This window comes from Pseudomonas sp. 65/3-MNA-CIBAN-0223, assembly GCF_040310425.1.
Lineage (GTDB): Bacteria > Pseudomonadota > Gammaproteobacteria > Pseudomonadales > Pseudomonadaceae > Aquipseudomonas > Aquipseudomonas gregormendelii.
In genome coordinates this window covers 230686-288356 of record NZ_JBEOPV010000001.1, presented here as the reverse complement: position 1 = coordinate 288356, position 57671 = coordinate 230686, and the positions used below count along the sequence as shown (strand labels likewise).

Below are 57671 nucleotides of genomic sequence, written 5' to 3'. Positions count from 1 at the left end.
CGTATCGCCTCCGGGTTCTCCAGGATCAGGGCACCCTGGCCAAAATAATTGAGCACCAGCCCCGGCAACACCAGGATGAACCAGGCGCGGGAAATCGGTTTGCGACCAAAGTGGCCCATGTCGGCATACAGCGCTTCAGCGCCAGTCAATGCCAGCACGACGGCGCCCAAAATCGCCACACCCATTCCCGGATGAACCACGAAGAACTGCACTGCCCAAACAGGGTTAAGCGCTTGCAGCACTTCGGGACGCTGCAAAATACCGTGGATCCCGAGCACGCCCAATACCACAAACCACAGCACCATAATCGGACCAAACAGGATGCCGATGCGGGCGGTGCCGTGTTTTTGTATCAGGAACAGCGCCACCAGCACGACCACTGACAGGGGCACCACCCAATGTTCTATGCCATCAAAAGCCAGCTGCAGCCCTTCAACCGCCGACAGCACCGAAATCGCCGGGGTAATCATGCTGTCCCCGTAAAAAAGTGCCGCCCCGAACAGGCCGAGCAGCACCAGTACCTTGCTCATGTGGGGATAAGGGCTGGCCGCGCGGCGGGCCAAAGCCGTCAATGCCATGATGCCGCCTTCGCCCTGGTTGTTGGCACGCAGGATGAACAGCACGTATTTGATCGAGACGACCCAGATCAGTGACCAAAAGATCAACGACAGGATCCCCAGCACGCCGTCGTGGTTTACCTGAACGCCGTAGTGGCCGGAAAACACTTCTTTAAGCGTGTAGAGGGGGCTGGTGCCAATGTCGCCATATACCACGCCGACAGCGGCGACGAGCATGCCCACTCCTGACGTTTTGGATGGGTAATTTTCGTTTGCAACGGTCACTGTCTCACTCAAGGGGCGCTTCTCTCAATCATCGGGGAGTACTGCACGCCTTCCTTGCGCAATGCCTCTGTTCCAGGCCTATCGGAAAAGAAAGGCCTGGGCGATTAAAAAATCGCCGCCAGTATCGTGTCCGGCAAAAACGCTGACTGTAAAAAAAACGTAAAAAAATTTCGTCAGCCACCGACTTTGCAGCGTCACCCCAATGATCGAAGGCGGACAGCATTTCTTCCTGACTGGCATTGCGCACCCATGGCGCGTCGCTTGGCCAGGTGGGATCAGGGTGCCCATCCCTGGGCGTGACCTTTTCTACTGCGGTACGGCTTGTTTGGATGAAGTTGTTCGACGGCTCGCAGAGTTCTGGATCAGGAACACCAGAATAGCGATGGCACCGATCAGACCGGGTACCGCAAAGATGAGAAAGCTTGCCTGTAACGGCAATGAAGAAGCATGCAATGCGCCCCCCAGCAATGGACCGATGATGGCGCCGGTCCGACCGATACCCATGGCCCAACCCAGCCCTGTAGACCGAATATGCGCTGGGTAGTACTGCACCGTGCAGGCGTTAGCCAGGATTTGCGTGCCAATGGTGCACGCCCCTGCAATGGCGATGAGCAAATACAGGACGGGTAAAGGTGCTTTCAGCGCCAGCAGGCTCAGGGCGATCGCCCCGCAAGTGAAAAAAGCGAACAACACCTTGGCGATGCCAATCCGGTCTCCCAGCCAGCCTCCGGCCACTGCACCGATGATCGCACCGCCGTTGAGCGCCAACAGAAACGCCAAGCTGGAATTCAGGCCATAACCGGCGGCAGTCATCAGTTTCGGCAGCCAGGAGCTCAACGCATATACCATCAGCAAGCAACAGAAAAACGCCAGCCACAGCATCAGGGTATTCAACTTGCGCCCGTCCTGGAACAGTTGCGCAATGGACACCGTCGTCCCTTTGGCGACCATCGGGTTCAACTGGTCACCGGCGGTGGGTGCATATGACGGCGTAGCGTGTGCCAGCAGCATTTGGGCCTCGACGGTCTGCCCGGTGCGCAGCAGGAAATCCATCGACTCCGGCAATTGCCGAATCAGAAACGGCAAGGCCAACAACGGAATCAGCGCCACATAGAACACCGCCTGCCAGCCCCATTGGGGAATCAGCACCATGCCCAGGCCCGCTGAGAGCATCCCCCCTAGCGAATAGCCACTGAACATGATCGCCACCAGGGTGCTGCGGGATTTCTTCGGTGCGTACTCGTTCATCAGCGCGACCACGTTGGGCATGACGCCGCCGATCCCCAGGCCAGCGATGAATCGGCACAAGGCGAAGGCCTCGGGGCTCCGGGCCAGACCGTTCAGGGCTGTGACTACGCTGAAGATGGCAACACACATCATGATGGTTTTACGTCGGCCTATGCGATCCGACAATGAACCGAAAAACAATGCCCCCAGCATCATGCCCACCAGCGCGCAACTGCCCAGCGCCCCGGCCTGCAACGAACTCAAGCCCCACTCGGCCATCAGTGAGGGCAACACGACCCCATAGATGACCAGGTCATAACCGTCGAAAATGATGATCAGTGCGCACCAGAACAGCACGCGGGCATGGAAGGCATTAAAACGCGCCCCGTCAATCAGGGCCGAGACATCAATCGTACGCATGGCATCGCTCTTCTTGTCATTGTTATAGAGCCGGAGGATCTGTCGCCCCCCGGAAATCGCGCGGTGTCCAATGGTGTTAAGCAGAGCATTGAGCACTGGACATGGGTTCGATGATGGGCAAACCCGCGCCCGTGATAAATGCAGCCAGGTGAATAGGCATTATTTCGAACGTGAATAAACCTCGGACGAAACAAAAGCCCCACTGATATCCAATGGACGCGCCCCTCTGGCACTTGTTAGGCTTTGGCCCTTGCAGCGGCCATTTCAGAGCGGTGCAGACCCCAAGGGTGGGCAAAGATTTACGGCCCTTATGAGCACGCAATCTGCACGAGACGTTATGGAATTACGTGAACTTGATCTCAATCTGCTGCTGGTATTCAACCAGTTGCTCATCGACCGCCGGGTATCAACGGCGGCCGATAGCCTTGAGTTGACCCAGCCCGCTGTGAGCAACGCGTTGAAGCGCTTGCGTGTCGCTTTGAATGACGAGCTGTTCGTTCGCACGTATCAGGGAATGAAGCCCACGCCCTACGCCCGGCAGTTGGCTGAGCCGGTGGCCATGGCCATCCAGACCTTGCGCGATGCGCTGAGCCGTCAGGACACCTTCGACCCGCGCAACTGCAATCGCCGATTTACCATGGCAATGACCGACATTGGCGAAATCTACTTCATGCCGCGGCTGATGGACGCCCTGGCTGAGCGCGCGCCGGGTTGCTCGATCAGTACCCTGCGCAACACCTCCAATACCCTGGCCGAAGGCTTGCAGAACGGTGCAATTGACCTCGCAGTCGGCTTGCTTCCGCACCTGCAAGCCGGATTTTTTCAGCAGCGCCTGTTTCACCATCGCTATGTCTGCGTATGCCGCAAGGACCACCCCGCGACCCGGGAGCCGCTGACGCTTGAGCGTTTCTGCAGTTATGGCCACGTTCGGGTCGTCGCGGCGAACACCGGTCACGGTGAAGTAGATACGTTCCTGGCGCGGGCCGGCATCGAGCGCAACATACGCCTGGAGGTTCCGCATTTCGTCGCCGTCGGCCACATACTTCAACGCACCGACTTGATGGCCACAGTGCCTGAACGATTTGCCAGCAGTTGCGAACAACCCTTCGGGCTCGCAGTTTTACCGACGCCAGTGGAACTGCCCAACATCGAAATAAACCTGTTCTGGCATGCGCGCTATAACAAGGATCCCGCCAATCGCTGGCTGCGCCAGCTGATGTTTGAGTTGTTTTCTGATTAGTGGCTGACAATCACCCGGCCGGTTATGGATGGCCGCGTTAAAAACGCAAAATCTCCAACGTAGCGCGCAGCCCCGTGGGCGTGCGGTTTTCCAACCGGACCTGCCCTCCCAGGCGATCGGCAATCGCCTGGACGATGTTCAGCCCCAGACCCGCGCCCTGATCATTGCCGCGGCTGTAGAAGCGTTCGAACAGCCTGTCGCGATCTTCCTCATTGATCCCCGGCCCCTCATCCTCAACAGACAATTGGTAGTGATCGCCCTGTTTACTCAGCCTGACAGTGATCAAACCGTGCTTAGGCGAAAAGTTGGCGGCATTGGTCACCAAATTGTTCAAGGCGATGTCGATGGCGGCGGGATCGACCCTGACGGGGCCGATGTCGTCGCTGACATCGAAGGCCAGTTCCAGCCCCTTGTTCAACAACCAGGGCGTCAACTGCACCAGGCTGGCACGCACGGTGGCCGCCAGATCAATGGCCGGTGATGGCGGTATCGCTGATTGCGGTTCAAGGCGGGCCATGGTCAGCAATTGGTTGACCAGTCGGGTGGTACGGTCCACGCCGGCGATCAAATGTTCCAGGGACTCACGGCGATCCTCTTCGCTCCCCGCCTCCATCAGGTTCTGTGCATGGACCCTGAGCACCGCTAACGGCGTACGCATCTCATGGGCCGCATCAGCGATAAAACGCCGCTCGCGCCCCATGACTTCCTGGATCTGCGCGAGCATGCGATTGAGCGCCGCTTGCATCGGTTCCAGCTCGCTGGGCAGCGGGGTCAGTTGCAGCGGCTCCAGCGAGCCGCTGTGCCGAGCCCGCAGCGTGGCCGCCATGTCGGCCAGGGGCTTGAGGCCCCAGCCAATGGCCATCCACACCATCGCTGCCAGAATCAGGCTGCCCAGCACATTGGGCAACAGGGTATGGCGCAGGATCCGGTCCACCAGGTCCGAACGCACATCGTCCCGTTCACCCACCCAGATCCGTAGATCCGTTTGTTTGTCCTCCAGCATGAAGGCGCGCCAGTGGCGGTTGTTCAGGTCCACCACATCACTAAAACCTGGGGTGACTGGCGGTGTGCCAAAAGACGGCGCACTGGCGGTGTGCACCAGTACCTGGCCCTGACGATTCCAGACCTGAAAGGCAATCTTGCTTTCATAGGGATGACCATCGACCTTGGGCACCGCCTCGCCCAAGGCCTTATTGAACGCCTGGTAGAGTTCGGCGTGTTCCTTGCTGGCCAGCGGCATGCGCATCACGCCCTGCAGCAGCCGGGCGTTCTGGGCTAGCTGGGCGTCGTAGACTTCGGCGATTTCGTGATTGCTGTCGTTCCAGTTGAACACGGTGATCACTGCCAGGCCGGCGAGCATCAGGCCGATGATCAGCGTCAGCGTGCGACGCCGGATGGAGGTCATCGACGTTCCTCCACCAGGTAACCAACTCCGCGAATGGTACGGATCAGGTCAGTGGAGAACTTTTTGCGCAGGTGATGAATGTGCACTTCCAGGGTGTTGCTTTCGGCCTCTTCGTTCCAGCCGTAGAGCAACTGCATCAGGTGATCGCGGGTCATGACCCGGCCCGGTGGCGACAGAAGTTCGTGGAGCAGTTGATACTCCTTGGGCGTCAGTGCCACCGGTTCACCCATATAGCTGACTTGCTGCGTGCCCGGATTGAGGCTGATGCCAGCGTGTTCGATGAGCATCTGCGCACGCCCGGCGCTGCGCCGCAGCAAGGCCCGCAGACGCGCCTTGAGTTCGGCCAGATCGAAGGGCTTGATCAGGTAATCGTCGGCCCCGGCATCCAGCCCGGCGATACGGTCTTCGGTGGCGTCCCGCGCCGTAAGAATCAACACCGGCAGGTTGGAGCCGCTGTCACGCAGGCGGCGCAGCACTTCCAGCCCGTCCATGCGTGGCAGGCCAAGGTCGAGCACCGCCAGGTCGAAGGATTCGCTGAGTAGCGCATGCAAGGCACTGCTACCGTCCTGCAACCAGTCCACGGTGTACCCTTCGCGGCCGAGGGCCTGATGAATGCCTTCACCCAGCGCCACGTCATCCTCAATCAGTAATAAGCGCACACGGACTCCTGTCAGTCTATTTTCTTGTTCACGTCCACCAGCAGCGCTTCGATCTCTTTGCGCCGTCCGGCGTCGGCCAGTTCCCGTCCTGGCCTTGGGGCAGCCTGCAGGGCTTTTTGCAGCGCACCCCGGGCTTCGCTGTAGCGTTTTTGACGGTAGAGGTGATCGCCCCAGAAGTACAGACTATCGATGCCGTCAGGGTTCAGTTGCAAGGCCTGCTTGAGCAACTGATCGGCCTTGTCAGCGTCACCGAAACCGATCGGCCAGCCTGGCACACGGTCGTAGAGTGCGCCGAGGCTGGTGTAGGCCGAGCCTTGCAAGGCTTTGGGGTCCAGGGCCAGGGCTTTCTCCAGATCGACTTTTGCATCCTTGACCTTGCTCAATGCTCCGAGCCCGCCCTGGGCACCGGCCCAACTGCTGGTGACGATTCCGGACCAGATCCAGGCTTCGGCCACGGACTGGCGGTCGTGCGTGAACGCCGACGCCTGGCCGGCCAGCTTTTCAAAAGCGGCGGTACGTTGATCGGCGGGCATTTCATATTGAATGTGTGCCCAGCTTTGCTGGATGCCACTGAGACGTTGTTGATCGGCGGCATCAAGCGCCCAGGCGTTTGCGCTCAAGGCGCCCATCAGCAGGCAGGCGAAGATTTTTTTCATGGCTTGAGGTTCTCGTTATCAGGCTTCTGACTCAGACGACGGATCAGTGGCAGCTGCTTGCGCAGGCCGCGATCCACCAGGTTGGGCAACAGGCTGTTCAGGCCCACGAAGAAGCGTTCCGGCCAGCCCAGGTACAGGTCACGGTGGTCACCGGCAATGGCGTGCATCACCGCCGAGGCAACTTTTTGCGGATCATCGACGTTGGATTTGAGGGCATCATTCAACGCCTGCGCTGCCGCGCTGTTCATGCTGGTGCGGGTGGCTCGTGGTGCGACGTACAACACCCCGACCCGGGTGTCGGCGAGCTCACGACGCAGGGCTTCGGAAAACCCCCGCAGGGCAAACTTGGTGGCGCAATAGCTGGCGTAGCCGGGGTAACCGATCGAGCCATAGGTCGAGCCGACGTTCACCACCATGGCGCTTTCAGCCTGCTTGAGCAGCGGCAGCAGCAACCTGGTGAGGCAGATCGGCGCGCTGACGTTCACCGCCAGCATGGCATTGATGTCGCTGTCATCGAGCTGTTCAAGCATGGCGAAGTGATTGATCCCGGCGGCGTTGATCAGCAGGTTCAGACCCCCGATGCCTTCGGCGGCGGCCAGTACTTTACGGCGGTCGGTGAGGAACGTCAGGTCGGCGCCGACCCAGGACAACTGCTGTGGGTAGCGTTCCAGTAAAGGCACCAGCGGTTCCCGGTGCCGAGCCACGGCCAATACCCTGGCGCCACTGGCGCACAGGGCCGTGGCGATTGCCAGGCCGATGCCGCCACTGGCGCCGGTCAGCACCACGCGGGCTTCAGACAGGCGCATGGGGGGTCTCCCCGTCGCGCGGCAAGCCGCGGAACATATCGGTGTACAGCGCGTACACCACTTTGGAGGCATGAATCACGGCAGCCTGGTCAGACGGATCATCAAGGGTGTTCATCAAGCGGCGATAGGTCTGCATGTGCTCGATATCCAGCGAGCCATGGGAGCTGAGGTAACTGAACGCGCTTTGCGGCAAGTCCAGGCGTTCGCGGATGCTCTCGGCGGCGTGGGTGGCCAGGGCGATACTGGTGCCTTCCAGCACATTGACCATGCCAAACAGGCCCACCGGATTGCCCCGGGCAATCAGGTCGTAGAGGTAGCTGACCATCAATTCGATCGGCAAGGAGGGACGACCGTCGCGCACCGCCGCCTTGTCGCCACCGCAGGCTTCGATATCGTTGAGGATCCACTGTTCGTGGCCGTATTCGTCTTCGATGTACTCGCACACTGCTTTGCGCAGCCATTCCAGACGCGACGGCAGGCGTGCACCGCAGGCCATCATCAACGGCACGGTATGGCGCACGTGGTAATAGGCTTGCGCCAGGAAGGCCCGGTAGCTCTCCAGGCTGACCTTGCCCTCCAGAGCATCGCGAATGACCGGCAGGTTGAACAGCGCGTGGCGTTCGTGTTGAGTGGCTTCTTGCAGGTTGTCGAAAAAACTCATGACGCAGATTCCTCTGAAAAAAAAGCGTTAGTCAGTTGCGCGCGGTACTGCTCGACGATGGCGTCCCGGCGTGGTCGGCCATTGGCAGTCAGCAAGCCGTTGGCGGAGGTGAACGGTTGAGCGAGACGGGTCCAGTGGTGAACCTGGGCGTAATTGGGCAAGGCCGCGTTGGCCTGAGCCACGGCGGCGGCCAACTCTGCGTCTGTGCAATCGAGGCGATGAGGCCAAAGCAGCGCGTGATTGCCCGGCATGGCCTCGCCGTAGACAAAGGCCTGGGCGATATCTCGGCGTTGAGTCAGTTCGGACTCGACCCATTCGGGGTTCACATTGCGGCCATAACTGGTGACGAACTGGTGTTTCTTGCGTCCCTTGAGGTACAGAAAGCCCTCGGCGTCGAATTCACCGAGATCGCCGCTGGGCCACCACTCATCGCAGTGCTCAGCCTGGCCGAGGTAACCCAGCAGGGTCGAGCCCTTGATCAGCACTTCGCCGTCGTCGGCCAGACGGATCTCCACGTGGGGCAGAGGCCGCCCGACGCTGCCGGCGCGACGTGCCTCTGGCCGGTTCAGGCACACCACCGACGCGCACTCCGACAGCCCGTAGCCTTCATAAACCGGCAGACCGGCCCGTCGCGCCCGGTGCAGCAAATCTTCACTCACCCGGGCGCCGCCCACTGCGGCAAAACGCAACGAGTAGGGGCTGAAGGCTTTTTGCTCGGCGGCGCTGACCAATAACAACAGCAACTGCGGCACCAGAATCACACTCTCGGGCGCACGGGTGGCCAGGCAACCGAGCAGTCGCGGCACATCCACACCGCTGGCCCCCTCGATACCGAGGGTTTTCTGGCTGGGCAGGCTCAGCTTCGCGCCGGCGTACAGCGCCGCATAGCAGCCGATGTTTTCCAACAGGATCGCCAGTGGCAAAAGCGCAAGGTGATGCTGTGGATCAGTGGGCTTGCTTGCCTGATCGAGTTCGCGGGCGACCCGAAGGATACTTTCGGCACTCAGGCACACGCCTTTGGGAGTGCCGGTGGTGCCCGAGGTGAAGGTCAGTTTGGCGGTGCCCTCGGGCATTCGGTTCGGGCCGTTGAACGTGCGCCGCCAGAATTCACCGTTCTTTTCGTAGCCGCCCGTTTGCAGTTCCGCTTCCAGAGCCGGCTCGGCAATCACCAGGGCAGCCTGGCTTTGCTTGAGACAATGTTTACGTTGAGCTGGCGTGAAGAAAGGGGGCAACGCCAGGCAGGTCAAGCCTTCGAACAGCACGGCCAGGTCCCACAGCATGGCGTCGACACCATTGTCCAGGGCCAGTGCAACAACCTGGACGTTTTCATCCCGTAGACGCTGCTGGCGGTACATCACTTCCGCGTAGAGCGTCGCGTAGTCCAGCTTCAGGTGATCCCCCCAAATAGCGATGGCATTGGTCTTGCGTTCGGCATGGGAGCGCAGGGTCTGTTTGAAACGCTCGATTTCAGGCGACATGGCTGGATTCCTCGATGGACGCTGGCAACCCCAATCGGCTGAACATCCCTATGTTGCGCAAATGAATGAAGCCGGCGCGGATGTTGCCAACGTGCACCCAGGGTTTGCTCTCGTAGTAGCTGCCCCAGCTGTGGCGGTCCTCGCCCAAACGCGCGGGATCGGCGGCGCAAAGGGTCACGGGCTTCAAGCCCAGACGGTGAAAGCTGTTCACCAGGCCGATGTTGCCGGTGAACGCCACCCATTCCAGGCCGCCCATGGCCAGCAGATAGGTAATGGCGATGATGCTCATGCGTGCACTGCCAGTGTCGCTGGCGGCCAGGTTGCCCACTTCAACGATGCCCCTGCGGGCGACTTCACAGTCGGCAGCGGCACTGATCAGCGGGTCGACCGGCTCGTCCAGGTAGCGTTCCAGAAACAGCGGTTCACGGCTCGCCAGGCGCACGCCGGCCACTGCACACAGTTCACCTGAGGCGTTGTTCATGCCGAACAGCTCCGGCATGAAGTGACGGATGTCCGCGCCGTGGGCCCTGCGGAAGCGTTTCTGGATAAAGGCTTCCAGGACGGGGCGCAGGGGCTCGTCCGGCAGAGCGCGGGCCAGACTCAGCTGCGGGGTTTCGGCTTGGCCGAAATGCAGGGGCAGAGCGATGTTCCAGTCAATATCGGGCATTGGAAGACGCCTCCCGGGAAAGTGTGGGAGAAGTATCCGAGGCATTTCTTAACGGAGTCTGAAGGTGGCCAAAAGATCGGCAGGGGCAGTCTTCAGATTGCCTTAAGACTGGATAGGCAGGCTGGCGTCATTCGGTTCGCTTACCGAACGAAACCGGACCGCGCAAATGATTGTGCAGCCACACCAACGTCCAAGAGGCCTGTTATGACTCGCGATTTACTCGCTCACAACCGCTACGCAAAACTCTCGATCACCTTGCACTGGCTGATGCTCGGGCTGTTTGTCGGGGTCTATGCCTGTATCGAGATCAGGGGCTGGCTGCCGCGCCAGCACCCGTTGAAAGGACCACTACTGGGTACCCATGCGCTTTTTGGACTGGCGATTTTTACCTTGGTGTGGGTGCGCTTACTCGGTCGTTTACAAAAACGCCCGCCCATCACGCCTCGCCCCCCTGCCTGGCAGACTGCGCTGGCCCACCTCACCCACCTGGCGCTCTATGTGCTGATGATCGTCACGCCCCTGCTCGCCTGGCTGATGCTCAGTGCCGCCGGTAAACCGATACCGTACTTTGCTTTTACCCTGCCCTCGCCTATCGCACTCGATCCGGATTTGGCGAAGCAATTCAAAGAATGGCATGAATGGCTGGGTAACGCCGGGTACTGGCTGATTGGTGTGCACGCCTGCGCCGGGATTTTCCACCATTACTGGATGCGCGATAACACCCTGACCCGGATCCTGCCCAAGCGCTTTGTGCGCTAGTGTCTGACGGCAATCATTCCAACCTTCAGCACTACTGAACCGCTGACCTGGTCCAGCCAGGGCAACAGCTTGACTCCGCTTGGCCTGTCAGGTGCAGAAATCGAGGGCGCCTGGCCTTCATCGCCCTGGTGCACGACAACGGACAATTGATTGAGGTGGGCGTCAGTCGTTATGCGGCCACGGGTGAACAGCAATGTGAATGCGCCATTACGGTCGCCGATGAATGGAATCACCTGGGACTGGGTACACTGCTGATGGAACATTTGATCAAGGCGGCGCGCCACAACGGTTACCGGCAGATGTATTCGGTCGATTCCGCCAGCAACGCGCCCATGCGTGACCTCGCCAGATCGCTTGGGTTTGAAACTTACACTGACCCTGATGACCGCCACCAGGTCATTCATCGTCTGCAACTGTGAACCGTCGCCCCGCGATCTTTCGGCCAGCGGTTGATCAAGATTGATGGGTTATGTGAAGGGCGACTTGATCTCTATCAGCTTGCGTAGAGGCCTCATTCAGAGCAACCAGATCCCAGCCCACATTGCCAGTGTGAGCAGGACCTGACCCGGAATTACGTAAAGGGCGAACCGGCTTCCACCACTGACCCACGCCACCGCGCATTTGCTCAGCGAATTACTGCTGATGGCGATCAGTACAGGCACGGCAATGGCGTCGAATGGCAACTGACCCGATTTGGCCAGGGAGGCAATCGACGCCGTCGAAGCATGGGCATCGGCGAAACCGGTGAAGGTCGCCGTCACCATCACCCCCGCTTCCCCGTAGTACCTGAGCATCACCGAGGACAGGAAAGTGATGCCGGTCACGGTCAGGGTCACCACCAGCGCCAGCTTGAGATTGAACGCACCGCCGACCTTGATCGGCTGGCTGGCGTTCGTCGCAGTTTTCGGAAACATCAGGCACAGGCCATACAGGGCGGTAGCAAGCGCGCCGCATACCAGTGGACCGAAAACCGGCCGCAGCAGACCGGTGTCGACCGCACCCAGGATCAGGCCCGCTTGAACGAAGGTCGCGAGGTTGGACCAGATCGCGGCGGCGCTCAGGAGCTTGACGTTGACCGGCTCCCCGGCGGCGATATGGCCCATCGCGGCGATTGTCACAGTACTGGACGCAAATCCGGAGGCAATGGCGCTGATCGCATAGCCATAGCGGGTGCCCAAGGCACGAACCGCGACATGCCCCACTGCCCCAACCACCATCAGCAGGACGGTCAGGGTACAAATGGTACGCAGGTTGATCGCCCCATACGGACCGATATAGCGATCAGGCGCCAGCGGCAGCACCACCAGGGCGGCCGTCAGCAGGACCAGTGCGTCGCGCATTTCGCCATCGGTTAACTGGCTGCGGGCGAAGTGGTGCAACTTCTCGCGGTACGCCAGCAATCCGGCCATCACCACCGCCATGGTCACCGCCAGTTGTGGCTGACTGCTGCAGAGGGCCCCCAGTACCAAGACGGTGAGCAAGGCCACTTCACTGGTCACCCCAGGGTCGTAGCTTAAGCTGCGCCAGTAGGCGACCGTCACCAGCCCCCCAAGGGTGATCGCCAGGGCCGCGACCAGCAGGCCGCCAGCCACCTGCATCGCCCCATAGCCCAGCAGCGCGGTAATCGCGAAAGTGCGCAACCCGGCGCAGGCACGGCTTTGCCCCTCGCCTTTGTGCCGCTCGCGCTCAAGACCGATGAGCAGGCCAATTCCAAGCGCAGCGGCGGCTCCCGTGAGGCCCGGGCTCTCGATCATGAGGCGCTCATTCGCCTGGGCAAAGCACGTTCGATCCTCACGGTGTGATCGCCACTTTCATCACCCCGTCCCGCTGGTGGGCAAACAGGTCATAGGCGGCTTCAATATCATCGAGTTTGTAGCGGTGCGTCACCAGGGGTGACAGATCCACGCCCCCGCTGTTGACCACCGCCATCAGGCGACGCATGCGCTCCTTGCCGCCGGGGCACAGGGTGGTGACGATGCTGTAGTCCCCCAATCCTGCGGCGAAGGCATCCAGCGGAATGCGCAGATCGCTTGAATAAACCCCCAGGCTGGACAAGCGACCGCCGGGACGCAGCACCCGCAGGGCAGATTCGAAAGTCCCTTGGGTGCCCAATGCCTCGATGGACACATCGACACCTCGGCCATCGGTCAGGGCCATGATCTGATCCACCACGTTGCCGTCCTTGAAATTGACCACATGGGTCGCGCCCAGCTGCCGCGCGACGCTCATGCGTTCGGGTACGGCGTCAACGCCTATGATCGTGGTCGCGCCCTTGAGGCGGGCGCCAGCCACCGCGCACAGGCCGATCGGCCCGAGGGCAAACACGACAACGGTATCGCCAATGCTCACTTCACCGCGCTCGGCCCCGGAAAATCCGGTGGACATGATGTCCGGGCACATGAGTACCTGCTCATCGCTGAGGCCGTCGGGAATGGGACACAAATTGGCGATTGCGTCCGGCACCAGCAGGTACTCGGCCTGGCAGCCGTCAATGATGTTGCCGAATTTCCAGCCGCCTGTGGCGCGAAACCCGTGGCGGGTATCCGGGCCGTCCTGGGAAGCGCAGCCGCACAGGCAGGCGTAACTTTGGCCGCTGGGGGTGATGGCTCCGGCAATGACCCGTTGCCCTTCGACGAAGCCGCGCACCTGAGAGCCCAGTCGTTCAATCACACCAACCGGTTCGTGCCCCACGGTCAGCCCTTTGGCCACTGGGTATTCACCGCGCAGGATGTGTACGTCGGTGCCGCAAATGGTCGTGGTGGTGATACGGATCAGCGCATCCAGTGGGCCCACCTCGGGAATGGGTTTGTCCTCCAGCACGATCCGGTTTTTCTCAACGAAAACTGCTGCTTTCATGGTCGCCATGCTGATTGCTCCTTTGTCCGTGTGCGCCAAAGTTCAGCACAGCCAGCAGATTGCACCGCAATGACCGATGAAAGGTTGATAACGATCAACAGTTACTGGCTTTGACGACCGCATGCTTGACAACATTTATGCTCATGACCTCTCGCCCATCAGTTCGGACGAGTTTGGCTTCAGCAAACGGGTCATAGATCTTTGCGGGAGCTGCGGATACGCTGTAGTCCTTCCTGATGACTGCCCCAGATTGCCAGAACAATGACCCGCGAATCACTTTCAAGCCGTGAGGTATGCCAGATCCTGAGAGACCTGGCCCTGGGTACGCGGTCTATCCAACGAATCAGCCGTCAGGCCTCTCCGGGAATTGACTCGGGCCAGATCCGTGTTGAAGTCGATGGCTGGGTGCTCAACCTGTGCCAGGACCAGGGCACCCTCACCCGCTGTGAATCCTGCATCGCTGCGGATGGCCGCTCGGCCACGTTTGCCGACTGGCATCGTTATGGGACTGATCCCGTGGAGCTGCTGAGTACCTGGGAGCGTGCGCAAGTCGAGGGGCTGTTGGCCGACCCGCAAAGCGTCGAGGCACGTGCGATATGATGAGAGGTGCGGACGCAGGCAATCATCCAGCAGGACGTCAGCGCCTGCCAGTCCCAGGCTGGCAGCACAACGAGCTCGAGCACGACGCCGCAATCAGGTGGGCGTGTACGCGGAGCCGCGACTGGCGCCGTTGCCGGAGCTGCGGTTGCCGGCGCGCGGGGTCGTCAGCACGATGAGTTCTATGATCGGGTGGACGACGACGTCAAACAGCAATACCGCCAGAACCAGGCCAAGGATGCAGCGGTGGCTGGCGCAGTGGTGGGCGGGTCCCGCCAGCGCCAGGATCGTCGCCAGGACCGCCGCAGCGCAGAGCAGAATACGACGGCGGTGTCATCCGCCTACAGCAGTTGCATGCAGCAGCGTGGTTATCAGGTAACGCCATAAGGATTCTCGCGGACACACCTTGGCCAAGGCGAACGCAGCCGCAACCCCGGCCGCGTCGCCTATGGATCAATGCGGTGGTTGTAGACGTTGGCCAGGAACGACAGGTGCGACTCCGGGTACACCGGCGGCGGGCTGGTTTCGGCTTTGCGGCAACCCTGCGGGACCGGCACCCGTGGGCGACCGAATGGCGCCACTCCATGGCTGCCTCTGGTCACCGCAGCCTTCAGGGCTGACGGCTGCTGACGGCCTCTGCGCCCTGCTGGAACATGGCGTCGAAACGCGGTTTGTTGGCCGCGTAATATGCCGCTACCACCTTGTCGGACGAACTCTGCCGAGCCTCCATCATCAGCGCCTCCAGGTCCGCCTTGGGCACCGAATAGTGGGCGAAGAAATACGCCACTTCGGGGTACTGCTCGCTAAAGCCCTTGCGCGCCACAGCGTGGATTTGCTCGGCGCCGCCAAAGATCTGCTTCGGATCATCCAGGTAGCGCAACGGCCACTTGGAGAACATCCAGTGCGGGCTCCAGGCATTGACCAGCGACCATTTATCGCGCTTCAGATTGCGATCCAGCTCATTGAGCATCCCGGTCTCAGAGGACGCCACCAGCTTGTAGCCCTCAAGTTTGTACTCATCGATGGCCTTGACCGTCAGCTTGTACTGGCCGTTACCCACTTCCGAGGTGAGGATCTTGCCTTCCAGCCTGGCCCGGACCTCAGGCTTGTTCAGGTCTTCGACGCTGGCCACCTCGCTCAACGGCACCGAACTCGGCACCGCCATGCCGATACGCCCCTCATACAGCACCCCAAGGTCTTCGAGCCGGTCTTTGTACTTGTCATAGAACGCCTTGTGCGTGCTCGGCAGCCAGACCATCGGGATCAGGTCGATGTTGCCGTTGGCCAGCGCCTGGAACTGGATGCCGATGTCGGCCATCACCAGTTTCACCGGTTGCTTGAGGCGGTCTTGCAAGGCTGTGGTCGCCAGCTTGACGGTGATCTCGGTATCGGACCAGTTGACCCAGCCAATGCGCACCGGCGCCTGGTCGGCTGCCTGGGCCAACGAAGTACTGGCGGCGAGCACAAGACTGAGCAGAGCCGCGTAGCGGGTTTTTCTGTCGGGTGAGTGAGCGTTCATCAGGCGTCTTCCTACTGAGAGGTGAAAGGCAGCTTGTCTTGGTGTGAACGGCCTTGCGGTCGTGAATGGCGCGGCCCCGTGTTACCCGGGCCACGGGAATCTTCCTCTGCGCCATGCGAGCTAGATCTTATCGACGGGTTTTGCCTTGCGCAAGCAAAATGTACACCTATGTATTCCTGCATTGACACCGGTGTACATTTATCCTAATTTCCAGCCAAAGAGCCCTGATGAAGCCCACCCCGGAGCGCGTCCCGATGTCCAGCGATCCCTTGCTGCAACCTTACAGAATCAAGAATCTGGTCCTGCGTAACCGGATCATGACCACTTCCCATGAACCGGCTTACCCGGTCGATGGCATGCCCAAGGATCTCTATCGCGCCTATCACGTGGAACGCGCCAGGGCCGGTGTGGCACTGACCATGACCGCCGGCTCCGCCGCCGTCTCCCGGGACAGCCCGCCCGTGTTCAACAATGTGCTGGCCTACAAGGACGAAGTGGTTGGCTGGTTGAAAGACCTGACCGATGAATGCCATGAGCACGGCGCAGCGGTGATGATCCAGCTAACCCACCTGGGCCGTCGCACCCGTTGGGACAAGGCCGACTGGTTGCCGGTGGTATCACCGTCGCACCGCCGCGAGGCGTCACACCGCTCCTTCCCGAAGAAAATGGAAGAATGGGATATCGAGCGCATCATCAAGGATTACGTGGACGCGGCCGAGCGCATGAAGGCCGCTGGCCTGGATGGCCTTGAGCTTCAGGCCTATGGGCATCTCATGGACCAGTTCTGGTCGCCCTTGACCAATGACCTCGATGGGCCGTACGGCGGTTCGCTGGAAAACCGCATGCGCTTCACCTTCGACATCCTGCGCGGCATTCGCCAGCGGGTGGGTGAAGATTTCCTCCTGGGCGTGCGCTACACCGGTGACGAAGAGCTGCCCGGCGGCTTCAATGCCAGCGAAGGCATGCAGGTGTCGCACATGCTCAAGGACAGCGGACTGGTGGACTTTCTCAACGTCGTGCGTGGCCACATCGACACCGATGCCGGCCTTACCGACGTCATTCCTATTCAGGGCATGCGCAACTCGCCGCACCTCGACTTCGCCGGAGAAATCCGCTCGTCGACCGGCTTCCCAACTTTCCATGCGGCGAAAATTCCCGATGTGGCCACGGCGCGCTATGCGATTGCCTCGGGCAAGGTGGACATGGTGGGCATGACCCGGGCGCACATGACCGACCCGCACATCGTGCGCAAGATCATCGAGAAGCGCGAAGAAGACATCCGCCCGTGCGTGGGGGCCAACTACTGCCTGGACCGCATCTATCAGGGGGGCGCCGCCTATTGCATCCACAACGCGGCGACCGGTCGCGAGACCACCATGCCCCACGACATTCCCAAGGCAGCGGTCAAGCGCCGGGTGGTCGTGGTGGGTAGCGGCCCGGCGGGGCTGGAGGCGGCGCGAGTAGCAGGGGAACGAGGCCATGACGTGACCGTGCTGGAAGCGGCGGACCAGCCTGGCGGGCAGATACGCCTGACGGCCCTGAGCGAGCGCCGGCGCGAAATGATCAGCATCATCGACTGGCGCATGGCGCAGTGCGAACGCCTGGGGGTCAAATTTCATTTCAACACCTGGGCCGAGGCCGACACCGTGCAAGCCTTCGAGCCAGACGTGGTCATCGTCGCCACCGGGGGCCTGCCGCACACCGAAGTCCTGCGCGAGGGCAACGAACTGGTGGTCTCGACCTGGGACATCATCTCCGGTGACATCAAGCCCGGGCGCAATGTACTGATTTTCGACGATGCCGGGGATCACGCCGCACTGCAAGCCGCCGAAGTCATCGCCAGGAGCGGCGCAACCCTTGAAATCGTCACGCCCGACCGCTCATTTGCCCCCGAAGTCATGGCCATGAACCTGGTGCCTTACATGCGCAGCCTGCAGGATCTGGACGTCACCTTTACCGTGACCTACCGGGTTGAGAAGGTGCACAAGCGCGATGGGACGCTGGTGGCGATTTTTGGCAGTGATTACGGACAGGTGCACAAGCAGCGAGTCGTCGATCAGGTGGTAATCAACCACGGCACCCTGCCCCTGGATGACCTGTACTTCGAGCTGCGCCCGCTCTCCAGCAATGGCGGAGCAGTCGAGCAGCATGACCTCATCGCCGGTAATGCGCAGCACCTCGTCACCCACCCCGAGGGGCGCTTCCAGTTGTTCCGCATTGGCGACGCAGTCTCGGCACGCAATACCCATGCGGCCATCTATGACGCACTGCGGCTGGTAAAGGACATCTGAAAACGGAGGCCTGCGCGCAGGCTTTTGCCGCTTCTACATGCCCCGGCGTGCGACCTGCGCGCCGGCTTCCACCGCCCGCCCCACCAGCGACTCGAACTCATCATCGACCATCGACTGCAGGGCTGCCGCTGTCACGCCCCGGTACGCCAGCAACGAATCGATCAGCTGTTGCGGATCGTGCCGGACCAACATTTGCCCGCCACCCACGACAACGCCTTGAGCAGCTCGTTGCGCGATATCCGGAGGAATGCCTGCAGCCACTGCTTGCCGTGTCAGCGCCAGTTGCAGCATGGCCGGGAGTGCCGGGCCGGTTCCCGACAACGCACTGAGATAATCGACACAGGCTTCATCAGGCACTGCGTCTGCGCTGCCTACGCATTCGAAAAGACCTTGAATCCACAAGGCTTCCTGTTCATCCAGGCTGACGTTGCTGCACCAGGGCGTGAACGACTGCCGAATTTCCACCGCCGCATTGGGCATCGCCCGCACCACGACTTGCGCCCCGGTCGCCAGACTGATGGCTTGCGCCGACACGCCCGCCATCAGCGAGATCACCTGCTTGCCCCGAGCGTTGATGCGCAGTTCCCGAAACTGCTCCGGGCGAATCGACAGCACGACGATATCGCTCTCATCCACCAGGTGCTGATTGTCAGCGAGCAGCCGTACGCCTGGTTCAAACGCAGTCACGCCCGAGCGATTGGAGATCAACAGATGCTGCGGCGCGATGAACTGACTGTCGAGCAGCGCCTCGGCCAGGGCTCGCCCCAGCCAGCCGGTACCGCCGATGATTCCCACGGTCTTACTCGTCATCGATCGGGGTTCCCTCGAAGGTTTCAGCCAGGGGCACAAACACGCCGGGTTCTGTTTGCGCGTAGCCAAAGGTCCCGTAGAAACGGTCAAGCTCACGCCGCTTGGGCGCCTTGCCGGTAAACACGCTGACGTACTGTGGAATGCGTCTGAAGCGCACCACGATATCTTCGGTAGTCTTCATAGAGATGTAGCCGATCTGCGTGAGGTAGATCGTCCTGGCGCGTACATCGGCCCCTTCGTTGTCGTAGCCAAATCGGCGGAACATCGCCGCCAGTGCGCCGATGCGCGCCTCATCGGCCAAGGCGATTTCGCCAGACACTCCATCCGACTGCAGCGCCCAGCTGCGCACCGCGAACTCGAATTGTGAGTCGAACAGCTCCGGGTTCAGCCAGCACTTGAAAACGTTGAGAATCGCCTCGGAAATACTCTCTGCGTAACTTTCGCACTGGCTGAGCATGCCGCCGGTGTTCTTGTCCCGCCAACGGGCGAGCAGCGCCGCTAGCAGTTGTTCGCGGTCCTCGTAGAACCAATAGAAGCTGGTGCGGGACAAATTCAGGCGCTTGGCCAGCGGCATCACCCGCACGGCGTCCACCCCCGACTCCTTCAGCGCGTCATAGGCGGCATCCAGCCAGACATCAACCGAGCCCCGCCAGCCCGCGTCCTGCGCCTTGGTCTTCGCTCGTCCTGCCTGGGACATTGGGGTGCACCTTTTACTGAAAATTCCTGATCACTGTACACCCGCAGATTCATGGCGTACACGCGATGTACATGAGCGTACATTTTAAAGACGCTCTGCACGCAGCTCTTGAAGTTATCAGAACGAGACAAACCGCCAAACGTGGGTCAGGCGGCTAAAAACAAAAGCCCGCTTTCGCGGGCTAATGTGGGTGTGTGCTGCAACTTAAGCGGTTGCACGCAAATCAGGCGCGCACCGGAATTACTTGGCCAGCCACGACTCGACTTTTTCGGAGCCGTACTTGGCTTTCCATTCTTTCAGGGTCTTGTGGTTGCCACCTTTGGTTTCCACAACTTCACCCGATTCCGGGTTTTTGTAGACTTTGACCTGACGCGGCTTGCGCGTGCCGGTTTTGGCTTCGGCAGCAGGTGCACGGCGACCGGCTTGTGGGTCGAGCAGGTTGACGATGTCTTTCAAGCTGTAACCATACTTGGCAAGGAGCGCGCGCAGTTTGGTTTCGAATTCAATTTCCTGCTTAAGGCCAGCATCACCTTTCAATGCTTCCAGCGCCTGGAGTTGTTCTGCCAGGTGTTTTTCCAGTTGGCGAAATTCTGCGAGTTTGGACATGGGAGATCTCTACGTGATGAGTTCCCTAACATTACACCAAAAAATAGAGTTTGAATTAGTTACAGATGACTTAGTTGTCATTTAACGAAAATTTGAATCCCCCGGACACTCCGCGGTCATCTATCGTGAGAGCACGGAGACGACAAAGCAGCGGAGGAATTTATGAGCCTTGCAATGACAATCTTCAGCATGATCGCCTCCTGGATGGCGATAGCAATCGCCATGTTGTGGGGAATGTTGCGGATTGCGCGCCGACATCAAGCGACAGGGAGCTGCACCCATGAACCCCACCACCCCGGACGGCCGCTACTTTGTCGTCAAAGGTCAGCTGTGGCGATGTTCAGACCCGTCGCTGGCCGCTGACAAGCGCCAACTTCTGGTCAATCAGTTGATGAACGCGCGACGCCAGGTCAAGGCTGCCAAGGCCAGCGGCGATCTCGAACAGTTGCAGTCCGCCCGGGCGGAAGTCAACTCGGCCAAAGTTGCACTCGGGGAACGTGGGCCGGTCTGGTGGAACGACGGCAGCCCCGACTACAACCGATTCAAAGTTGCCAACACACCCTATGCCCAATGGTACTTGGCAGGCAGTTTCTAGATAACGCTGTTAAACTCCGGCTCATATCGTCGATGCAGGCTTTGTGTTTGAAGCCGCAAAAGCAGTACCTGAGGATCCAGGCACTTCGAGCCACACGTGAATGTGCTCAGGACGGTACGCTCAGTGCGACGTTTTTCCAGACCGAACCTGCTTCGATGATGGCAACTTACAAGGGTGAGCAGTCATTGATGCTCGTCGAGCAATCGGCCAGCGGGGCACGTTACCAGGGGCGCAACGAGAGCTTCTGGGAGCATCAGGGCGAGGCACGGGTGACCTGGGGTTACGGAGCGAAGGAAATGACCTGTAAAAAACACAATTGAATGAATCAAGCCCCGCATGGCTGCAGGGCTTGATCAGGCTCAAACGGCATCAGGATTTACGCCCGCCGCCGCCATGACTGGCTTCTCCTCCTTTCTTGCCTGCTTCAGAGGCTTTTTGCCGATCGTCGGCGAAGTTTCCGCCACGACCACTGCCTTGGCCGCCGCCGGTCGACTTACCGGCCTCACCGGACTGGCGTCCGCCCGAAGCCTGGCCGCCTTTCTTGCCGGCTTCCGAGGCTTTTTCCCGGTCATTTGCGAAGTTGCCGGGTTTATCACTTCCGCTGTTAGCCATCTCTGCATACCTCTTATTGTGGGTTACGAGCGCCAGGGCTCGTATAGTTCCGAGGACAGGGGGATTCGAAAGTTTGAATAAATATGCCTGCTTCACGACGAACGGAACCGGGCCTATAGTTTCTTAATCCGGGTGAACCGATGGGGGCTCGACGGGCTTGCGACCGGAGGAAAACCAATGACCGAACACATTATTCATTTTCACTGCCAGATCGATCAGTCGACCACCGAGCGCTTTCGCGATTGCTGCCTGGAAGCCATTGAACAGGGTGCGACTTCCCTGCTGTTGAACCTGTCGACCAGCGGCGGCAGCACCAACTTCGGCTTCACGCTTTATACTTTCCTGAAATCATTGCCGGTACCGCTGTGCGCGATCAACGCCGGCAACATTGAATCCATGGGCATCATCATGTTCCTGGCGGCAGACCGACGAATCACCTCTCCTCACTCGCGATTTCTGATTCACCCGATGAACTGGTACTTCAGTCAAAGCTCGGTGGACCATCAGCGCCTGCGCGAGTACCTGTCCAGTCTGGATAACGACCTGGCGCGTTACGTGCAAATCTATGCCCTGGAGACCGCCAATGCGGATACCAAGCTGGATATTTTTCATTGCCTGTCAGCGGAGGAAAAAGTCATCGCAGCCCATGAGTCCCTGGCCTATGGCATTGCCCATGAGATGCGCCAGGTAGTCTTTGCTGAAGACATCAAGCATTGGAAGGTTAGCGGTGGGTGAGTCTCGCAGACTGAATTAACGTGGCGTCATGCACCGAGCCTCCCTGCCTGCCGGGACTTACCCCAACGCGGTATCAAGAAACATCATCACCCCAAAGCCCATCATCAACCCAAGCGTAGCTGGGGTTTCATGGCCGTTGCGGTGGGTTTCGGGAATCACTTCGTGGGACACCACGAAGATCATCGCCCCGGCCGCCAGACCCAAGGCTACGGGATAGCCGAGGGCAAATGCCGATGAAACGCCCAGGCCGATGATCGCGCCCAACGGTTCCATGAGCCCGGAACCTATCGCCACCAGGGCCGACTTCAAAGCCGAGATGCCTGTGACCCGCAGCGCCAGCGCAATGGCAAGCCCTTCGGGAATATCCTGGATGGCGATGGCCGTGGTCAGGGGCAAACCCACCTTCATGTCGCCGTCCGCGAAACTGACGCCGATGGCCATGCCCTCGGGCAAGTTGTGCAGGGTGATGGCCAGGACAAACAGCCAGACCCGGTTGAGGCGTTCTACCTCGGGGCCGCGCCGACCGCTTTTCTGGTGCTCGTGGGGCACAAAACGATCAAGGCCGACCATCAAGGCCACGCCCAGCCCCATGCCCAGCACCACTACCGCGGCAGACACCAGTTTGCTGCCGGTGATGGCGTCGGCGGCGGCGATGCCTGGAAGGATCAGCGAAAAGGAGCTGGCCGCCAACATCATTCCCGCAGCAAAGCCGAGCATGATGTCCTGGGTACGGACCGCGACGTCCCGCAGTACCAGTGCCATTAATGCGCCCAGTGCCGTAGCGGCAAATCCGGCGGTGCCGCCCAGCATGGCGTAATGCAGAACGTCCGAGTCGGCTTCGGTCAATGCACTGTAGCCACTGAACAGCAGCAGGCAGGTCACGACGATCAACGTCAACCAGAACAGCACCCCCGACCAACTGCTGCCACGGGCCAATTCAAGCCAGGAGCGCGAAGCGCCGCTGCTCGACGAGACGGGATCGGACATAAAAACTCCTATCGATGGTTGGCCCGCTTATTGGGCGCCCGGGAGGCGACCGGTAGCAACTGTTTTGAGCTGCGCAGCGCTTCCTGCTCGAAAGAAAGGGCACCAGCTGTGGCGAGCTGAGTTGACTCATCCGGTGACTCACCGAATGCGCCGCCCACAGATATCTGAAGCAATTGCACGTGGGATAATTTGCTAAAGATTGATGGCTGGCGACCGGCGGCAAATATCCAATCGATGGCTGTCAGTCGTCGGTAGTTGCTTAACTCAATGCAAACTTTCAATCGCCCCTCTAATCTATTTGCAGAGCCCGCTAAAGACCCCACCATGGACGAGCCATGACGGCACACCACAACTTCAAGATCGCGTTGCTGCTCAGTGTCCTGGCGCTTGCCATGGTCGGCGTCCTGACCTTTCAATTGATTCATTGGCAAGTCGCCGACAGCCGCAAGCAAGCGGCACTGTGCGAAGACGCCAAGCAGACCATGAAGAACCTTGAGATCCGCGCGCGGGCGCTCGCCTCCGGCATGACCGTCGAGGCTTATGCCAAGGCTGAAGCCGATGAAGTGGCGGCACTGATCGAGCGACTGGATGCAGCCCGTAATGATGCCGAGGTCGATGCCGTGATCGACGCGCACGCGGCAGCCCTGGAGGCCAAGGGGGCAGCCATCGACGCGCAAGTGGGGACAGGGGGTGACCAGGCGTTCCTTGAGCAGCGGCTGGTGCGCCAGCGAATCCCGGTGGACGTCAAACAGGAGTTGCGCCGCGCCGCGAAAGCCGTCAGCGACGCGTGTCACTGAGGCGTTTACACATCCATTTCAGGGCAGCGCATCGATGCTGGCGGGTGGTTGCAGGCCGCCGCACCCAGGGCTTGGCCCAGCGATGTCAGGTACTCGCCAAAACCGCCGGTGCATTTGTAATCCTTGCGCGCGCTGGTCACCACCGGGTTGGACGCGGTCCAGACGATACGCGCACGGATGCGCTCAAGGTCGGCCACCAGGTGCACGTCTTCATGGGCAGCCAGGTGTTGAAAGCCGCCGGCGTTTTTATAAGCCGCAGCGCTCAGCCCCAGGTTCGCGCCGTGGATATGCCGGTGATTCTCGATGAACTGATAGCGCTCCAGGTAGCGGCTGCGAACGCCCTCCCCGTGCTCATCCCAGTTGTCCACTTCAACCGTGCCGCACACGGCGTCAGCCATGCAGTCGAGTTGGCGGGCGATCCAGTCGGCCGGGACAACCGTATCGGCATCCGTGAACGCCAGCCATTGCACACCCGCCTCCAGCAGTACCTCGGCCCCTGTCGCCCGCGCCTTGCCGACGTTCCTGAAACAGACATCGAGTGTCGGCACGTCCATGGCGCGCACCCGCGTGCCGGTGGCATCCGAACAGTCGTCCAGCACCACCAGGATGCTGACTTCGCGCCCCTGCAACTGCGGGTGGCGTGCCGCCACAAGGATGGACGCCAGGCAAGCGCTGATGTGTTGTTCTTCGTTGTGGGCGGGTATGACAACACCGATCATTGGCGTCCCCTCGGATGGGCGAAGTGTGGGCTCTGCAGTTATCGACACTTCGCGTCATCAGAAGGTTTAAAGAATGTACGGCCTCAGTGCAGCGGCCCCTGTTGCGGCTCTGGTTCCGGTCGGTCCTGCACCCACTGCCAGAACAGTTGATACCCCACTGCCAGCACTACCGGCCCGACGAACAACCCGATGATCCCGTTGGACACCATGCCGCCCAGGGCGCCGATCAGGATCACCGGCATCGGTACATCGACGCCGCGCCCCAGCAGCAAAGGCTTGAGCACGTTGTCTACCAATCCGGCGACGAACACGTAGATGGAAAAGATGATCGTCCCGGTGCTCGCGCCCTCGGTAGTGAGCACAAAGGCAATCACCGGCAGCGTGATCAGGGTCACCGGCAGCTGCATGATGCCCAGCAGCAATACCGCCAGCGCCAGCAGGCCGGCACCGGGCACGCCCTTGAAGACAAAACCCAACCCCACCAGCAGCATCTGGATAAAAGCGATGCCCACCACGCCGAGGGCCACTGCACGAATCGTCGCCGTGCACAGCTCGGCGATTTTCGGGCCCTTGGCAGGGCCGCTAACCCGCGCGGCGATCTGCACCGCGCTGCGGCTGCCGCCTTCGCCGTAGGCCATGAAAATTCCGGCGATGATCAGGGCGAAAATGAACATCAGGAAACCCATGCCGACCCCGGCCAGCTTGCTCAATAAACCGAGGCTGAAATGCTTGATCTGCGGCAGGTATTTGGCGGTCAGGTCAGGCAGGTTGGTGGAGGCCTGCAGCCAGAGTTCCGTCAGCGGCTTGCCGACCAGCGGCCAGTCGGCCACCGCGGCATTCGGCGGCGGCACATGGAAGGCGCCGCCCTTGACCAGCACCATCGCTCGCTCGACTGAGTCGGCAATGGAGGTGCCCAACAGGTAGATCGGCACCATCAGGATCACGATCGCGGCCAGCACGAGCAGGGTCGCGACGTGCCCCGGCTTGTGCCCGCCTCGCCTCATCAACCGCGTCTGCAGCGGGTAGAGAGTGATTGCCAGGATCAGCGACCACAGCATCAGGTCGCGGAACGGCCTGAAGATCTCGAAGCAGAACAGCACCAGGACGGTAATCAGCCCTGCACGAATCAGCACGTCGAGCAGGGTGCGGGTCAGCGCCTTCTCGTTTATCGGGGTGGGCACCATTGACGGGTTCCATGCAGGTGGCGAAAGTGGTTCGCTCAGCATAGACCCACAGTGGGCGGTGTGAGAGGTCAGCGTAGTTTCAGCGGATCGACCAACCCGGCCGCGATGGCCATGCCGACCAGGTCGGGCAAGGTGGTGGCTTGCATGCGTTTCATCACGCGGGATCGGTAGAGGTCGACGGTCTTGGCGCTGACCCCCAGCTGCTCGGCTATTTCCCGGGTGGTATAGCCTTGCACCAGCGGCACCAGCACGTCGCGCTCGCGTGGGGTGAGCGTGAGCAGTCGCGCCTTGAGGGCTTCATGGCCCTGGACGCCGGAACGATTAACGGCGCTGTTGCTGAGCGCTTGTTGCACGCTGTCCAGCAATAACTGCTCGTTGTAGGGTTTCTCGATGAAATCGTGCGCACCAGCCTTGAAGGCGCGCACCACGATCGGCACATCGGCGTGGCCGCTGACAAAGATTACGGGCAGGTTCAGGCCACGGGTGCGCATTTCTTCCTGTACGTTCAGGCCGCCCATCCCCGGCATGCGCACGTCAAGCAGCACGCAGGCGTCGAGGCTGGCATCGCAGGCGTCAAGAAAGGCAACCCCGCTGGTAAATGCCAGGGCCTTGAGGCCAACGGATTCGAGTAGCCACACCGTGGAATCGAGCATCCCCTGGTCATCGTCGACCACGTACACCACGTGCTCCATCACAGCTGCCATTGCGTTATTCCTGTTGTTGTTTGGTCGGGCCGGCAAGCGGTAAGCGGCACATCATCAGCAGCCCGCGGGGTTGGCGCCTGGCCTGCAGCGCCCCACCGAAGCCTTCGATGATGCTGCGGCTCATGGACAGGCCCAGACCCAGGCCATCGGCCTTGCTAGTGTAGAACGGCGTGAATATCTGCTCAAGTTGCGCCTCGCTCACCCCCGGGCCCTGGTCCTGCACACTGAATTCCACGGTCGCACTGCCGCACAGTCCCGCGGCCATGACGATCAGCGAAGGCTGGCCGGGATGTTGTTCGCGATTGGCATCGATGGCATTGCGCAGAATGTTGAGCAGGACCTGTTCGAGCAATACGCGGTCCGCATAAATTGGCAGCAGATTATCCGGCAGCCGATCCTCGATTGTCACTTGGCAATTGCTCGCTTCCCAGGCGCACAAGCGCACCGCTTCGCGGGCGACATCGGCGATGTCCAGGGCTTGCATGCGGCGCTGGCCCTTGCGCAGGAAGGCCCGCAGGCGACGGATCACCCCGGAGGCATGGGTGGCGTGGTGGGTGATGCGCTCCAGCCCCTGGGCGACGCGTTCGGCAGCCTGGGGATTTGAGCCCAGGGACTGCAGGTAACGTTGGCTGGCGTTGGCATAGTTGACCACCGCGGCCAGTGGCTGGTTGATTTCATGGGCGATGCCTGAGGCCAGTTCACCCAGGGTGACCAGCCGCGCCGTGTGCGCCAGTTCGTCCTGGTGGCGGCGCTGCTGGGTCTCGCGCAGTTCGCGTTCGGTCATGTCCCGCGCCACCAGCGAGTAATAACGCTCCCCCCCCGCCGCGCGGTGGGCCAGCAACACCAGGGATACCGGAACACCTGCGCCCCCAGCCGGCGGCAGCAGCCGGGCATCGGTGCTCCACACCCCATCACGCTCGGCAGCGGCCCAGCCCTGGCGTTGCACGCGCAGCAGGTCGGCGCTGGCAAACAGGTCCTCCATGGACGGCATCGGTTGTGGCGGGTTGATGCCCAGGATTCGACGCGCAGCGGGATTGAGGTAGGTGACGTGCCCGTCGGGGTCGATGAACAGCACCGGGTCAGTATTGGCTTCGACCACTTCGGCCAGGCGGCGATTGTTTTCTTCGGCCTGGACCCGGGCGGTGATGTCACGGGAGACGCTGACCACTTCGACGACGGTGCCGGTGTAGGTCTCGCGGATGGCCCGGCTCGCGGTTTCGAACCACAGGTAGTGGCCGTCTCGATGACGAATGCGATAGGTCATGGTGTGATAACCGTCCTGCTCCAGCGCGTCACGCGCCCGCTGCACCAGGCTCGCCAGGTCCTGGCCGTGGAACAGGCCCTGGGCCATTTGCCCGCGCAGTTCTTCGGGCCAGTAGCCAAGCAAGGTCCAGGACGCGGGCGAGGCATCCAGAAAGCGTCCGTCCGGGGAGTGCCGGGAAATCAGGTCGGTGGTGTTCTCGATGATCAGCCGGTACAGGCGGCGCGCCGTGGCGGCCTCTCGCTCAGCCAGCACCTGCACGGTAGCGTCGCGACAACGGGCGAGCACGCGGTTGTCCTGAGGGTCTGGAATGAAGGTCCAGATCAGCACCTGGTCCTCGAACTGGGCTTCGACGCCTTCGATGGCGCGCTGCTGGTCGAGACAGGCGCGCACCAGCACCCGATGGTTGACCGGCAGAAAACCCAGCACGTCGGTCAGGGGTTTTTCCGCCAGCAGGGCCAGCAGCGCCGCATTAAATTCCTGCGGACGTCCCTGGGCATCAAGCAGCAGGCCCGGTTGTGGGTCGTGCCCCAATAGCGGCGAGCCACGCAACATGCCGTTGACGCTACTGAGCAGGGTCGTCAGCAAGTCGCGAACCCAACCCAGCCAGTCAAAACTCACCCCTTCGCAGACTTCCACCAGCAGCAACCCGGCCTGCCCCGGCTGTAACCCCAGGTCGAACACCTGGCCGTGGCTGATGGCAGCGCGGCGCAGGCGACCGGCCAACCAGCAATCGAGCCGGCGCACTTGCGCCAGGTCCAGGCGCCCGGCAGCCGTCAAGGCCTCGAACAGCAGCCGGTCACTGGCCAGCACCGGATCGCCCTGCCCCGGCGGGAAATGCTGGGCGCCGCCCTCATGGCTGTAAATGCCGGCCAGTGGTTGCCAGCTCAGGTACACCGCACGCCGCACTTCGGGACAGTCTTGCAAGGCCCGACACAAGGCGTCGGCGCGGGCGGCCATGGGCACGCCCTCGCGTTGCAGGCGCAACCAGCTGTGCAGTCGAACAGGAGTCGGGGTCATCGCGGGTCCGCATCGGGGTGGCGTCCAAGGATATACCGGCACTGGCGGCTCGGCGGCATTCATTTAGAGCAGGATGAATATAATATAGTACATATACTATACGCTATAGGTTGTACTTCCATATCGATGGCTGAATGTTATATAAAGCAAACCAGACATAAAAGATGCACGCGGCGGCGACGCCGACGAGCCATCTGTAGAGCTAACAATCAGCCACCGAGTATCCGAACATGTCGATCTATGAACAAGGGCTAGGCCCTTCGGCGGTCAATCACATCGCTTTGTCTCCGCTCAGCTTCCTCGAGCGTACTGCCAACGTCTATCCCCACTACCCTGCCGTGATCCACGGGTCGATCCGCCGCACCTGGGCGCAGACCTACACCCGCTGCCGGCGCCTGGCGTCGGCATTGGCCGGGCGCGGCATCGGCAAGGACGACACGGTGGCGGTGATGCTGCCAAACATCCCCGAGATGCTTGAAGTGCACTTCGGGGTGCCGATGATCGGTGCGGTGCTCAACCCCCTCAACGTGCGCCTGGACGCCGAAGCCATCGCGTTCATGCTCCAGCATGGTGAAGCGAAAGTGCTGATCACCGATCGGGAATTCCATGACGTGATCCACGCCGCCATCGGCATGCTCGACCATCCGCCGCTGGTCATCGACGTCAACGACCCGGAATACGGCGAGGGCCAGGCCGTCAGCGAGCTGGACTACGAGGCGCTGCTGGCCGAAGGCGATCCGGCGTTCGACTGGAAATGGCCGGTCAATGAGTGGCAAGCCATCTCGCTGAACTACACCTCCGGCACCACCGGCAACCCCAAGGGGGTGGTCTACCACCATCGCGGCGCCTATCTCAACGCCTTGGGCAACCAGATGACCTGGGCGATGGGCAATCACCCGGTGTACCTATGGACCCTGCCGATGTTCCATTGCAACGGCTGGTGTTACCCCTGGACCATCACCGCCCTGGCCGGGGTGCACGTGTTCCTGCGTCGGGTCGACCCGCAACGAATCCTTACGCTGATCCGCGAACATCAGGTCACTCACCTGTGCGGTGCGCCGATCGTGCTCAACGCACTGGTGAACATGCCAGAGTCGGCCAAGGCCGCGATTGATCATCCGGTCAACGCGATGGTCGCCGGCGCGGCACCGCCGGCCAAGGTCATCGGTGCAGTGGAACAGATGGGCATCAAGGTCACTCACGTCTACGGCCTGACCGAAACCTACGGCCCGGTAACACTCTGCGCCTGGCACGCCGAATGGGATGAGCTGCCTCTGGAAGAACGGGCGCAGATCAAGTCCCGCCAAGGCGTGCGCTATCCGACGCTTGAAGGGGTCATGGTCGGCGACTCGAAAACGCTCGAACCGACGCCGCGCGACGGCCAGACCATCGGCGAGGTGTTCATGCGCGGCAACACCGTGATGAAGGGTTACCTGAAAAACCCGACGGCCACCGCCGAGGCATTTGAAGGTGGATGGTTTCACACCGGCGACCTGGCGGTGTGTCATCCCGACGGCTACGTCGAGATCAAGGACAGGCTCAAGGACATTATTATTTCCGGTGGCGAGAACATTTCCACCATCGAACTGGAAGGCGTGCTGTATCGCCATCCGGGTGTGATGGAAGCCGCAGTCGTTGCACGTCCTGATGAGAAATGGGGCGAGACCCCCTGCGCCTTCATCACGCTCAAGGCCGATTACCAGGATGTGCGCGAGGCCGACATCATCAGTTTCTGCCGCGAACACCTCGCCGGTTTCAAAGTCCCGCGCACGGTGATCTTCACCCTGCTGCCCAAGACCTCGACCGGGAAGGTCCAGAAGTACGTCCTGCGCGACAGGGCCAAGGCACTCTAACCCGAACCAGCACTACCCCTCAGGCGGCAGGTCGATTTCCTGCCGCTTCGGGCTCGTGCAAGCCGAATTTGGCCTTTCACTCCGATAACAACAAGACAAGGTGGAGCTTCCCATGATCGACATCCATTCAACCGATACCCAGCGCTGTGAACGCATACGCGGCAATCCGAAATTCCTGCAGCTGGTCAGCAGCCGTTCACGCCTGGCCTGGTCGCTCAGCGCAGCGGTGCTGGGCACCTACTACATGTTCATGGCGGTGGTGGCGTTCTTCCCACAGTGGTTGCACGCCCCGCTCGCCGAGCACCGGATGATGACCCTGGGCATGCCGGTGGGCGCAGCGATCATCGTGTTTTCCTGGTTGCTGACGGGATGGTACGTGTACCGCGCCAACACCCGCTTCGACGCGCTGGGCGCAGCCATTCTCGAGGAGAGCAAGTGATGAGCATCCTGCGTAAATTCCTGATTGCCGCTGCCGGCCTTTTGCCTGCGAGCCTGGCACTGGCCGCGCCCCTGACCGGCGTCGCCGAAAAGCAGCCACTGAACCTGCATGCGATTGGCATGTTCTTCGTGTTCGTCCTGGGCACGCTGGCGATCACCTGGTGGGCCGCACGCCAGACCAAATCCACCTCTGACTTCTATACCGCAGGCGGTGGCATCACCGGCTTCCAGAACGGCCTGGCGATTGCCGGCGACTACATGTCCGCGGCCACGCTGCTGGGGCTGTCGAGCCTGGTATTTGCCAAGGGCTATGATGGCTTCATCTACACCATCGGCTTTTTTGTCGGCTGGCCGATCATTACTTTCCTGATGGCCGAGCGCTTGCGCAACCTGGGGCGCTACACCTTCGCCGACATTGTTTCCTATCGGCTGGACCAGAACAAAGTACGGATTTTTGCCGCGTTCGGTTCGCTGACCGTGGTGTGCTGCTACCTGATCGTGCAGATGGTCGGTGCCGGTCAGTTGATCAAGCTGCTGTTCGGTCTCGACTACCCGGTGGCCGTGGTGATCGTCGGTGCATTGATGCTGGTGTACGTGATCTTCGGCGGCATGATCGCCACCACTTGGGTACAGATCATCAAGGCCGTGTTGCTGCTCGCAGGCGGAACGACCCTGGCGGTGATGGCCATGTCGCAGTTCGGGTTCAGCTATGAAGCCCTGGCAACCCGGGCGGTCGAGGCACATGCCAGCGGCTGGAACATCATGGGCCCAGGCTCGATGCTCGCCGACCCGATCAACACCGCCTCCATGTCCCTTGGCCTGGTGTTTGGCATTGCCGGCCTGCCGCACATTCTGATGCGCTTCTTCACCGTGCCCAATGCCAAGGAAGCGCGCAAGTCGGTGTTCTACGCAACCGGCTTCATTGGCTTCTTCTTCCTGGTGGTCTGCACCCTGGGTTTCGCCGCGATGGTGATCATCGGCACCGACCCGCAGTACTACGTCAACGGCGAAGTCGGCGGCACCCTGATAGGTGGTGGCAACATGGTTGCCATGCACCTGGCCAAGGCAGTGGGCGGTAACCTGTTCTTCGGTTTCCTCTCGGCGGTGGCCTTCGCCACCATCCTGGCGGTGGTGTCCGGCCTGGCACTGGCCGGCGCTTCGGCGATCTCCCACGACCTTTACGCCACGGTCTTCAAGAAAGGCAAGGCGACCGAGAAACAGGAAATGCGCGTTACCCGCATGGCCACCGTCGGTCTTGGCATCATCGCAATCCTGCTGGGCATCCTGTTCGAGAAGATGAACGTCGCGTTCCTGGTGGGCCTGACGTTCGGCATCGCCGCGTCGACCAACTTCCCGGTGCTGATCATGGCCATGTACTGGAAAGACCTGACCACCAAAGGCGCGATCATCGGCGGGTTTGCCGGTCTGATTTGCGCCTTGGTACTGGTGATCCTGTCGCCTGCCGTTTGGGTGACCGTGCTGGGCCATGCCCACGCCATCTTCCCCTACGACCACCCTGCCCTGTTCTCCATGCCGCTGGCGTTCCTGGTGATCGTCGTGGTGTCGAAACTCGACCGCAGCGTGCGGGCCGGCAAAGAGCGTGATGCCTACGCCGACCAGTTTGTCCGGGCCCAGACCGGCCTGGGTGCCGCCAGCGCGTCCAGCCACTGATTGAACGGGCGCGACCGTCCATGACGGACCGCGCCCATCGCCTAACCCTGTGAGGTTCACGTAATGCCCGAATTCAAAGCCCCGCTGCGCGATATGCGCTTTGTGCTGCATGAAGTGTTCGAAGCCCCGGCCTTGTGGGCGCGCCTGCCAGCCCTGGCCGATAACGTCGACGCCGCCACCGCCGATGCCATTCTCGAGGAAGCGGCCAAGGTCACCTCGCACCTGATTGCACCGCTTAATCGCAGCGGCGACGAAGAAGGCGCCCAGTGGCAGGATGGCCAGGTCAGCACGCCGACCGGTTTCAAACAGGCGTACGCCACCTATATCGAAGGAGGCTGGGTGGGCCTGTCGGGAAACGCCGAGTTCGGCGGCATGGGCATGCCGAAGATGCTCGCAGTGCAGTTCGAGGAAATGCTCTACGGCGCCAACTCCAGCTTCGCCCTGTACTCGGCACTGAGTTCCGGTGCCTGCCTGGCGCTGGATGCCCACGCCAGCGACACCTTGAAAAACCTTTACCTGCCGCCCATGTACGAAGGTCGCTGGGCCGGTTCCATGTGCCTGACCGAAGCTCACGCCGGCACCGACCTGGGCCTGATCCGCACCCGCGCCGAACCCCAGGCCGACGGCAGTTTCCAGATCACCGGCAGCAAGATCTTCATTACCGGCGGCGACCAGGACCTGACCGAAAACATCATCCACCTGGTGCTGGCCAAGCTGCCTGACGCACCCGCCGGGCCAAAAGGCATCTCGCTGTTTGTGGTGCCTAAAATTCGCGTCAACGCCGACGGCTCCCTCGGCGCCGCCAACGCCGTCAGTTGCGGCTCGATCGAACACAAGATGGGCATCAAGGCTTCGGCCACCTGCGTGATCAACTTCGACGGCGCCAGCGGCTGGCTGGTGGGCGAGGCCAACAAAGGCCTGGCAGCCATGTTCACGATGATGAACTACGAACGGCTGTCCATCGGCATCCAGGGCATCGGTTGCGCTGAAGCGTCCTACCAGAGCGCGGTGACCTACGCCCGCGAGCGCGTGCAAAGCCGTGCCCCCACAGGCGCCATGGCCCCCACCCAGGTGGCCGACCCGATCATCGTCCACCCGGATGTGCGTCGCATGCTGTTGAGCATGAAAGCCATGACCGAAGGTGGCCGGGCGTTCGCCAGTTACGTGGGACAGCAACTGGACCTGGCAAAGTTCTCCGACGATGCCAGCGAGCGCGACAGTGCGCAAAACCTGGTGGCCTTGCTGACGCCAGTGGCCAAGGCGTTTTTCACCGACAGCGGCCTGGAAAGCTGCATTCACGGACAACAGGTTTTCGGTGGCCACGGCTACGTCCGCGAGTGGGGTCAGGAGCAATTGGTTCGCGACGTGCGCATCGCGCAGATCTATGAGGGCACCAACGGCATCCAGGCGCTTGACCTGCTCGGGCGCAAAGTGGTGGCCAATCATGGCGTGGTACTGCGCCAGTTCACTGACGAGATCCGCCGCTTCACGGACCAGCCCGACGCGCCCTACGCGACACAACTGCTGGATGCGGTACGGCGCCTGGAAAACCTCAGTGATTGGGTACAGGACCGGGCCGAGACCAACCGCAATGAAGTCGGCGCCGCGTCGGTGGAGTACCTGCACCTGTTTGGTTACGTCGCCTATGCCTGGCTGTGGGCACGCATGGCGCACGTGGCCGGCAAGCAGCGCAGCACCGATGAGGCGTTCTATGGCGCGAAGATCGCCACCGCCGACTTCTACATTCACCGCCTGCTGCCGCGCATCCTGAGCCTTGAGCAGTCCATACGCGCCGGCAGCGCCTCGCTGTACGGCCTGACGGCTGAGCAGTTCTAACGATTGAACCGCGCGCGGCGCCTTGCTCCTCTCATTCAGGCGTCGCGTTTTTTATTCAGCAGCCCTCGCCAGCTCGGCGAGGGTCGCCAGATCCGATTTCTCATAATAAAAACAAAGGGGCTTCACCATGGATCGTCACACCTGCAATCTCGCGACCCGACTGCTGCTGGCCGGTGGCGTCATCAGCCTCTCGGCCCCCGCTGCCGCTGATTTCATCAAGGACAGCAAAGCCAGCGTGGAATTGCGCAATTTTTACTTCAACCGCGACTTTCGCCAGGACAACGCCGCACAATCGAAACAGGAAGAATGGGCCCAGGGTTTCCTGATGCGCTTCGAATCGGGCTTCACTGCCGGGACCATTGGTGTCGGGTTCGACGCCATCGGCCTGCTCGGGGTCAAGCTCGACTCCAGCCCTGATCGTGCCGGCTCCGGTTTGCTCAAGCGCCATGCCGATACCCGCCAGGGCGCCCATGACGAGTACGCTGAAGTGGGCCTGACGGCCAAGGTTCGCGCGGCAAAAAGTGTACTGAAACTGGGGACACTGTTGCCCAAGCTGCCAACCGTGCTGGCGAACGACTCACGCCTGTTGCCGCAGACTTTCCAGGGCGGCCAGTTGAGTTCGCTGGACATCCAGGGCCTGACCGCAGACGCCGGGCGCCTGACCCAGGTCAATCAACGTGATTCCTCGAACTACGAGGACATGGGCATCACTCGTACGGGCGCCAAGGGCATCATTAGTCGCCACCTGGCCAGCGACAGCTTCGACTTCGCCAGCCTCAACTACAAATGGACGCCTGATCTGGCCACCGGCTATAGCTACGGTCATCTGGATAATTTCTACAGCCAGCATCTGGTCAACCTGACGTACGTCCTGCCGATCACCGTGGGCCAGTCATTAAAAACCGACCTGCGCTTCGCCCGCTCCACCGACGACGGCGGCAGCAATGTCGACAACAATGCCCTGGGCGCGATGTTCACCTACACCCTGGGCGGTCATGCCTTTGGCCTCGGCTACCAGGGCATGAGCGGCGACACCGGTTATGCCTACATAAACGGCACCGACGCGTTCCTGGTGAACTTCGTGCAAATCGGCGACTTCGCCAGCAAGGACGAAAAATCCTGGCAGGCGCGCTACGACTACAACTTTGCGGCCATGGGTATTCCCGGCCTGACCTTCATGACCCGCTACCTCACCGGCTCGGACATCGACCTGGGCAACAACCGGCCTGAAGGCAAGGAATGGGAGCGCGATACCGATATCGGCTACGTGGTGCAGAGTGGGCCGCTGAAGAATGTCGGGCTGAAATGGCGCAACGCGACAGTGCGCTCGACCAACTTTGGCAGTGACCTGGATGAAAACCGCCTGATTGTCAGTTATACCCTGCCGATCTGGTAAGCAATGCCTCGTCCCCACCCTTAGGGGACGATTTACCGGGGGCGCACCGGCTGGCAAAGGCGCTCTCGAGGGCACGGGCGATGAGAGTAGGATAAGATGCCTGCAAACCAGGCTCGCCGCGAGACGCCCCGCATGACCGATATCACCCCCCGCCTGATCAAGAAGTACCCCAACCGCCGACTCTATGACACCCACACCAGCAGTCACCTGACGCTGGCGGACATTCGTCAACTGGTCGTCGACAAGGTGCCGTTCCAGGTCGTCGACGCCAAAAGCGGCGAAGACCTGACGCGCAGCATCCTGCTGCAGGTGATCCTGGAAGCTGAAAGCGGTGGCGAGCCGATCTTCACCAGCGAGATGCTGATGGGCATTATCCAGTTCTACGGGCCCTATCAGGGTGTGCTCGGCAGTTACCTGGACAAGAGCATCCAGACCGTTATCGACATCCAGTCCCAGACGGGCGCGCAGTCTTCCGAAGCCTGGAGTACCTTCATGCACCAGCAGGCTCCCGTGATGCAGGACTTGATGCGCCAGTATGTCGATCAGTCCAAGGCGCTGTACCTCAATACCCAGAATCTGTTTGGCATGTTTGGCGCAACGCCGGATGCCAAAGGCGGCCCGAAAAAAAATGGCGACGGGGAATAAACCCGTCGCCATCGATGCAGCTGGCCTGAACTGACTTACTTGTTACCGCTGGTAGCCTTGCCGCCGGCTCCTGGCGCGGCTTTTCCCGGCGCTGCGCTCGCGGCCTCGAAACCACTCTGAGCCACATCGGCCGCCTGCTTCGCGGCTTTTTGTGCGCTTTCAAAGACCGTACCGGCGTTGGCCAGGCCCGACTTGAAAGCGGCAACCACCGGTTCCGAACCCGCTGGCGCGTTCTTGCTCAAGGTTTCCACGAACTCTTCAACCTGCCGGGTGCCGGATTCGACCTGGCTGGAGGTCAGTTTGGCGATGTCCGACTGGGTGTCGACGATCAGCGCCTGGACCTGACGGTTGAACTCGGCCAGGCGTTCGCCCTGTGCACTTGGTTGGGTCAACGAAGCCTGCAGCTCGGCAAAACCCTGAGGATCACGCACAGCCAGCAACTTGCGAACGCCTTCGAAGTGTTCCTCGGTGGAGTCGCGCAGGGCCTTGAACTGCAACTGGCTCAGCTGCTCGACGCTGGCGAAGACTTTGCCGCTGATCTGCTGCAAAAGGTCGAGGTTGGCTTTCTGGGCGGTTTGCAGTTTTTCCGGGTTGAAAAAAGACATGCTGGAATCTCCTGGTACTGAATGCCCTGAGAGGGCCAAGGGCGCGACGGCGATCCTGCCAGTCATCGCGATAGCGGCGATATTGCAGTGCACAAATCTGTTTGGCAATGAGTATTTTGTGCGGCGCACAATAAATCGTGGTGACCTTGAGTGTTTTGACGATAGACTCCAGCCACTGAGCGCTTCCGACAAGCCCCCATTGATCGCAACAATGTTTTCGGAGCGCTTTCCATGCAGGTCGGCAGGAGCACACCATGAACCAGGCAGGAAATATTGCAGCGCACGATAAAGACCTTGCAGCAGCGCCCGGTCTGTTCGATCACCTGAGTCATCTGCAGCAGCTCAACCTGCACAATGTGCTGGGCGCCGTGAACGCGCGCCAGGCCAGCACCCTGGCGTCCTCACGGTTGGGACAACTCAGGCAGCCCTCGGCCGCCGACTGGCAGGACTACCTGACCGACCTTGGCCAACGCAGCCTGTTGTTCTGGGATACCTTGCGCCAGCGCGGCGACAACACCCTGGCTCACGAACGCGCCGGGCATCCACTGCTGCTCAAGTTCGAGTACGAAGTGCTACAGGCCGGCGAGCAACTGCCCCGCCCGGTCAACTATTCGCTGCTCAAAATCGTCGATGCATCGGCACCAGCAAGCGACCCCGACCAGCAGCCAGTGGTGATTATCGATCCGCGGGGCGGCCATGGCTCGGGCATTGGCGGCTTCAAACAGGATTCGCTGATCGGCGAGAGCCTGCGCGCCGGTCACCCCACCTACTTCATCTCGTTCAGTCATTCGCCAAGCCCCGGGCAAACCCTGGCAGACATCGTTCAGGCCCAAGCGCAATTCATCGAGCTGGTCAGCGCCAGACACCCCGACAGTGCCAAGCCGGTGGTCATCGGCAACTGCCAGGCGGGCTGGGCCTTAATGAGCCTGGCGGCCTCCAGGCCGGAGCTGCCGGGCTTGATCATCATCAATGGCGCGCCGCTGTCCTATTGGGCTGGCACCCATGGGCGCAATCCGCTGCGTTACTGCGGCGGGCTGCTGGGCGGTGGCTGGATGGCGCGCCTGGGCAGCGACCTGGGCAACTCGCGTTTCGACGGCGCCTGGCTGGTGAGCAATTTCGAAAGCCTGGACCCGGCCAATGCCTGGTGGGGCAAGTATTATCACCTGTTCAGCGAAGTCGATGGCGAGGCCGAGCGCTTCCTCGACTTTGAACGCTGGTGGGGCAGCCCGACCCTGCTCAACGGCGAAGAAATCGAGATGATCGTTGACCAACTGTTCATCGGCAATCAGCTGTCCGGCGGAGTCGGGCGCAAAAGCAATGGCCTGGACCTCAAGCGCATCGAAGTGCCGGTGGTGGTGTTCTGCTCCTGTGGCGACAACATCACTTCGCCGCAACAGGCACTGGACTGGATCACCGACCTCTATCCCAGCGATCTCGCCCTGGACGCCGCCGGTCGCACCATCGTTTATCTGCGCCATGCCAGCATCGGGCACCTGGGCATTTTTGTCTCCGGCGAAGTGGCCCGGCGCGAGCACCGCGAGCTGCTGGGAGCGGTCGATACCATCAATGCCCTGCCCCCTGGCCTGTATGAAATGTTGATCGAGGACTTGCCAGAAGATGCGCAGAATCCCTATCGCGTCAGCTTCGAACCGCGCAGGATCGCCGACATTCATGGCGATGTTGAAACACCGCAGGCTGACGATCGCGAATTCGCCCTGGTCGAACGCACCTCGACCTTCAACAACAACCTCTACGATGCCTGCGTTCGTCCGTGGCTGCGCCAGTTGATCAACGAACCCGGCGCCGAACTCATCCGCCGGGCCCATCCTTTTCATCAGCAGCAATTGCTCTGGAGCAGCCTCAACCCGGCCCTGTGGTGGGTGGCGGCAGGCGCGGCCAAGGCCCGCCGGGATCGCCAGTGCGTCCGCGCGAACAACCCGTTGCTGGCGTGGCAGGACTTGTATTCGGATCAACTGCAGGATGCCCTGAACGGCTACCGCGACCAGCGTGATGCTGCCCAGGAAATGAGCTTCTATGGGGTGTATGGCGCCCTCAATGGCCTGCTCGGCGATCGTTGACGCACCAGGGCCGCGTCAGACCGGCGCGGCTTGCTCGATCTCGAACGATTGATCGGCGCGGTACTGCCCCGGCGTCATGCCAAACCAGCGGCTGCAGGCCTTGTTGAAGCTGCTGTGGTCATGAAAACCCAGCAGATACGCCACACGCTTCATGTTGAAGTGGGAGTGACGCAGGTAGAAATCCGCCAATTGTCGGCGCACTGCATTCTGCACATCCTTGAATTGCGTCCCATCCTTTTCCAGGGCCCGTTGCAGGGTGCGCTTGCTGAAATTCAGCGCTGCAGCAATGTATTCCATGTCGCAAAGCCCCTGCCCCTGACTCAAGCGCTCGGTGATCAGCGCGCGAATCCTGCCGACGATGGTGAAGCCGAACAGCAGGTCAAGTTGCGCCTCGGCAAAACTGTCGTGCAACACCGCCAACGCTTCGTTGGCCATGCTCAACGGCCGCAGCAGCTCCTGGCCGTCGAACAGGATGCTGTCGTAAGCCGACCCGAACTGCAGGTCGCAGCCAAACAGGCGTTTATGTTCCGAAGTGTCCTCGGGTTCGGGATAGCTGAATTCCACACTCATCGGTTGCGGTAATTTGCCATCACCCAGCCAGCGGCAGATGCCGAGCAATGATGCCAGACCGGCATCCGCGTACTGCCGGGGCTTGATCGAGCCCGATTGTTGATGATCGAGGGAAGCCAGGCGATAGCGTCCCTGCTCCGGGACGAAAAACAGGCTGAAGCCGGTGCCGATCAATGGGCTGAATCGCACCAGGCGCTCAAGGGCGCGTTTCAGGTTGAGGCTGGACATCATGGTGTAGCCGACAATCTGGAAGCTGCCTGGATGAAAATGCCCGTACGCCTTGAGGCCGATGTCCGGGTCCGCAGCAGCCTGGGCCGCCAGTTGCCACAGGCGATAAATCACCCTGCGCTCGCACAGCGCTCCAGGGACACTGGCGAGGCTCATGTCCAGCCCGGCGACTTGGCACAGGCTGGCAACGTCGAGTCCCTCGGCCGAGAGCGTATTGACCAGCACATTGGCATAGCCCGAGCTCATTCTGTACATGGCGTTCTCGATGACGTAAGTACTGGGCGCTTTCAAGGAATGATAAGCGGCGGCCTGGTTGGGGGTATTGATCTGCGTCGGTTTCTGCGACCCATTGATCCTTGACCGCACACTCGCGGGCCAGGCCGCTGGCACCGGCAACACCACTTGGCTGCTTGGCGCCGTTGGACACCACACAGTCACCCGGCAACACTTCCGCACGGCCCGCCCATCACCAACAATCCTCCATCTTGCAGCGCAAAACAATAAAAGCAACGGACGTCAGGAAGTCGCTTGGTCGTATTGCGTTGTTCACGACTGTTATGGGTGGAAATTAATGGACAGCAAAGCGCAAACCTTCAACAGTTACTGGTCCGGCCAGGTGCCCTTTATCGCCAATTTTGCACTGCAACAGTTACGCCTGTGGGTCAGCACCAATCCCTGGTTCACCGGGCAGGATTACCACGCCTGGTTCGACCTGCCTCGGGCAACGCTGGACACCCTCCAATCCGACTACCAGCAGCAATGGGCAGAACTCGGCCAGCGGGTGCTGAGCGGGCAGCCCTTCAGTTTCCAGGACCGGCGTTTCGCCAGCGACAATTGGAGCCAGCCGCTGTACGGCTCCCTCGCCGCGTTTTACCTGCTCAACGCCGGCTTCCTGCTCAAGCTGCTTGAACACTTGCCGATCGAAACCAGGAAGCCGCGCCAGCGCCTGCTCTATCTGGTGGAGCAAGCCATCGCAGCGGGTGCGCCGAGCAATTGCCTGGCAAGCAACCCCGACGCGCTGCAACGGGTGGTCGAGACCGGGGGCAGCAGCCTGCTGACAGGTTTGCTGCACCTTGCAAGCGATCTGCAGGAAGGCAAGATGCGCCAGTGCGACCGCGATGCATTTCAGGTAGGCGTCGACCTGGCCAACACGCCGGGTGAGGTGGTGTTCGAGAACGAGTTGTTCCAGCTGATCCAGTACTACCCGCAAGCACAAACCGGCTACCGGCGCCCCGTCTTCATCGTCCCGCCATCGATCAACAAGTTCTACATCCTCGACCTGCGCCCGGACAACTCCATGGTCGGTCACCTGCTGCAGCAAGGCCATCCGGTGTTCCTGATGTCCTGGCGCAACTTCGATCAGGCGCATGCCGGCATTACCTGGGACGACCTGATCGACACCGGCATCGTCAAGGCGCTGCAGGTCACCCGTGAAATCAGCGGCGAGCAGCGCCCCCATTGCGTAGGTTTTTGCATCGGCGGCACCCTGCTCAGCACGGCACTGGCGGTGCTGGCGGCGCGCGGCGATCGTGAGATCGCCAGCGTGAGCCTGCTCACCACCTTCCTCGACTACCTGGATACCGGCCCCATCGACATATTCGTCGACGAACAACTGTTGGCTTACCGCGAGCGCACCATTGGCGGCAGCAACGGCCCGATCGGCCTGTTCAAGGGCGAGGACATGGGCAACACCTTCTCGCTGCTGCGCCCCAACGACCTGTGGTGGAACTACAACGTCGACAAATACCTCAAGGGCCAGAAACCCAATGCCCTGGACCTGCTGTTCTGGAACAACGACAGCACCAATCTGCCTGGCCCCATGTACTGCTGGTACCTGCGGCATACCTATCTGCAAAATGACCTCAAGTCCGGCGAACTGGAGTGCTGCGGAGTCAAGCTGGACCTGCGCGCGATTGACGCGCCCGCCTACATCCTCGCGACCCACGACGATCACATCGTGCCGTGGCGCAGCGCCTACGCCAGCACCCAATTGCTCAGCGGCCCCACCCGATTCGTGTTGGGGGCATCCGGCCATATTGCGGGCGTAATCAATCCACCTGCCCGTGAAAAACGCCACTACTGGACCCAGGAGCAGATCACCAGCGACCCTGACGTCTGGTTCGACAATGCCCGGCAGCAACCCGGAAGCTGGTGGAACGACTGGTTTGCGTGGCTGGCCGATCAATCCGCCGAGCGCGAGCCGGCGATGCAGCAGATGGGAAATGCCCAATACCCGCCACTGGAGCCGGCCCCTGGACGCTATGTGATGCAGTGATTGCAGACAAAGGCGCCCAAGGCTCGCCCCCACGAGGGTTGGGCGTTTATCATGGGCGCCATACCACCCCTGCCTTCTATGAGCACCTGCATGACTTTCGATTTCGATCAGGTCCACGACCGCCACGCTACCGGCAGTACCAAATGGAGCCGCTACCCCGACGATGTCTTGCCGATGTGGGTCGCCGACATGGACTTCGCCGCGCCGCCGGTGATCATCCAGGCGCTGCAAAAACGCCTGGAACATCCTCTGCTGGGGTATAGCGTGTGCCAGGACAATCTGCGCCAGGCCATCGTTGCCGATCTGTGGCACAAATATGCCTGGCGCGTCGATCCTCAGGCCCTGGTGTTCCTGCCGGGCGTGGAGTCGGGTTTCAACATGGCATTGAAAGCGCTGGTCAAGGCGCAGCAGAATGTCGTGGTGCAGGTGCCCAATTACCCGCCGCTGCGCCATGCACCGGGCCACTGGGGGCTGAACAAGGTTGAACTGGGGTTCGACTTGCAGGCAGATGGCACCTTCACCACGCCGCTGGACAGCTTGCGCCAGTCATTGCAAGGCGGCGGCGCCCTGCTGTTGAGCAACCCGCATAACCCGCTGGGCAAAGCTTTTCCGCGCGAAGAACTGCAAGCGATTGCCGACATCTGCCTGGAGCAGGACGCCTGGATCATCTCCGACGAGATCCACGCCGAACTGTGCTTTGACGGTCGGGTGCACGTGCCCACGGCGTCCCTGAGCGAGGCCATCTCCCGGCGCACCATCACCCTGATGTCGGCGAGCAAGGCCTACAACATCGCCGGCCTCAAGACCTCGTTCATGATCATTGATGACGCGGCTGTGCGTGCCCAGGTCAATCACGCGCGCTGTGGCATGGTCGACAGCGTCAACCCGCTGGGGCTGGAAGCCACGCGCGTCGCCTACAGCGAAGCCGCACCCTGGCTGGCCGAGCTCAAGACTTACCTGCAGGCCAACCGCGACTGGCTGGTGGACGCGGTTCGCACGCGCCTGCCGGGTATCAGCATGAACGTGCCGCAAAGCACCTACCTGGCCTGGCTCGATTGCTCGGCGCTGGGCCTGGCCAATCCGCAGCAGTTTTTCCTGCAGCAGGCCAAGGTCGGGTTGAGTGCAGGGCTGGACTTCGGCGACGACCACCAACAGTTCGTGCGCCTCAACTTCGGCTGCCCTCGTTCGTTGCTCGAAGAAGGTATCGCCCGGATGGAACGCAGCCTCAACACTTGATCAACTGATCAACTGTGGGAGCAAAGCTTGCTCCCACAGAACCTCACCAGCTGCTGGACCTCCATCACAGAATCCCGGCAGGTGCCCAACCGGCCAGATAATTGGGTAATATGTCGCCCCTTCCCCGCAGCCCTGCTCTGCACCTGCCGAATAAGCCGACTCCATGCCTTTCGAACTCAGCGTTGACCTTACCACCCTGGCCATTCTCGCCGTCGTAGCCTTTATTGCCGGTTTCATCGACGCCATTGCCGGCGGTGGCGGGCTGTTGACCACTCCGGCCCTGCTCACGGCCGGGTTGCCGCCGCACCTGGTACTGGGCACCAACAAGCTCAGCTCGACCTTCGGCTCGGCCACGGCCAGTTTCACTTTCTACCGGCGCAAGCTGTTCCACCCGCGCCAATGGGTGCATGCGATTGTCGGCACACTGATCGGCGCGCTGACCGGCGCCGTGGTTGCGCACTACCTGCCGGCCGAATGGCTGAACAAGATGCTCCCGGTGATCGTGTTTGGCTGCGGCCTGTACCTGTTGTTCGGGGGCACGCCCAAGGCGCCGCTGGACAGCAACGCGCCGATCAGGAAAAAGTGGCAGTCGACCCAAGGCTTCACCCTCGGTTTCTACGACGGCGTGGCCGGGCCAGGCACGGGCGCGTTCTGGACCGTGAGCAGTCTGCTCATGTATCCCATCGACCTGGTGAAGGCCAGTGGCGTGGCGCGCAGCATGAACTTCGTCAGCAACATTGCGGCGCTGTCGGTGTTTGTGTTTTCCGGGCAGGTAGACTGGATCATCGGCCTGAGCATGGGCCTGTCGGTGATGGTCGGGGCGTTTTTCGGTGCTCGCACCGCCATCAGCGGCGGCGCGAAGTTCATTCGCCCGGTGTTCATCACCGTGGTGCTGGGCTTGACCGTGCGGTTAGCCTGGCAGCACTGGTTCAGCGTGGCCTAAACGCCGCGCCACATAGACGTCGATCAGGTAACGGGCAATCGAGCGTGACGCTGGCAACGGCGGCAGCTCGTGCACGTTGAACCACTGGGCGTCTTCGATCTCGTCCTCCTGGCAGACAATTTCGCCCCCGGCGTATTCCGCGTGGAAGCCCAGCATCATCGAATGCGGGAACGGCCAGCACTGGCTGCCCAGGTACTGGATGTTCTTCACTTCGATCTGCACTTCCTCGCGAACCTCGCGCACCAGGCACTCTTCGGCCGACTCCCCGGGCTCGGCAAACCCCGCCAGCGTGCTATAGACCCCGGCAACAAAACGCGGTGAGCGCGCCAGCAGGATTTCATCGCCGCGGGTGATCAGTACGATCATGCTCGGGGAGATGCGCGGGTAGTTGCGCAAATCGCAGGGCTGGCAATACATCGCGCGTTCCCGAGGCACCTGCACCATCGCCTGCCCGCAATTGCCACAGAAACGGTGCTCGCGTGCCCAGGTGCCAATTTGCGCGGCGTAGCCCAGCACCTTGTAGAGCGTGTGATCGCCTTCGAGCATGAACGCGCGCAAGCCCTTCCAGCCACAGCCGGGCACTTCACTGGTGCTCCGCAGCTCCAGCAGATAGACCGGCTCGCCGTCGAGATGGCCGATCCCATGCTCGGCGAGGATCGGCAGGTCCTGGCGCTTGAGCCACTCCCGAGGGAAGAGCGCGCCATTATCGTCATACAGAAAGCCTTCGGGGCTGCGAGCCACGGCCCAGCCCCCGGGTTTGTCAGTGTCCAGTACTGCAGTGGTCCAGCGTGAAGTCATGGTTAACTCAATCCAGAAATTCGGGTTTCTGTTTGCTCATGTGGGCCGCCATGGCCACGCGCAAGTCAGTGGATTGGAGCATTGCAGCGTTCCAGGTGGCAACGTATTCCAGGCCATCATCGATACGGTGGTCGCGCATGTAGCTGATCATCTCCTTGGTGCCGGTGATGGCGATCGGCGACTTGCTGGCGATTTCGCGGGCAATGCCCAGCACGCCGTCGAGCAGGCTGTCCTTGTCGCTGTAGATGCGATTGACCAGGCCGATGTCGCGCGCTTCCTCGGCGCCAAAAGAGCGGCCAGTGTAAGCCAGTTCACGCAGCATGCCGTCACCGATGATGCGCGGCAAGCGTTGCAGGGTGCCAACGTCGGCCGCCATGCCGATGTCGATTTCCTTGATCGAAAACTGTGCGTCCTGCGCGGCATAGCGCATGTCACAGGCGGCAATGAGGTCGATCGCGCCGCCCAGGCAATACCCTTGGATGGCCGCGAGCACCGGTTTGCGGCAGTTATCGACAGCCGTGAATGAGGCTTGCAGGGCCAGGATCTTGCGTCGCAGCAGGCGCGCATTGCGTCCGACGTCCTTGCCCAGCTCGTTGGCGACGCCGGCCAGCATCATCAGGTCGATGCCCGAGGAAAAGTGCTTGCCTGCACCACTGATCACCACTGCGCGCACTTCGTCGGTGTCGTCGATCCACTGGAAGATCTCGATGATCTCGCTCCAGAACGCCGCGTTCATCGAGTTGATCTTTTCCGGACGATTGATCTGCACATGGGCGACTTTATCCGCCAGTTCGACGGTGAACGCGGTGTACTGGGACATGGCAGTGATCCTTTACCTGGCAAAAAAGAGGCCCGAACTATAACAAGGCACCCGGTGCTGCAGTAAGGCAGCGCTTCAGCCAAATGCGGGACTGGCCAGCCCGCACCACAACAGTGCAACGAAACTGTCACACCTGGTCCATTATTGTGACTCGCCGGTCACATTGTGAGGCGTCACGCAAAATAAAACTGCCCTTCGTCGGTGCGATCACCCTTCGTCAGGCTCAGCCGTTACCCTTTGAAAAGGATTGTCGAACAATTTTCCCAAATGGGCTGGCCCGCTCTAGGTTCTGGCCTAGACTCCTTTTTGCCGGTTAAAACCGGTCAGTCACAACCGGGAAAATTAGAAGAAACTTTTGCTGCTGGCGCAAGGTCAGCTTAAAGGTGGGTGTGTTGCGACTGGTTCGATCTTTGCAACAGCCCTCTCCAGCCACTGTGCTTTAACGCGTTGGCAGCGTTTGCTCACCGATGCGTAGCGCGTTTGCGCCCGGCCATAGGGACAGGCCATCGAACATCGTTGGTGCCAGACCGAGAATTAGATCAACAACACGGGAGATTCATATGATCAGTGCGGCTTTAGATATTCAGGGAGAACGTGCTCATCAGCAGGTCGGCGAGTCGAGCACCGTAGTCAATGCGCAATCCGCTGCACCGGTTAACGTGACCAGTCCACGCAAACTGCCACCGGTAACCAGTCAGAATCCGAACAAGAAACGCGTCTTGTTCGTGACCTCCGAGATCGCCGATCTGGTCAAGACTGGCGGCCTGGGCGACGTTTCCGCCGCGCTGCCGCGGGCGATGGCGCATCTGCACGACGTGCGCGTGCTGATCCCCGGGTACCCGCAGGTGCTCCACAGCGAAAACCCAATTCACATCATCGGTGAGCTGGGCGGTCATGCTGCCCTGCCGCCTTGCAAGATCGGGCGCATGGACATGCCTGATGGCCTGGTCATCTACGTACTGATCTGCCCCGAGCTTTACGAGCGCGAAGGTTCGCCCTACGGCGCCAACAACGGTCGCGACTGGCCGGACAACCATATTCGCTTTGCCCGCCTGGGCCTGGCCGCTGCAGATATCGCAGCCAACCTGGCGCAGATTCACTGGTGCCCGGACCTGGTGCATGCCCACGACTGGCCAGCCGGCCTGGCGCCGGCCTACATGCATTGGCGTGGACAGCGCACCCCGACGCTATTCACCATCCACAACCTGGCCTATCAAGGTGTCACCAGCCTGGGTTCGTGCCCTGAACTGGGGATTCCCACCCATGCCCTGCAACAGGAAGGCATGGAGTTCTACGGCAAGATGTCGTTCCTCAAGGCTGGCATGGCTTACGCCAGCCACATCACTACGGTCAGTGCGACCTACGCCCAGGAAATCACTACGCCGGACTTCGGCTGTGGCCTCGACGGCTTCCTCGCCGCCAAGACCCAGCAAGGCCTGCTGAGCGGCATTCCAAACGGCATCGACGAGAGCTGGGACGCGGCGACCGATCCGCATCTGTTCTGCCCGTTCACCATTGGCGACTGGGACGGCAAGGCGGTGAATGCCGACCATGTACGCGAGCTGTTTGGCCTGGACGATTCCGAAGGCCCGCTGTTTGCGGTAGTTTCGCGGCTGGTCTACCAGAAAGGCCTGGACCTGACCGAAGCCGTCTCCGAATACATCGTCAAATCCGGCGGCCAGATCGCCATCATCGGTCGTGGCGAACCGGAAGAAGAGCAGGCCATGCGCGAGCTGGCCCTGCGCTTCCCCGGCCAGATCGGCGTGCGCATCGGCTTCAATGAAACCGACGCCCGGCGCATGTTTGCCGGCAGCGATTTCCTGCTGATGCCTTCGCGCTACGAACCCTGCGGCCTGAGCCAGATGTACGCCCAACGCTTCGGCTCCTTGCCGGTGGCACGCAATACCGGTGGATTGGCCGACACCATTGAAAACGGCGTCACCGGTTTCCTCTTCGACGAATCCACCGCAGAAAGCTATCAGGAGGCCCTGAGCCGCGCGTTCAAGGTATTTGCCTACCCGGACCTGCTCAACGCCATGCGCTGCCGTGCCATGGCTGCACCCTTCAACTGGTGCAAGGCCGTTGAACCCTACGCCGAACTCTACGAACAACTGGTCGCCAAGGCGCTGGGAAAATCGCACCGACAATAAGAGGTTTTTACCAGATGCCGTTACGGACCCTTGAAACCTGGCCCCACGGCGCAATTATGCTGGACGCACAACACACGCGTTTTGCCTTGTGGGCGCCAGATGCGTTTGACGTCAGCGTCGAACTGGAAGATGGACAATCCTTACCACTGCTGCCCCAGGCCCATGGCTGGTTCGTGATCGAGACGCGCTGCCCCGCCGGCACGCGTTACCGCTACAACATCGACGGCGAGTTGCAAGTGCCTGACCCGGCATCCCGGGCGCAGGCCGGCGACCTGCACCTGCACAGCGTGGTGGTCGACCCCGCTGCCTATCAGTGGCAACACACCCGCTGGCAAGGTCGGCCGTGGCACGAGGCGGTGATCTACGAGCTGCACGTGGGTGCACTCGGTGGCTTCAGTGGCGTCGAGCAGCACCTGGCGCGGCTGGTCGACATGGGTATCACTGCAATTGAGCTGATGCCCCTGGCGCAATTCCCCGGGAAGCGTAACTGGGGCTACGACGGGGTCTTGCCCTACGCGCCCCAAGCCTCCTACGGCACTCCGGAACAACTCAAGCACCTGATCGATACCGCACACGGCCTTGGCCTGGCGGTGATTCTCGACGTGGTCTACAACCACTTCGGCCCGGAAGGCAATTACCTGCATCGTTACGCCAAGGGCTTCTTCAACGAAGACAAACACACGCCCTGGGGGGCCGCCATTGACTTCCGTCGCCGCCAAGTGCGCGACTTCTTCATCGACAACGCCCTGATGTGGCTGATGGAGTACCGCTTCGACGGCTTGCGGCTCGACGCCGTACACGCCATCGAAAGCCCGGATTTCCTGCAGGAACTGGCACAACGCATCCGCCAGCAGACGACTCCCGGAAGGCACGTGTGGCTGATGCTGGAGAACGAACACAATCAGGCTAGCCTCCTCGAGGAAGGATTCGATGCCCAGTGGAACGACGATGGCCATAACGCCCTGCACGTGTTGATTACCGGTGAAACCGATGCGTATTACGCCGACTACGCCGAACAGCCGACCCGCCAATTGGCGCGCTGCCTGAGTGAAGGCTTTGTGTTCCAGGGCCATGTCAACCGCCACGGCCAAACCCGCGGTGAACCCAGCGGCCACCTGGAACCCACTGCGTTCGTGCTGTTCCTGCAGAACCACGACCAGATCGGCAATCGTGCCTTCGGCGAACGCCTGCACCAGCTCGCACACCCGGATGCCCTGCACGCTGCTACCGCGTTGCTGCTGTTGTCGCCGATGATTCCGCTGATGTTCATGGGCGACGAGTTCGGTGCCGAAGAGCCATTTCTGTTCTTCACCGATCACCACGGCGAACTGGCAGAGCTGGTACGCGAAGGCCGGCGTAACGAGTTCGCAGCCTTCAGTGCATTCGCTGACCCGGAAAAACGCGAGCGCATCCCCGACCCTAATGCACCGCAGACATTCGAAGCATCGATTCCAGACCTGACACCCGCTGAAACCCCGGCCATCCATGCGTTGTATCGGCGCCTGCTAAGCCTGCGCCATGCGCAAATCGTTCCGCGCCTGCCAGGCACGCGCTCCCTGGGCGCCCAAGTGTTGGCCCACGCCGCGGTGAGCGCACGCTGGCGGATGGGCGATGGCAGTGAGCTACGCATTGACCTGAACCTCGGCAACACACCCGTGGTCCACACTTCTCAGGCCGGTGCCCAGGTGTTGTTCGAACACCCGGCACACGCGACCAGCCTGTTGGATCAGGGGCAACTCGCCCCGTATAGCGCGCTAGTCAGCCTCAAGGCCGCAGCCCCTTTGCTACCCCCGGATGGAGAGCGCCAATGAGTGATGCGCAACTGGAAATACTTGCCAGCCGCGCCGGTCTGGCAGTCGACTGGATCGACGCCAACGGCCGCCCGCAAAAAGTTGCCCCTGCAGTACTACGCAATGTCCTGACAGGTCTCGGCCACCCCGCCGGCACCGCCCTGGAAATTGACGCCAGCCTGCTGCAGTTGCAGGAAGTCCAGCAAACCCGCCACCTGCCGCCGATGCTCACGGCGGATGTGGGTGTCGGGGTCGATCTGGCGCGCTACTTCGAGCCCGAGACCCCGTGTGAAATCCACCTCGAGGACGGCTCGCGGCTCAACCTGAAGCTGGATGCCAATTCAGTGTTGCCGGGCCTGGTACCGGTCGGTTATCAACACGTCAGCATCGATGGCCAGCAATTTACCTTGGCCGTCGCGCCAGCCCGCTGCTACAGCGTCGGCGATGCGGTAGACAACCCGATTCCCCGCGCCTGGGGCTTGAGCGTGCAGTTGTACTCCCTGCGCCGCCCGGGCGATGGCGGTTTCGGTGATACCCAGGCCCTCGAAGACCTGGCCCGAGTGGCCGGGGAACGGGGTAGCGACGCTTTGGCGATCAGTCCGCTGCACGCCATGTTCAGCAGTGACACCCAACGCTACAGCCCGTATTCGCCGTCCAGCCGCCTGTTCCTGAACAGCCTGTACGCCGCGCCCGGCGCCATTCTGGGTGAGCGGGCGGTGCGCGCCGCCATCGACGCCACCGGCCTGGCTGCCGAGTTCAAGCACCTCGAAGAACTGGCGCTGATCGACTGGCCGGTTGCCGCCGAGGCCAAGCATCGACTGTTGCAGGCATTGTACGAAGGGTTTGTGCAGGGTGAGCATCCCTTGCATCCCGACTTCAGCAGCTTTCGCCACGCCGGCGGCGAGGCGCTGGAAAATCATTGCCGTTTCGAAGCCATCCAGGAGGCTCGCGCAGCCAAGGGTGAAGCGCTCGACTGGCGCGAGTGGCCCGAGCAATGGCAAGACCCGCGCAGCGCTGCGCTGGCCGAATTTGCCGAAGAAAATGCCGGACGCATCGGCTTTTTCGCTTTCTGCCAATGGCTGATTACCCGTTGCCTGGAACGCGCACAAACAGCGGCCCGCGGCAGCGGCATGAGCATCGGCCTGATCGCCGACCTTGCTGTAGGCGCCGATGGCGGTGGCAGCCAGGCCTGGAGTCGCCAGGATGAGTTGCTCGCGTCCCTGACAGTGGGCGCGCCACCGGACATTTTGAATCGCACCGGCCAGGGCTGGGGCATTTCCGCGTTCTCGCCGGAAGGTCTCGTGCGCAACGGCTTTCGCGCATTCATTGAAATGCTGCGGGCCAACTTTGCCCACGCCGGCGGCCTGCGCATCGATCACGTGATGGGCCTGCAACGGTTATGGGTGATCCCCAATGGCGCGTCGCCTGCCGATGGTGCCTACCTCTACTATCCGGTGGATGACCTGCTGCGCCTGCTGACCCTGGAATCCCATCGGCACCAGGCCATCGTCCTCGGTGAAGACCTCGGCACAGTGCCTGAGGGTCTGCAGGAAAAACTCATCGCCCGCTCGATACTCGGCATGCGGGTGTTGCTGTTTGAACAGGATAACGCGCAGTTCAAGTCGATCCTCGATTGGCCGGACAATGCCCTGGCCACCACCAGCACCCATGACCTGCCGACGCTCAACGGCTGGTGGCACGGCCGCGATATCGACTGGAATGCCCGCCTCGGCATGACCGACGCCAGCAGTGAAATCGAATGGCGTCGCCACCGCGAACGTGAGCGTGAAGGCTTGCGCCGAGTGCTGGGCGAAGACCCGCAGAACTTTCGCGAAGAGTCCCATGAAACCGACCAGGTGCTCGACGCCAGTGTGCGCTTCCTGGGCCATACGCGCGCGCCATTGGTGCTGTTGCCGCTGGAAGACGCCTTGGGCATCGAGCAGCAGGCCAACCTGCCCGGCACCATTAACACCCATCCAAACTGGAGCCGGCGTTTGCCGGGCTACAGCGAGGCATTACTCGATGACCCCGATGCCGCCCGGCGTCTGGAACTGCTCGCCTGTGCGCGACTTCAAGCCGGTGAGCATGACCAATGAACCAACCATTAATCCAACCGTTGCGCGCGACTTTGCGCTTGCAGTTCCATAAAGACTTCACCCTGGATCAGGCGGTGCCCCTGGTGCCGTATTTCGCCAGTCTGGGCATCAGCCACGTGTACGCCTCGCCCCTGCTCGCAGCGCGCGCCGGGTCCATGCATGGCTACGATGTGGTGGACCCGACCCAGGTCAACCCGGAACTGGGCGGCGAACCTGCGTTGCGCCGCCTGGTAGCGGCCTTGCGTGAACAGAACATGGGGCTGATCCTCGACATCGTTTCCAATCACATGGCCGTCGGCGGCAGTGACAATCCCTGGTGGCTGGACTTGCTTGAATGGGGACGCCTGAGCCCCCACGGCGAGTTCTTCGATATCCAGTGGCATTCCCCCGACCCCTTGATGGAAGGCCAGTTGCTGCTGCCGTTTCTGGGCAGCGACTACGGCGTGGCATTGCAGGAAGGCACCTTGCCCCTGAGATTCGATCCCCAGCGCGGCTCGTTCCATGTCGAGCACTACGATCATCACTTCCCGATCTGCCCGAACAGCTACGGCGAGTTGCTCAGGAGCGATGACGAGCCGCTCAAATTCCTCGCCGATCGCTTCTCTGCCCTGAGCTACCAGACCGACGCCCACAGCCTGGCAGTACCGCTCAAGGAAGAGCTGCGCGAACTGGCCAGGGACCCGGCCATCCGGCAGCGCATCGAGCAGAATCTGCAAGGTTATGACTCGCGGACACCTGAGGGTTTTGAGCGCCTGCACTTGCTGCTCGAGCGCCAGAGCTACCGCCTCGCCAGTTGGCGGACAGCGGGCGATGACATCAACTGGCGGCGCTTTTTCGACGTCAACGAACTCGGTGGCCTGCGCGTCGAGCGTCCGGCCGTCTTCGAGGCGACCCACGCGAAGATTTTCGAGCTGGTGGCCGAAGGCCTGATCGACGGGCTGCGCATCGACCATATTGACGGCCTGGCCGACCCGCGTGGCTATTGCCGCAAACTGCGGCGTCGGGTCGACTCGCTGTCGCCCGAGCGCCACCTGCCAATCTACGTCGAGAAGATCCTCGGTGAAGGCGAAGCGCTGCATCGCGACTGGTCGGTGGACGGCACCACGGGCTACGAGTTCATGAACCAGTTGTCGCTGTTGCAACACGATCCCGAGGGCGCCCAACCTTTGGGTGAACTGTGGAGCAAGTACAGCGAACGGCCTGCGGACTTTCGCCAGGAAGCCCAACTGGCGCGCCAGCAGATCCTCAACGGTTCATTGGCCGGCGATTTCGAAAGCGTGGCCCAGGCACTGCTGCAAGTGGCTCGGGATGACCTGATGACCCGCGACCTGACTCTGGGTGCGATCCGCCGCGCGCTGCAGGAATTGATCGTGCATTTTCCGGTGTACCGCACCTACATCAGCCCGCTTGGACGTTCCGACGAAGACGATGTGTTCTTCCAGCAGGCCCTGGCAGGAGCGCGGCAGACCCTCGGCGAGGCCGACTGGCCGGTGCTCGACTGCCTGGCCGGGTGGCTGGGTGGCAAGCAATGGCGTAAGCGCCCCATCGGGCGCTCGCGCAAGATTCTCAAGCATGCCTGCGTACGCTTCCAGCAACTGACGTCACCGGCGGCCGCCAAGGCGGTCGAGGACACGGCGTTCTATCGTTCGGCAGTATTGCTGTCGCGCAACGACGTGGGCTTCAGCACCGAACAGTTCAGCGCGCCCGTCGCTGATTTTCACCAGGCTTGCCTGCAGCGCTTCGAAGCCTTCCCGGACAATCTGCTGGCTACGGCCACCCATGACCACAAACGCGGTGAAGACACCCGCGCGCGACTGGCCATATTGAGCGAGCGCAGCGCCTGGTATGCCGAACAGGTGCCGCTGTGGCAAACCCTCGCCCGGCCGTTGCGTGACGACGAGCAGATGCCGTCTGCCGGCGACGAGTTGATCCTCTACCAAGCCGTCCTCGGCAGCTGGCCGCTGGACCTGCGCAGTGACGATCAGGCGGGCCTCGAGGACTACGCCAAGCGCCTTTGGCAGTGGCAACAGAAAGCCTTGCGCGAAGCCAAATTGCAAAGCAGCTGGAGTGCGCCCAATGACGCCTACGAGCGAGCGGTCCAGGTCTTCATCGAGCGCTTGCTCCTGAGTGCCGAGGGTGAACTGTTGCGCTCGGCCCTGGCCAAGGCCGCCCAGGCACTCGCGGCACCGGGTGCCCTGAACAGTCTGGCGCAAACCTTGCTGCGCATGACGGTGCCTGGGGTGCCGGACTTGTATCAGGGTAACGATTACTGGGACTTTTCGCTGGTGGATCCGGACAACCGCAGGCCCGTGGATTACCACAGCCGGCAGCAAGCCATGGCACAACCCCGGGAGCTGACCGAGCTGCTGGCGGCCTGGCGCGATGGGCGCATCAAGCAGACGCTGATTCGCCGCACCCTCAACCTGCGCGCCGAGCATGCCCAACTGTTTGCCCGTGGCAACTATCAGCCACTGGAAGTGGTCGGCAGCCAGGCCCACAGAGTGCTCGCCTTCATGCGTGAACATGCAGGCAACAGGGCGGTAGTGATCGTACCGATTCGTTGCGCCGAACTGCTGAAAAACAGTGCCCAACCCTTGGTCGATGCGCTGCAGTGGGGCGACACCCGGGTCAAATTACCGTTTGAGGCATCCGCAGAAAATCTGAAGGGACTTTTTCCTGGCGCCACAGTCACAAATCACAAGGAGCTGAACATCAGCACCGCGCTGGGCGAATTCCCGGTCAATCTTTTTATCCAATTTTCTACCCAAGCTTGAGTTCAGTTCAGGAGCATAGCGATGAGTACCGACGATAAACGCGTTCGCGAATTTGCCTATCAGATCTGGGAGTCGGAAGGACAACCCGAGGGCCAGGAAGCCCGTCATTGGGAGATGGCTCGCAAACTGGCCGAAGCTGAAGCGCTGGCCCCCAGCAAGTCGCCCAAGGCGCCTGGCAGCAAAGGTGTTGCTGGCAAGGCTGCCAAGCCCAACGGCAAGCTTGAGGACAAGCCTGCTGCCAAGCCCAAGGCCGCCGCCAAGGCCAAGCCTTCAGCCGCTTCCTCGGTGATACCGCCAGGCGAAAAGGCTCCCGAGAAAAAGCCGCGATCGACTAAAAAACCTTCGGTCTGACGACAGACTTTCTGATTTTGACTGGATTCATGGCGAGCTTGCTCGCCATGTCGGGGTCGTTCGCCCTGAAAACACTATCGCCACACCGTACTCGACCCCATTTGCAGGAGCATTTATGAGCAGTCCAAAAAAACCCGCGACAGAACCTCACGCCGAGGCCTCGCGAATTCGTGAGGGCCTGCCCTTCCCGCTCGGTGCTACCTGGGACGGCCTGGGTGTCAACTTCGCGTTGTTTTCCGCCAACGCGACCAAGGTTGAACTGTGTATTTTCGATGATTCGGGCGAGGTCGAACTCGAACGCATCGAATTGCCCGAATACACCGACGAGATCTACCACGGCTACTTGCCCGACGCCCATCCCGGGCTGATCTACGGCTACCGTGTGTATGGCGCCTACGACCCGGCCAATGGTCACCGCTTCAACCATAACAAATTGCTGATCGACCCTTACGCCAAGCAACTGGTCGGCGAGCTGAAATGGTCCGAGGCGTTGTTCGGCTACACCATCGGCCACCCCGACGCCGACCTCAGCTTCGACGAACGCGACAGCGCGCCCTTCGTACCCAAGTGCAAGGTCATCGATCCGGCACACACCTGGGGCCACGACCACCGCGTCAGCGTGCCGTGGGACAAGACGATCATCTATGAGACCCACGTCCGTGGCATCAGCATGCGTCACCCTTCGGTTCCGGAAAACGTGCGGGGCACCTTTGCCGGCCTGATGGTGGACGACGTGCTGGAGCACATCCGCAAACTGGGTGTGTCGTCGGTCGAACTGCTGCCGATTCACGCCTTCGTCAACGATCAGCATCTGCTGCACAAGGGCATGACCAACTACTGGGGCTACAACAGTATTGCGTTTTTCGCCCCGGACCCGCGCTACCTGGCCAGTGGCAAGATCGCCGAGTTCAAGGAGATGGTTGCGCACCTGCACGAAGCCAATCTGGAAGTCATACTCGACGTGGTCTACAACCACACCGCCGAGGGCAACGAGCAGGGCCCGACCCTGTCCATGCGGGGCATCGACAACGCGTCGTACTATCGCCTGATGCCCGACGACAAGCGCTACTACATCAACGACTCCGGCACCGGTAACACCCTGGACCTGAGCCACCCCTGCGTCCTGCAAATGGTCACTGACTCTTTGCGTTACTGGGCCACGGAAATGCACGTGGACGGTTTCCGCTTCGACCTGGCGACCATCCTCGGGCGCTACCACGACGGTTTCGACGAGCGCCACAGTTTCCTTGTCGCCTGCCGCCAGGACCCGGTACTGCGCCAGGTGAAAATGATCGCCGAGCCATGGGATTGCGGCCCCGGTGGTTATCAGGTCGGTGGCTTCCCGCCAGGCTGGGTTGAGTGGAACGACAAATTCCGTGACACGGTGCGCTCCTTCTGGAAAGGCGATGACGGCCAGCTGGCGGATTTCGCCAGTCGCATGACGGCATCCGGCGAGATGTTCAACCAGCGCGGCAGACGCCCATATTCGTCGGTGAACTTCATCACCGCCCACGACGGCTTCACCCTCAATGACCTGGTGTCGTACAACGACAAGCACAACGAGGCCAACGACGAGAACAATCAGGACGGCAGCAACAACAACCTGTCCTGGAACCACGGCGTCGAAGGACCGACCGACGATCCGGAAATCAACGCGCTGCGCCAGCGGCAGATGCGCAACTTCTTCGCCACGCTGCTGCTGTCCCAAGGCACGCCGATGCTGGTTGCCGGTGACGAGTTCGCGCGCACCCAGGACGGCAACAACAACGCCTATTGCCAGGACAGCGAAATCGGCTGGGTCAACTGGGACCTGAGCGAAGACGGCAAGGCCCTGCTGAAATTCGTCAAGCGCTTGATCAAGTTGCGCCTGGCCTACCCGATCCTGCGTCGCGGACGCTTCCTGGTGGGCAACTACAACGAGGATATCGGCGTCAAGGACGTCACCTGGCTGGCCCCGGATGGCAGCGAGATGTCCATCGAGCAATGGGAAGACGCCCATGGACGCTGCCTCGGCATGCTGCTGGACGGCCGCGCCCAGGAAACCGGGATTCGCCGCAAGGGAGCAGATGCCACCCTGCTGCTGGTGGTGAATGCGCATCACGACATCGTCAACTTCACCTTGCCGGAAGTCCCTGAGGGCGTGTTCTGGACGTGCATGGTCGACACCAATCAACCCTCGATCCGTGGTCAGGAACGCTTCGAGTTTGGCCATGAATATTCCGTGACTGGCCGCTCGCTGCTGTTGTTCGAACTGCAGCGTGAGGAAGACGAGTGAAATGGAGCTCAAGACCTGTCTTGATCGCCAGTC

51 protein-coding genes and 2 pseudogenes (2 of these 53 only partly in view) are annotated in these 57671 nt (G+C 61.3%); 27 read left to right on the top strand and 26 right to left on the bottom strand.

All coding sequences use genetic code 11. The annotated features are described in order from the left end of the window. Together AAEZ09_RS01195 and AAEZ09_RS01190 are read right to left on the bottom strand one after the other, a co-directional pair. Nucleotides 1-794: the start of a potassium transporter Kup gene (locus AAEZ09_RS01195; protein WP_350597713.1), read on the bottom strand. Its footprint begins 1048 nt before the window's first position; only the first 794 of its 1842 coding nucleotides appear in the window; its start codon is at nt 792-794; the stop codon falls past the left edge of the window. A gap of 354 nt (nt 795-1148) precedes the next feature. Next, a complete protein-coding gene (locus AAEZ09_RS01190; RefSeq protein ID WP_350597711.1) occupies nt 1149-2489 on the bottom strand; it encodes an MFS transporter in 1341 nt (446 codons plus the stop codon). 337 nt (nt 2490-2826) lie between these two features. Between AAEZ09_RS01190 and AAEZ09_RS01185 the strand changes: the two genes are divergently transcribed. Further along, on the top strand, nt 2827-3729 hold the full coding sequence (locus AAEZ09_RS01185; RefSeq protein ID WP_350597709.1) for a LysR family transcriptional regulator: 903 nt from the start codon (nt 2827-2829) through the stop codon (nt 3727-3729). Nucleotides 3730-3766: 37 nt separating this feature from the next. Here the strand turns inward: AAEZ09_RS01185 and AAEZ09_RS01180 are convergent, their stop codons facing one another. Genes AAEZ09_RS01180 through AAEZ09_RS01150 form a run of 7 tightly spaced genes read right to left on the bottom strand, consistent with a single transcriptional unit; the run spans nt 3767 to nt 10061 of the window. Next, entirely contained in the window at nt 3767-5134 is a 1368-nt protein-coding gene (locus tag AAEZ09_RS01180) for a sensor histidine kinase (RefSeq protein WP_045058565.1), read from the bottom strand. Continuing rightward, entirely contained in the window at nt 5131-5793 is a 663-nt protein-coding gene (locus AAEZ09_RS01175; protein ID WP_045058566.1) for a response regulator, read from the bottom strand. Before AAEZ09_RS01175 ends, AAEZ09_RS01180 begins: the two co-directional genes overlap by 4 nt. A gap of 11 nt (nt 5794-5804) precedes the next feature. Then, nucleotides 5805-6449 carry a tetratricopeptide repeat protein gene (locus tag AAEZ09_RS01170; RefSeq protein WP_205892353.1) on the bottom strand — a complete coding sequence of 215 codons (645 nt, stop codon included), beginning with the start codon at nt 6447-6449 and terminating at the stop codon, nt 5805-5807. Further along, a complete protein-coding gene (locus AAEZ09_RS01165; protein WP_045058568.1) occupies nt 6446-7255 on the bottom strand; it encodes an SDR family oxidoreductase in 810 nt (269 codons plus the stop codon). The genes AAEZ09_RS01170 and AAEZ09_RS01165 overlap by 4 nt, the downstream gene beginning before the upstream one ends. Continuing rightward, nucleotides 7242-7916 carry an iron-containing redox enzyme family protein gene (locus AAEZ09_RS01160; protein ID WP_205892352.1) on the bottom strand — a complete coding sequence of 225 codons (675 nt, stop codon included), beginning with the start codon at nt 7914-7916 and terminating at the stop codon, nt 7242-7244. The genes AAEZ09_RS01165 and AAEZ09_RS01160 overlap by 14 nt, the downstream gene beginning before the upstream one ends. Then, nucleotides 7913-9394: an AMP-binding protein gene (locus tag AAEZ09_RS01155; protein WP_045058570.1), complete on the bottom strand. Its 1482-nt coding sequence runs from the start codon at nt 9392-9394 to the stop codon at nt 7913-7915. Before AAEZ09_RS01155 ends, AAEZ09_RS01160 begins: the two co-directional genes overlap by 4 nt. Then, nucleotides 9384-10061 (bottom strand): thermostable hemolysin, encoded by a 678-nt coding sequence (locus tag AAEZ09_RS01150; RefSeq protein WP_205892351.1) that lies wholly within the window; start codon nt 10059-10061, stop codon nt 9384-9386. The genes AAEZ09_RS01155 and AAEZ09_RS01150 overlap by 11 nt, the downstream gene beginning before the upstream one ends. 204 nt (nt 10062-10265) lie before the next feature. On the opposite strand from AAEZ09_RS01150, the gene AAEZ09_RS01145 reads away from it, so the two are divergent. Both AAEZ09_RS01145 and AAEZ09_RS01140 read left to right on the top strand, forming a co-directional pair. After that, nucleotides 10266-10820 (top strand): cytochrome b, encoded by a 555-nt coding sequence (locus AAEZ09_RS01145; protein ID WP_350597706.1) that lies wholly within the window; start codon nt 10266-10268, stop codon nt 10818-10820. A gap of 98 nt (nt 10821-10918) precedes the next feature. Further along, nucleotides 10919-11239: pseudogene (locus AAEZ09_RS01140) on the top strand (GNAT family N-acetyltransferase); the annotation flags it as partial. Nucleotides 11240-11335: 96 nt separating this feature from the next. Here AAEZ09_RS01140 and AAEZ09_RS01135 read toward each other — a convergent pair. Both AAEZ09_RS01135 and AAEZ09_RS01130 read right to left on the bottom strand, forming a co-directional pair. Further along, entirely contained in the window at nt 11336-12574 is a 1239-nt protein-coding gene (locus AAEZ09_RS01135) for an MgtC/SapB family protein (protein WP_350597704.1), read from the bottom strand. A 37-nt stretch (nt 12575-12611) separates the two neighbouring features. Further along, nucleotides 12612-13685: an NAD(P)-dependent alcohol dehydrogenase gene (locus AAEZ09_RS01130; protein ID WP_045058574.1), complete on the bottom strand. Its 1074-nt coding sequence runs from the start codon at nt 13683-13685 to the stop codon at nt 12612-12614. Between the two features lie 252 nt (nt 13686-13937). Between AAEZ09_RS01130 and AAEZ09_RS01125 the strand changes: the two genes are divergently transcribed. Further along, entirely contained in the window at nt 13938-14276 is a 339-nt protein-coding gene (locus AAEZ09_RS01125; RefSeq protein ID WP_350597702.1) for a DUF7693 family protein, read from the top strand. Nucleotides 14277-14282: 6 nt separating this feature from the next. Then, nucleotides 14283-14660: a hypothetical protein gene (locus tag AAEZ09_RS01120; protein WP_350597701.1), complete on the top strand. Its 378-nt coding sequence runs from the start codon at nt 14283-14285 to the stop codon at nt 14658-14660. Nucleotides 14661-14719: 59 nt separating this feature from the next. Here the strand turns inward: AAEZ09_RS01120 and AAEZ09_RS01115 are convergent, their stop codons facing one another. Further along, complete coding sequence (locus AAEZ09_RS01115; RefSeq protein ID WP_205892375.1) at nt 14720-14875, bottom strand: hypothetical protein; 156 nt, start codon at nt 14873-14875, stop codon at nt 14720-14722. 8 nt (nt 14876-14883) lie between these two features. After that, nucleotides 14884-15792, bottom strand: a complete 909-nt coding sequence (locus AAEZ09_RS01110) for a glycine betaine ABC transporter substrate-binding protein (protein ID WP_350597699.1) — start codon at nt 15790-15792, stop codon at nt 14884-14886. Nucleotides 15793-16046: 254 nt separating this feature from the next. On the opposite strand from AAEZ09_RS01110, the gene AAEZ09_RS01105 reads away from it, so the two are divergent. Further along, entirely contained in the window at nt 16047-18083 is a 2037-nt protein-coding gene (locus AAEZ09_RS01105; RefSeq protein WP_350597826.1) for an oxidoreductase, read from the top strand. Nucleotides 18084-18116: 33 nt separating this feature from the next. On the opposite strand, the gene AAEZ09_RS01100 is transcribed toward AAEZ09_RS01105, so the two are convergent. From AAEZ09_RS01100 to AAEZ09_RS01090, 3 genes are all read right to left on the bottom strand, one after another. Then, nucleotides 18117-18893: a pyrroline-5-carboxylate reductase family protein gene (locus tag AAEZ09_RS01100; protein ID WP_350597696.1), complete on the bottom strand. Its 777-nt coding sequence runs from the start codon at nt 18891-18893 to the stop codon at nt 18117-18119. Continuing rightward, nucleotides 18883-19590 carry a TetR/AcrR family transcriptional regulator gene (locus AAEZ09_RS01095; RefSeq protein ID WP_205892348.1) on the bottom strand — a complete coding sequence of 236 codons (708 nt, stop codon included), beginning with the start codon at nt 19588-19590 and terminating at the stop codon, nt 18883-18885. Before AAEZ09_RS01095 ends, AAEZ09_RS01100 begins: the two co-directional genes overlap by 11 nt. Before the next feature lie 240 nt (nt 19591-19830). Then, nucleotides 19831-20196, bottom strand: coding sequence for a histone-like nucleoid-structuring protein, MvaT/MvaU family (locus AAEZ09_RS01090; protein ID WP_045058578.1), 366 nt, complete (start codon nt 20194-20196; stop codon nt 19831-19833). Nucleotides 20197-20476: 280 nt separating this feature from the next. Between AAEZ09_RS01090 and AAEZ09_RS01085 the strand changes: the two genes are divergently transcribed. Together AAEZ09_RS01085 and AAEZ09_RS01080 are read left to right on the top strand one after the other, a co-directional pair. Beyond that, nucleotides 20477-20791: a hypothetical protein gene (locus tag AAEZ09_RS01085; protein WP_350597695.1), complete on the top strand. Its 315-nt coding sequence runs from the start codon at nt 20477-20479 to the stop codon at nt 20789-20791. 47 nt (nt 20792-20838) lie between these two features. Continuing rightward, nucleotides 20839-21111, top strand: a complete 273-nt coding sequence (locus AAEZ09_RS01080; protein WP_350597694.1) for an MliC family protein — start codon at nt 20839-20841, stop codon at nt 21109-21111. A gap of 49 nt (nt 21112-21160) precedes the next feature. On the opposite strand, the pseudogene AAEZ09_RS01075 reads toward AAEZ09_RS01080, so the two are convergent. Continuing rightward, nucleotides 21161-21376 (bottom strand): annotated as a pseudogene (locus tag AAEZ09_RS01075) (con-10 family general stress protein); the annotation flags it as partial. Nucleotides 21377-21580: 204 nt separating this feature from the next. Here AAEZ09_RS01075 and AAEZ09_RS01070 point away from each other — a divergent pair. Next, nucleotides 21581-22138: an ATP-dependent Clp protease proteolytic subunit gene (locus AAEZ09_RS01070; protein WP_045058582.1), complete on the top strand. Its 558-nt coding sequence runs from the start codon at nt 21581-21583 to the stop codon at nt 22136-22138. Between the two features lie 57 nt (nt 22139-22195). On the opposite strand, the gene AAEZ09_RS01065 is transcribed toward AAEZ09_RS01070, so the two are convergent. Further along, entirely contained in the window at nt 22196-23125 is a 930-nt protein-coding gene (locus AAEZ09_RS01065; RefSeq protein ID WP_350597691.1) for a ZIP family metal transporter, read from the bottom strand. Between the two features lie 335 nt (nt 23126-23460). Here AAEZ09_RS01065 and AAEZ09_RS01060 point away from each other — a divergent pair, with 335 nt between their 5' ends. Then, on the top strand, nt 23461-23922 hold the full coding sequence (locus AAEZ09_RS01060; RefSeq protein ID WP_350597689.1) for a hypothetical protein: 462 nt from the start codon (nt 23461-23463) through the stop codon (nt 23920-23922). Between the two features lie 5 nt (nt 23923-23927). On the opposite strand, the gene AAEZ09_RS01055 is transcribed toward AAEZ09_RS01060, so the two are convergent. The 4 genes from AAEZ09_RS01055 to AAEZ09_RS01040 form a co-directional block, all read right to left on the bottom strand. Then, complete coding sequence (locus AAEZ09_RS01055; RefSeq protein WP_350597687.1) at nt 23928-24641, bottom strand: glycosyltransferase family 2 protein; 714 nt, start codon at nt 24639-24641, stop codon at nt 23928-23930. A gap of 83 nt (nt 24642-24724) precedes the next feature. Then, nucleotides 24725-25825, bottom strand: coding sequence for an AI-2E family transporter (locus AAEZ09_RS01050; protein ID WP_350597686.1), 1101 nt, complete (start codon nt 25823-25825; stop codon nt 24725-24727). 68 nt (nt 25826-25893) lie between these two features. Further along, nucleotides 25894-26529 carry a response regulator transcription factor gene (locus AAEZ09_RS01045; protein ID WP_045058587.1) on the bottom strand — a complete coding sequence of 212 codons (636 nt, stop codon included), beginning with the start codon at nt 26527-26529 and terminating at the stop codon, nt 25894-25896. Nucleotides 26530-26533: 4 nt separating this feature from the next. Then, nucleotides 26534-28810 carry a PAS domain-containing sensor histidine kinase gene (locus tag AAEZ09_RS01040; RefSeq protein WP_350597684.1) on the bottom strand — a complete coding sequence of 759 codons (2277 nt, stop codon included), beginning with the start codon at nt 28808-28810 and terminating at the stop codon, nt 26534-26536. 230 nt (nt 28811-29040) lie between these two features. Here AAEZ09_RS01040 and AAEZ09_RS01035 point away from each other — a divergent pair, with 230 nt between their 5' ends. The 6 genes from AAEZ09_RS01035 (at nt 29041) to phaR (ending at nt 36649) form a co-directional block, all read left to right on the top strand. Next, nucleotides 29041-30663, top strand: coding sequence for an acyl-CoA synthetase (locus AAEZ09_RS01035; RefSeq protein ID WP_350597682.1), 1623 nt, complete (start codon nt 29041-29043; stop codon nt 30661-30663). A gap of 112 nt (nt 30664-30775) precedes the next feature. Then, nucleotides 30776-31102 (top strand): DUF485 domain-containing protein, encoded by a 327-nt coding sequence (locus tag AAEZ09_RS01030; RefSeq protein ID WP_045058590.1) that lies wholly within the window; start codon nt 30776-30778, stop codon nt 31100-31102. Next, nucleotides 31102-32772: a cation acetate symporter gene (locus tag AAEZ09_RS01025; RefSeq protein WP_205892342.1), complete on the top strand. Its 1671-nt coding sequence runs from the start codon at nt 31102-31104 to the stop codon at nt 32770-32772. Before AAEZ09_RS01030 ends, AAEZ09_RS01025 begins: the two co-directional genes overlap by 1 nt. A 63-nt stretch (nt 32773-32835) precedes the next feature. Next, nucleotides 32836-34608 (top strand): acyl-CoA dehydrogenase C-terminal domain-containing protein, encoded by a 1773-nt coding sequence (locus AAEZ09_RS01020; protein WP_045058592.1) that lies wholly within the window; start codon nt 32836-32838, stop codon nt 34606-34608. Between the two features lie 127 nt (nt 34609-34735). Next, the gene (locus tag AAEZ09_RS01015) at nt 34736-36004 is read left to right on the top strand and encodes an OprD family porin (RefSeq protein ID WP_350597679.1); all 1269 of its coding nucleotides are present in this window, start codon (nt 34736-34738) and stop codon (nt 36002-36004) included. A gap of 96 nt (nt 36005-36100) precedes the next feature. Further along, on the top strand, nt 36101-36649 hold the full coding sequence (gene phaR, locus AAEZ09_RS01010) for a polyhydroxyalkanoate synthesis repressor PhaR (protein WP_122839770.1): 549 nt from the start codon (nt 36101-36103) through the stop codon (nt 36647-36649). Between the two features lie 35 nt (nt 36650-36684). On the opposite strand, the gene AAEZ09_RS01005 is transcribed toward phaR, so the two are convergent. Continuing rightward, the gene (locus AAEZ09_RS01005; RefSeq protein WP_350597676.1) at nt 36685-37254 is read right to left on the bottom strand and encodes a phasin family protein; all 570 of its coding nucleotides are present in this window, start codon (nt 37252-37254) and stop codon (nt 36685-36687) included. Nucleotides 37255-37508: 254 nt separating this feature from the next. Between AAEZ09_RS01005 and AAEZ09_RS01000 the strand changes: the two genes are divergently transcribed. Continuing rightward, entirely contained in the window at nt 37509-39332 is a 1824-nt protein-coding gene (locus tag AAEZ09_RS01000; RefSeq protein ID WP_502947556.1) for a DUF3141 domain-containing protein, read from the top strand. A 15-nt stretch (nt 39333-39347) separates the two neighbouring features. On the opposite strand, the gene AAEZ09_RS00995 is transcribed toward AAEZ09_RS01000, so the two are convergent. Then, nucleotides 39348-40385 carry an AraC family transcriptional regulator gene (locus AAEZ09_RS00995; RefSeq protein WP_350597675.1) on the bottom strand — a complete coding sequence of 346 codons (1038 nt, stop codon included), beginning with the start codon at nt 40383-40385 and terminating at the stop codon, nt 39348-39350. A gap of 316 nt (nt 40386-40701) precedes the next feature. Here AAEZ09_RS00995 and phaC point away from each other — a divergent pair, with 316 nt between their 5' ends. The 3 genes from phaC (at nt 40702) to AAEZ09_RS00980 (ending at nt 44584) form a co-directional block, all read left to right on the top strand. Next, a complete protein-coding gene (gene phaC / locus AAEZ09_RS00990) occupies nt 40702-42405 on the top strand; it encodes a class I poly(R)-hydroxyalkanoic acid synthase (protein ID WP_350597673.1) in 1704 nt (567 codons plus the stop codon). Between the two features lie 90 nt (nt 42406-42495). Continuing rightward, nucleotides 42496-43641 (top strand): MalY/PatB family protein, encoded by a 1146-nt coding sequence (locus AAEZ09_RS00985; RefSeq protein ID WP_350597670.1) that lies wholly within the window; start codon nt 42496-42498, stop codon nt 43639-43641. Nucleotides 43642-43804: 163 nt separating this feature from the next. Next, nucleotides 43805-44584, top strand: coding sequence for a TSUP family transporter (locus AAEZ09_RS00980; protein ID WP_350597669.1), 780 nt, complete (start codon nt 43805-43807; stop codon nt 44582-44584). Here the strand turns inward: AAEZ09_RS00980 and nudC are convergent. Both nudC and AAEZ09_RS00970 read right to left on the bottom strand, forming a co-directional pair. Further along, on the bottom strand, nt 44552-45382 hold the full coding sequence (gene nudC, locus AAEZ09_RS00975; protein ID WP_350597667.1) for an NAD(+) diphosphatase: 831 nt from the start codon (nt 45380-45382) through the stop codon (nt 44552-44554). The two genes, AAEZ09_RS00980 and nudC, sit on opposite strands and share 33 nt — an antisense overlap. A 7-nt stretch (nt 45383-45389) precedes the next feature. Then, nucleotides 45390-46202, bottom strand: coding sequence for a crotonase/enoyl-CoA hydratase family protein (locus AAEZ09_RS00970; protein WP_045058600.1), 813 nt, complete (start codon nt 46200-46202; stop codon nt 45390-45392). 560 nt (nt 46203-46762) lie between these two features. Here AAEZ09_RS00970 and glgA point away from each other — a divergent pair. The 7 genes from glgA to AAEZ09_RS00935 form a co-directional block, all read left to right on the top strand. After that, entirely contained in the window at nt 46763-48352 is a 1590-nt protein-coding gene (gene glgA, locus AAEZ09_RS00965) for a glycogen synthase GlgA (protein ID WP_045058601.1), read from the top strand. Between the two features lie 14 nt (nt 48353-48366). Further along, on the top strand, nt 48367-50163 hold the full coding sequence (treZ, locus tag AAEZ09_RS00960; protein WP_350597665.1) for a malto-oligosyltrehalose trehalohydrolase: 1797 nt from the start codon (nt 48367-48369) through the stop codon (nt 50161-50163). Next, entirely contained in the window at nt 50160-52238 is a 2079-nt protein-coding gene (malQ, locus tag AAEZ09_RS00955) for a 4-alpha-glucanotransferase (RefSeq protein ID WP_350597662.1), read from the top strand. Before treZ ends, malQ begins: the two co-directional genes overlap by 4 nt. Further along, the gene (locus AAEZ09_RS00950; protein ID WP_350597660.1) at nt 52235-55012 is read left to right on the top strand and encodes a malto-oligosyltrehalose synthase; all 2778 of its coding nucleotides are present in this window, start codon (nt 52235-52237) and stop codon (nt 55010-55012) included. The genes malQ and AAEZ09_RS00950 overlap by 4 nt, the downstream gene beginning before the upstream one ends. Before the next feature lie 21 nt (nt 55013-55033). After that, nucleotides 55034-55363, top strand: a complete 330-nt coding sequence (locus AAEZ09_RS00945; RefSeq protein ID WP_350597659.1) for a DUF2934 domain-containing protein — start codon at nt 55034-55036, stop codon at nt 55361-55363. Between the two features lie 115 nt (nt 55364-55478). Continuing rightward, nucleotides 55479-57638, top strand: a complete 2160-nt coding sequence (gene glgX / locus AAEZ09_RS00940) for a glycogen debranching protein GlgX (RefSeq protein ID WP_350597656.1) — start codon at nt 55479-55481, stop codon at nt 57636-57638. A 1-nt stretch (nt 57639) separates the two neighbouring features. Next, nucleotides 57640-57671: the start of an acyl-CoA dehydrogenase family protein gene (locus AAEZ09_RS00935; protein WP_350597655.1), read on the top strand. 961 nt of this gene lie beyond the right edge of the window; the window shows 32 of its 993 coding nt (coding positions 1-32); the start codon lies at nt 57640-57642; its stop codon lies off the right edge, out of view.

Coding starts and splice junctions, on each gene's coding strand:
- AAEZ09_RS01190 (WP_350597711.1), bottom strand. CDS start 2,489: ATGCGTACGATTGATGTCTCGGCCCTGATTGACGGGGCGCGTTTTAAT.
- AAEZ09_RS01185 (WP_350597709.1), top strand. CDS start 2,827: ATGGAATTACGTGAACTTGATCTCAATCTGCTGCTGGTATTCAACCAG.
- AAEZ09_RS01180 (WP_045058565.1), bottom strand. CDS start 5,134: ATGACCTCCATCCGGCGTCGCACGCTGACGCTGATCATCGGCCTGATG.
- AAEZ09_RS01170 (WP_205892353.1), bottom strand. CDS start 6,449: ATGAAAAAAATCTTCGCCTGCCTGCTGATGGGCGCCTTGAGCGCAAAC.
- AAEZ09_RS01165 (WP_045058568.1), bottom strand. CDS start 7,255: ATGCGCCTGTCTGAAGCCCGCGTGGTGCTGACCGGCGCCAGTGGCGGC.
- AAEZ09_RS01160 (WP_205892352.1), bottom strand. CDS start 7,916: ATGAGTTTTTTCGACAACCTGCAAGAAGCCACTCAACACGAACGCCAC.
- AAEZ09_RS01155 (WP_045058570.1), bottom strand. CDS start 9,394: ATGTCGCCTGAAATCGAGCGTTTCAAACAGACCCTGCGCTCCCATGCC.
- AAEZ09_RS01150 (WP_205892351.1), bottom strand. CDS start 10,061: ATGCCCGATATTGACTGGAACATCGCTCTGCCCCTGCATTTCGGCCAA.
- AAEZ09_RS01145 (WP_350597706.1), top strand. CDS start 10,266: ATGACTCGCGATTTACTCGCTCACAACCGCTACGCAAAACTCTCGATC.
- AAEZ09_RS01135 (WP_350597704.1), bottom strand. CDS start 12,574: ATGATCGAGAGCCCGGGCCTCACGGGAGCCGCCGCTGCGCTTGGAATT.
- AAEZ09_RS01130 (WP_045058574.1), bottom strand. CDS start 13,685: ATGGCGACCATGAAAGCAGCAGTTTTCGTTGAGAAAAACCGGATCGTG.
- AAEZ09_RS01125 (WP_350597702.1), top strand. CDS start 13,938: ATGACCCGCGAATCACTTTCAAGCCGTGAGGTATGCCAGATCCTGAGA.
- AAEZ09_RS01110 (WP_350597699.1), bottom strand. CDS start 15,792: ATGAACGCTCACTCACCCGACAGAAAAACCCGCTACGCGGCTCTGCTC.
- AAEZ09_RS01105 (WP_350597826.1), top strand. CDS start 16,047: ATGTCCAGCGATCCCTTGCTGCAACCTTACAGAATCAAGAATCTGGTC.
- AAEZ09_RS01100 (WP_350597696.1), bottom strand. CDS start 18,893: ATGACGAGTAAGACCGTGGGAATCATCGGCGGTACCGGCTGGCTGGGG.
- AAEZ09_RS01095 (WP_205892348.1), bottom strand. CDS start 19,590: ATGTCCCAGGCAGGACGAGCGAAGACCAAGGCGCAGGACGCGGGCTGG.
- AAEZ09_RS01090 (WP_045058578.1), bottom strand. CDS start 20,196: ATGTCCAAACTCGCAGAATTTCGCCAACTGGAAAAACACCTGGCAGAA.
- AAEZ09_RS01085 (WP_350597695.1), top strand. CDS start 20,477: ATGAACCCCACCACCCCGGACGGCCGCTACTTTGTCGTCAAAGGTCAG.
- AAEZ09_RS01070 (WP_045058582.1), top strand. CDS start 21,581: ATGACCGAACACATTATTCATTTTCACTGCCAGATCGATCAGTCGACC.
- AAEZ09_RS01065 (WP_350597691.1), bottom strand. CDS start 23,125: ATGTCCGATCCCGTCTCGTCGAGCAGCGGCGCTTCGCGCTCCTGGCTT.
- AAEZ09_RS01060 (WP_350597689.1), top strand. CDS start 23,461: ATGACGGCACACCACAACTTCAAGATCGCGTTGCTGCTCAGTGTCCTG.
- AAEZ09_RS01055 (WP_350597687.1), bottom strand. CDS start 24,641: ATGATCGGTGTTGTCATACCCGCCCACAACGAAGAACAACACATCAGC.
- AAEZ09_RS01050 (WP_350597686.1), bottom strand. CDS start 25,825: ATGGTGCCCACCCCGATAAACGAGAAGGCGCTGACCCGCACCCTGCTC.
- AAEZ09_RS01045 (WP_045058587.1), bottom strand. CDS start 26,529: ATGGCAGCTGTGATGGAGCACGTGGTGTACGTGGTCGACGATGACCAG.
- AAEZ09_RS01040 (WP_350597684.1), bottom strand. CDS start 28,810: ATGACCCCGACTCCTGTTCGACTGCACAGCTGGTTGCGCCTGCAACGC.
- AAEZ09_RS01035 (WP_350597682.1), top strand. CDS start 29,041: ATGTCGATCTATGAACAAGGGCTAGGCCCTTCGGCGGTCAATCACATC.
- AAEZ09_RS01030 (WP_045058590.1), top strand. CDS start 30,776: ATGATCGACATCCATTCAACCGATACCCAGCGCTGTGAACGCATACGC.
- AAEZ09_RS01025 (WP_205892342.1), top strand. CDS start 31,102: ATGAGCATCCTGCGTAAATTCCTGATTGCCGCTGCCGGCCTTTTGCCT.
- AAEZ09_RS01020 (WP_045058592.1), top strand. CDS start 32,836: ATGCCCGAATTCAAAGCCCCGCTGCGCGATATGCGCTTTGTGCTGCAT.
- AAEZ09_RS01015 (WP_350597679.1), top strand. CDS start 34,736: ATGGATCGTCACACCTGCAATCTCGCGACCCGACTGCTGCTGGCCGGT.
- phaR (WP_122839770.1), top strand. CDS start 36,101: ATGCCTGCAAACCAGGCTCGCCGCGAGACGCCCCGCATGACCGATATC.
- AAEZ09_RS01005 (WP_350597676.1), bottom strand. CDS start 37,254: ATGTCTTTTTTCAACCCGGAAAAACTGCAAACCGCCCAGAAAGCCAAC.
- AAEZ09_RS01000 (WP_502947556.1), top strand. CDS start 37,509: ATGAACCAGGCAGGAAATATTGCAGCGCACGATAAAGACCTTGCAGCA.
- AAEZ09_RS00995 (WP_350597675.1), bottom strand. CDS start 40,385: ATGTACAGAATGAGCTCGGGCTATGCCAATGTGCTGGTCAATACGCTC.
- phaC (WP_350597673.1), top strand. CDS start 40,702: ATGGACAGCAAAGCGCAAACCTTCAACAGTTACTGGTCCGGCCAGGTG.
- AAEZ09_RS00985 (WP_350597670.1), top strand. CDS start 42,496: ATGACTTTCGATTTCGATCAGGTCCACGACCGCCACGCTACCGGCAGT.
- AAEZ09_RS00980 (WP_350597669.1), top strand. CDS start 43,805: ATGCCTTTCGAACTCAGCGTTGACCTTACCACCCTGGCCATTCTCGCC.
- nudC (WP_350597667.1), bottom strand. CDS start 45,382: ATGACTTCACGCTGGACCACTGCAGTACTGGACACTGACAAACCCGGG.
- AAEZ09_RS00970 (WP_045058600.1), bottom strand. CDS start 46,202: ATGTCCCAGTACACCGCGTTCACCGTCGAACTGGCGGATAAAGTCGCC.
- glgA (WP_045058601.1), top strand. CDS start 46,763: ATGATCAGTGCGGCTTTAGATATTCAGGGAGAACGTGCTCATCAGCAG.
- treZ (WP_350597665.1), top strand. CDS start 48,367: ATGCCGTTACGGACCCTTGAAACCTGGCCCCACGGCGCAATTATGCTG.
- malQ (WP_350597662.1), top strand. CDS start 50,160: ATGAGTGATGCGCAACTGGAAATACTTGCCAGCCGCGCCGGTCTGGCA.
- AAEZ09_RS00950 (WP_350597660.1), top strand. CDS start 52,235: ATGAACCAACCATTAATCCAACCGTTGCGCGCGACTTTGCGCTTGCAG.
- AAEZ09_RS00945 (WP_350597659.1), top strand. CDS start 55,034: ATGAGTACCGACGATAAACGCGTTCGCGAATTTGCCTATCAGATCTGG.
- glgX (WP_350597656.1), top strand. CDS start 55,479: ATGAGCAGTCCAAAAAAACCCGCGACAGAACCTCACGCCGAGGCCTCG.